The organism is Bartonella sp. ML70XJBT, assembly GCF_028618425.1.
Taxonomy (GTDB): domain Bacteria; phylum Pseudomonadota; class Alphaproteobacteria; order Rhizobiales; family Rhizobiaceae; genus Bartonella.
In genome coordinates this window covers 1-57,671 of sequence record NZ_JAQISX010000010.1, presented here as the reverse complement: position 1 = coordinate 57,671, position 57,671 = coordinate 1, and the positions used below count along the sequence as shown (strand labels likewise).

Here is a 57,671-nt window from a genome sequence, read left to right as displayed (position 1 = left end):
TGAAGTAAGCATCAAAGCATACCAAATACTAAAGGCATCTCTATGTGTAAGAAATATATTTATAAGAAAAATTTTTTGTTATGTACAATTGCTGGAACTTTCATTTTTTCTCATCTCGCTCCAACTCATGCAAATATACAACCTTCTGAGATACCTACGATCCAAGTGACGAATGGAGAAGAGAAAAATCTTAATAACGTTTTTATTCGTGGTAAATATGATGCCGTTGTTGCTAAGAAAGGCCATGTTACTATTAACAACTCAATAATGCACTCAGGCTTTACTTTACTTTCTGCAACGTTAGGTGGTCAAATTAATGCTAAAGGAATTATAGGAAGGGCAGAAGAGCGTGGTTTGTCACTTACAAACGGCATAATCCATGTTGAAAATTCAACCATAAACGTCATAGGCCACAGCAAAATCTCTGGGATAAATTTTGGTTATATTCTAAGCTCCACAATACAAGAAGGAGAAGAAGTTGTAAACAAAGCCATTCTTAATAACACAAAACTTCTTGTAAAGAATGGTGTAGGTATTTTCGGACCTTCTTATTCCAAAGCTGCTGCAAATGCGGTGTACTTAAAAAACTCAGAAATTCGTTCTGATATGTTATTAGAAAATGGAGGTTCTCCCTTCACTGAGGTTCAACCTACCACTTTTACATTAGATGCTGATAATTCAATTATGGAAGGAAGAGCTAAAACGCTTCCTCAAAATACAACAATTTTTACCTTAAACAACAACAGCAAGTGGCATTTAAAAATTAGTCTATTTGAATTGGAAAGCAGTTTTAGTCTATTTGATTACAAGCTTCTTGATCTGAAGCAACGTGCACAATCAGTTGTTTCAGTTCTAAACCTTAATGATAGCTCTATCGTTTTTGATGCCCCGCATAAACTAGCACATAATCATTATCAAACCTTGCATATAGGAAGACATCCACAAAAAACAGAGCAAAACAAAAGCTCCAATGCCACAGCAGTTTACAATGCAACGGGCAACGCAAGGATTTACTTTAATACCGAATGGAGTAACGGTCTTCCAAAAGAGCAACAAAAAACTGACCGTGTTCTCATCCGTGGTGATGTTTCAGGCACCACAACGGTCTATTTTAACAGTCTTTCAAAGCACGCAGAATCATTCGATAATGAAAAAGCAAAAGATTCAATTCCTTTGAATGAACGTGGGCTCTCACTTATTCAAGTTTCTGGACAAGCTCATGAAGATTCCTTCAAACTTGCCCATGGTTACACCACACTAGGAGGCTTACCTTATAAATATATACTCAATAGCTATGGACCAACATCCCGCCTTGGGAAAGCGGATAATCAGCAAAGCCTTTTTCCAGAAGATGGAGAATTTTGGGATTTCCGTCTCCAAAATGCTACTCTTGATTTGGTGGAAGAAATAAAAGCTCTTGTTCCCCAAGTAGCAAGCTATTTGGTCATGCCTAACGCAATATTCTCCTCTGGATTGGCTGACATAAGCAATCAAAATACGCTGTTAGATAATATGCACTCAACAGTTTTTGGATTAGAAGGTCATAAAAAGAAAGGCATCTTCTTATCAACTTATGGCAACAAAGTAACGTTATCTTCCAGCCGTAGTCCATTGGAATATGGTTATGGTGCAGATGTTTGCTATGCTGCCTTACAAGCAGGCATGACATTAGCAACGCTAGAAAATCAAAACTTAACCGTAAATTTTGGTCTTTTAGGCACCTATGGAAAGCTCGCTTTTACACCAAAAGATATGGAAGGTTCTGACAAAAGCATACTGGATAAATGGTCCTTTACGGCCTATGGAAATCTCCACCATGACAATGGTCTTTATATTAATGCACTACTCTCTTATGGCGTTTTAAATGGACATATCACAACAGCCCTTATTGGCAACACCACAGAGTTAAATAATACGGATATATTGAATATATCGGCAACCGTTGGACAAAAACTAGCAACCGGTGTTGAAGGATTGTCCTTTGAACCACAAGCGCAACTGATTTATCAACATATTGCATTTGGTACGCTTTCGGATATCGATGACTTCCAGGTTAATATAAAAACACCCCATCAATGGCTGGTCCGTATGGGAGGGCGTTTAACGAAAACCATACTCCCTATTGAAAAAGATCGTGTTCTTTCTTTTTATGGTAAATTGAACGTTATCAAAGCTTTTGGGGAAAAAAGTACAATCGATATTGTTGAACCTTTCCGTCTCGATTCTATGGGCTCTTCCCTTGAAGGAGGACTTGGCATTAACGCGCAACTTTCCAAAAATATCGCACTTCATGCTGACGTTAATTACCAACATAAACTCCAAAAATCTGGAATCTCTGGAGTGAATTTTTCCGGTGGAATGCGTTATCGCTTTTAGAAATCTTAGCTTTCACTTTTAAAACATAAGCAGCACTAAAACGTAAAAAGTGCTGCTTATTTTGACACATTTCCAAAAAATCGTGATGCGTCAAAGAATGGTTCATTTTTTATCAAAACAAAGAAAATATCTTAAGGAACATCTCTATGCATAAGAATCTTTTGTTATGTACAGCCGCTTGTGCTTTGTTTTTTTCTTCTTTTACCTTCACATCGATCAGTACCGCCTCTGGCCTAAGCACTGAGACACGCAATGCCCTTGAAGGAATAATCAAATTACCAGAACAATATCGCTATGCCATTGATGTAATGAGCACACCAACACAAGCCGAAAAAAATCTTGAAAAAATAGCTTTTGGCGCCATGATGGAGAATAATTTGCAAGTACTTCAAAAAAGCTTAGATGAAGCAGACCGTAGAATTAATAGATACGTCTCAGAGGTGGGGCGTTATGACTCTGGTGCACATATAAATGAATCGCAGAAAGCAAGAGATTATATACGTACCCAAGTCATGGCTCAACAACGCGCTCAAGATACACAACTCATGCTACAAGCCAATGCCCAACTTGATCGCTTGCGACAGGACCGGTTGATAAAGAGAGAGAATTTACTACGCGGCTATGAGAAAACACTCTCCGATGCCGCAAAAGCAGCTGCAATCCTTGATGCCGATAACCAACAGCGTATTGATGCCACTCGCCAACAATGGGTAGAGCAAGACAATCGTGAATGGTCCAAACTGCAAAATAAAGCAGAAATATTACATAAAGCAGCAAAAATTGATAGTGCGCTACAAGGACAGAATAAAGAACTTTCCAATACTTTACGCAAAGCAGTCCTCGATACTTTGGAAACCGATGAAACAATAAATGTGGAGAGGAAAAGAGCCCCTGATTCATCTAAAGAGAATAAACACCCTGTTATTGATTCCAAAACAAATACTGCTTCCTCAGCATCAAAAATAGCTCTTAACACATCTGCAGAATCTCATGTGAAATTGCCCACAAAGATTGAGAGCACCCCTATCGCTCACACTGAGAGCACGTCTCAATTTACAGATGATAAAGCAACGACAACTTCTTCTTCTCTTGATGGGGTAACAAACCGCAAAACACTTACACCACAAATAGAAAACTCTTTCGTCATGCCTATTGCAATGTTTGCTGTTGGGGTTTCTGATGCCAACAATCAAAGTATCTTGTTAGACAATATGCAAATAACAATGTTTGAGCCCAAAGAGTATCAAGAGAGAAGCATTTTCTTATCCACTTATGGCAATAAGAACACATTTTTCTCCCGCATTCTTTCAAAACAAGAAAGTGCTCAAACAGAGCAAGAGAGCGTTCCAACAGAACAAGAGAGCGTTCCAGCAGAGCAAGAGAGCGTTCCAGCAGAGCAAGGGAGCATTCATGCGGATATTCGCTATGCCGCATTGCAAGCAGGGGCTACATTAATCGCGCGAGAAAATCAAAATATCAGTAGCAGTTTTGGTTTTTTTGGAACATATGGAAAATTGTCTTTTGCTCCTAAAAATGCAGAGAGCTCTCATAAGAAGATGTTTGATAAATGGTCACTCACCGCCTATGGAAATATTCAGCATGACAGTGGAACCTATGCAAGTGCTTTCCTCTCTTATGGAATTTTTAAAGAAAATATGAGAAAAGAATTCATCCAAGATACCCCCAAAGTAAAAAATAGTAAAATATTAGGGGCCGCAGCAACTGTTGGTCAAAAACTATCCACCGGTTTCGAGGGGGTTATCCTAGAGCCACAAGCACAACTTGTTTATCAGCGTCTCATACTTGGTGTCTCCTCAGATAATAACGCTTCATCTAATAACTCTTCCTCAAATGACAACAGTTCTTCAGATGAAGAAAATTCCAAAATAAACATAGGCAATCCTGATCAATGGTTGCTACGTATTGGCGGGCGTTTAACGCAAAACAAAGGCCGTGTCCTTTCCTTCTACGGCAAACTGAATCTGATCAAAACTTTTAGTAAAAATTTTCAACTTGCTGCTATGGGATCGTTAGTCGAAGGTGGCTTTGGTATTCAAGCGCACTTATCGCCAAATATCGAGCTTCATAGTGATCTGAGCTATCAACATAAATTCAAAAAAGTTGGCATCTCTGGAATAAATATTTCTGCAGGAATGCGCTATCACTTTTAAAAATACTTGTATTCTATCTTGAAATATAAAGTACTCTCATTATGTTTCGTTTTGTCTCTTACAAAAGAGACATAATGAGGTCAAAATTTTATATTTTATGAGGGGAAAAATATTTAGGAATACATCTATATGAAAAAAAATGTTTTACTATACACAGTTTCTAGTGTTCTGTTTTATTCTTCCACCAGCTTGTCTTATGCACTTCATAGCACGACTCCCTCACCAACGATAGGTCTCTCTTCTTCACAACCCTCTCATGTTAAGTGTCCAGTAAATACAACCGGAATTTTTGATCCGTATACTGATCTATGTGATGGAACTGGAAAACCTATTCCACCTCTGTCTTCCTCTCCACTTTCAACACCGAACGCACCTACGCTCCCTACCCTCCAAACGCAACGTGAAGGAGATTTAAGAAGCGGTACAGACTCTAGTGGGGGAACGACACGCTCTTCAACGCGCTCACAACCATCCAAGCAACCTACAACGCCCAAGATCTCTACAGATTCTTCTGAAGCTAAAATAATTACAAAGCCTGAAGCTTCCTCTAAAAACGAAGGAACACAACCATCAACAACTAAAGCAACAGAAGGTGTACAATCTAGCCCTACATCTTCACAAAATACTCCCCTTAAACAATCTTCAACAACAGAATCTCCAACGGCAGAGACAGCTTCAACAGCAGACGTAGCCAAATCGAGAAGGCGTTCAGGTGTTCCTTCTACAGATTCCTCTAGTGAAGAAACAGCCCCCAATTCTACTGTAACTTCACAGCCAGAAGTAACACGACCTTCACCTAATTTACAGTCAGCACCTAAAATACCTGAACCTACAAAACCAGTAACAGAAGTATCATCAAGTCCTAAAGAATCAAAACCTACAAGACCAACAGCAGAGCAATCACCGGCACCTAAAGAGCCAGAACTCTCATCAATGTCTCTAAGACCAGCCACCGGAAAATCGACATCACAGGGGGCATCAGAATCTGTGAAACCAGCGCCTGCGCACTCTGCCTCTGCACAAAAAATATCTGAAAAATCAGAGCTTTCACACCCAATATCCCCCGTAAAACAGCCTGAAAATCCTTCACAAATCGAAGATATAAGCGCTGGCGTTGAGGCAAAAAACGGTAACACTATCACTCTGCATAACAAAAAAATTCAAGACAGATGGAGTGCGGTCAATGCAGAGGGGAATAATTCAAAAGTCAAAATGAATGGGGGAAGCATTGATGCGGGTTTTATTGCACTGAGTGGATCAGAGGGTGGAGAAATTGATGCCACAGATATTACGGTGACAGCAGAAACAGCGGGGGTGGTCAACATAGAAGGGACAATCAATCTTAAAGATTCAAATATCCAAGTCACAGGGAAATCTGAAGCAAATGGCATTATTTTCCGCAATAATCTATATCATATCCCTCAAAGACAACATCCACGCAATGCTGGAATAAATGCCAACGCCATTCAGAAACAAGATATTGTCGGTAAAGTAAATCTAGAAAATACAAAATTTTTTGTTGAAAATGGTGTAGGTATCAGCCTTTATGGAACAAACACAAACGGTGTTGTCAGCCTTAAAAATTCAGAAATTCATGCTGATGCTTTATTAAAAAATATAAAAAACGAAAATGAATCCACAAACACCCTTACACTGGTTGCGGAGCACTCTTCTTTAGAAGGTCGGGTAAGAACCTCTGAGAATAATAGAACAATTTTTGATCTAAAAGAAGGGACGAAATGGCTCTTAAAACCCAATAAAAACACTATCAATAATGATCGTCTCTCAGAGAACGATACTATTTCGTATGACTATAGACAGTTTGGTCTTGATGAAAAATCATTCTCTAATCTTTCTGTATTGCGCCTTACTGACAGTGCCATTATGTTTAACAAGCCTGTGGAAGGACATTACCAAACTTTGTTTATAGGTCCTCAACGTCTGAAAGAAGATGGAACAGCGCATACTGCAGCAGTTTATAGTGCAACAGGTGTTGCAGAAATTTATGTCAATACTCAATGGAACAAACATTCTCCTGTTAGAGAACAACAAACCGATCGTATTGTGATTAATGGTGATGTATCAGGGAATACCATTGTTCACATTAATCTCCAAGAAATAGATAAAACGATAACCGATGGTTCTGTTGTGTGGGGAGAAAAGATGGCGTCGCTTCCTTTAGGGACACATGGGGTTTCAATCATTCAAGTTTCCGGACAGGCAAACGAAAATTCCTTCACACTCGCCGGAAACTATATGACAATAGGTGGACAACCTTATAAATATATCCTCGCAAGCTATAAACCTGGAACATCTCATGAGAGCCAAAATCTTTTTGGCAAGAAAAGCGATTTCTGGGATTTCCGCTTACAGAATGCCTACATTGATAAGGATAAAAAAGTTCGAGCGCTTTTACCACAGGTAGCAAACTATTTAACCCTACCTAATACTTTATTTTCTTCTGGATTTGCTGATGTAAACAACCAAAACAGGTTGTTAAATGCGATGCGAACAACAGCCTTTAGTGCAGCAGATCATAAACAGCATAATCTCTTTTTCTCCTCCTACGGCGAAAAAGTTACCTTATCTTCCAACCGCGGCCCTCTGCGCTATGGTTATGATGCTGATGTGAACTATAAAGCTTTACAATTGGGGGCTATATTAGCCACCTCGGAAAGCAAAGATATAAGCGCACATTTTGGTCTTTTAGGAACATACGGAAAACTTGCCTTTACACCAAAAGAGATGCAAGATTCTGAAAAGACAACCCTTGATAAATGGTCCCTCACCGCTTACAGTAGCCTCCAACATAGCAGTGGTCTATATATCAACACGCTTCTTTCTTACGGAAAGTTAAAAGGAAATATTACCACAGCTCTTGTTGGGAATGCTGCAAAATTGGATGGAACTGAAATCCTTAATCTCTCTGCAACCCTTGGTCAAAAATTAACAACCGGTACAAAAGGACTGGTCTTTGAACCACAAGCGCAATTGATTTATCAAAATCTCATGTTTGATATTTTCTCAGATGCCAATGGTTTAAAAGTAGACATGGGTAATCCGCGTCAATGGTTGATCCGTTTTGGTGGACGTTTAACAAAAACAATAACAGCTGTTGAAGAAAACAAGGCTGTTTCCTTCTATGGAAAAATAAATGTTATCAGAACTTTTGGTGACGGCAAAACAATAAAAATTGCGGATACCTTTGCTCTTGATCCTACCGGTTCTTCAATTGAGGGAGGTATAGGTGTGAATGCCTATCTTTCTCAAAATATTGTGCTGAATGGCGATATTAGCTATCGGCAAAAGCTGCAAAAAACCGGTGTATCGGGAACCAATGTTTCTGGCGGAATACGGTATCATTTTTAAAGCAAAAGCACTTTTAACTTCAATAAAATAAAAAGCAGCACGATGTGCTGCTTTTTATTGAGACGTCTATTTTTAAAACTCTCAAAAGTCATCATGTTATCAAAAAAACATATTGATTTATAATATTTTTTACCAATCAAATAAAAAACTAAAGAGCTTAAGCATTCTCTCATGTCCAAACTGTTCATTTTAAAGCAATCAAAATGCTTTGCTTGCACATCACAAGTCGAGAGAATTTCAATGGAATAAAACGGCACAAAAAAAATGCCTCTTTATAAATAAACCACAACAGCAAGCAACACGGGGAAATGAGCAAAGTGAATCATACGAGCAGCTTACACTCCTTTGCTATGCATAAAAATAACTGCTTTTATACCATTCTTTTGTACCACTCATGAGAGGCTTATACACTTCACGAAGCACCTTAGACCTCTTCATGAGTACTATTGTGGAAATAAGTGTGTGTATTGAGAAAAATCTCCTCAAAACAAGCATATGAAGGGGCCATAACAAATCTATTCTGTTTTGGGGATTTTATTTTGTATGAAGCGTGTCTGCTCATGAAAGCTCCACCCTATCATTATGATCTCTCAACCGCAGCAAAAGGACAAAACAAGTCATTTTGGTTATCGATTAAAATATAGCACAACACAGATAGCCTTAAACTTAACAACCTCGTTGTTTCCTTTATGAACAACAGGTCTGAGACCATGAGTTGAGTAAAGCTTTAAAAAAATTGAAAGGCAAATAGTCTCTTATTTAAGAAATCTCTTCATTCTAAGAAAAACAATTTTTATTGCAAAAATCTTGAAATTACTTTACACATTAAAAAATGTTTTTGGTCGCATACGCAACGACCAAGTGGGCCTTGAAAACCCTAAATCCGAGCGTAAAAATGAACCCACTATTGTGGGTGTCCCGGAATTCCGGGAGATTTTGCTATGTCCAGGTGTGTCTTACACACTAAAAGCAAAATGCTGACTCGGATTCAGTGTTTTCAAGCTCCCGGAATACTCATGCGAGGGCGCTCGCAACCGGAGGGGAGCAAATGCAAACTCAGAACCTTAATATTGATTTTTTTGTTGGCAAAAAAATTCGCTTGAAGCGAAAAATATTAGGAATGTCTCAAAAAACCTTAGGAGACGCTTTAGGGGTAAGTTTTCAACAAATTCAAAAATATGAAAAAGGTTTAAATCGTGTGAGTGCAGGGCGCTTAAAGGAAATTTCCGATATCCTAAATGTTTCGGTTTCCTTTTTTTACACGGATATTATCACAAAAGAAAACATCTCGTACCATCATGAAGAAGTCGCATCAAACAGAGAAGAATTTTTGCTTTTAAAAAGTTTTAGAGTTCTGACATCTGTCAAACAAAAAGCCATTTTAAAATTAATTTCTGATTAGAATTAAAACATTTTAAATAATTTCTATCCTTGTAACTGCTTTCTATTCTAAAAACAAAGCGCTTGCAATTTTTAAACAATTTGGCTTCTTAATTGAGTAAGTTCCGCTTAATCGACTTCCTACGATATGAAACACGATACTTTCTTTTCATAAGCCTTCATACCGCTTCATAAATATTTCTCTGAAAATGTCTTAAAATGCATCATGGCGAGAGCACTCTTGTTTTTCCTTCACGGCCTCCTCAGATCTGTAATCAATCCAACTTCTCATCAAGAGGGATCTCACCGTTGATCACTCCTATCAATCCATCTCCTAAATGTCTCTGCACCGATCATTCTATTAAAATAACATATTGATTTATCATCATAAATCATCTTTTTTCAACTTTAAAACCAAATAGTGTAAGGGTTCTCTCATCATTGCTCTTCTCCTATGGATAAATCAATCAAAATCACTTTTTTGCCCATCACAAGCAAAGGTAGTGTATAAGTAAAAAAAGAATAAAAATACCCCAAGAATCTCAAGAGCCCAAAGCTGTTGCAACATTGGAAAATAGCAAAGTGACGTTGCTGAAAAACATGACAATGCCAACTTACTTCTTTATAGGACTGAGAGTGTTCTGTAGACTTTATATTATTTCCATGAAGGCTTTATACCTTCATGGGCAGCGTCACGTCACAAACTGACATCACGAAATCGGCACTGTTACAAAATGGGTGTGACAAGCCTTGAGAAATATTTCTTTACAATAAGCGCGTACATTGGAAACAATAAATCTATTCTTTTTGAATCGCTCTGTTTTGCATGAGGGGCGTGATCCCATTAAAAATGCAATAAACAAAAACATAAAAAAATATATGATCTTCACTCTTTAAAAGACAGTGCTTTAAATTCTTTTAAAAGCTGTAAAGCAAAAAGATGATGATAAAAATATCACCTTTACAGCTTTATAATTCCCCTCCAATGAAACTACCTTCCCTTTTTCAAATATGAATCCCAACAGAGATACGCGTTCTCCAATCTGGCATACAAAAACGACAACAGAAGAGAAAATACTAAACCGCCTTTTTATCTCAAATATAAAGCTTGCAGTAACTAACCGCTTTATCTCATCATACTTTAAAGGAAACGCTTGCATAAGATATCATGGAGCGGTCAAAACATTCGCTCATCCCCCTTCCCTTCAACGAAAAAATAAAGTGCCTACCAACCCACTCTGTAGAACAATATTCTATAAAAAATTTGCTTTCTCTTAAAGCCGCTGCACTTAGCTCACCACAAAGGTGTGCGCGTGACATCACCACACTTGAAAAGAGATTGTTTCATAAGGCATCATGAAGCGGTCACAACATCCTCTTATCCCCCTTCCCTTCAACGAAAAAATGAAGTGCCTATCAACCCACTCTGTAGAACAATATTCTATAAAAAATTAGCCGCTGCACTTAACTTACCACAAAGGTGTGCGCGTGACATCACCCTAAAAGAGATTGTAGGCTCTATTTTACAGAACAGCAAAACGATAATTTAAATACTCAAACGCACTTAAAATATAGAGACTGAAAAACACACTCTTTATTCAAACCACTGCTCTACCTCATCATAATAATTGCGTAGAACAGCTGAATAAAGTTTAGATTATTCTTCTAATTCCTTTGCAAGTCCAGAGAGTTGCATAGCTTGCGAAAGATCATTGACTGCATTTAAATGTGTTTGAAGTAATTCACTATTACGCTGTAGTTTTTTTTGTAAATCAGACAGCAAACTTTCAACCTCATGCTCAATATCTTGATTCATGTAGCGTCTCACATCGCTCATCGATTTATTAAGATCACGCAAACCACGTATTTTACATAAATTTATTTCTTCGTAATCTGGAACACCACTGCTCTCTAGCATATTGCTTTCATAATCAACCACTTGTGCTAATCCTTTCACAGCAGCGACAAATTTTGTCATCGCCCAATCACGATCAATAAGGTTATTATCAAGAGCTTTTGCTTTTGTAGCAAAACTATCATCACCATATTGCACTACAGACATTTTTATTTCCCCTTCAACCATATTGTTCAATCTTACTTTCAAATGAGGGAGATTAAACAGTTTTTCTTCAATGCTGATACACCCAATCGCGCTGATGATGCCAACACTGCCCAGACAACAGCACAACACCCCTTAAAAGTGCGTACCACTTCAACTTTCAACATATTCTCTGAAATATTTTCTTGCTTTGCTCCAAAACTATTATTGCTACTACACACATTCACCAAAATGCTATAGACTTAAACCCCTGCGCAGCAATATCGAAACTTCCAAATTTTCTCAAATTTTCTCTGTCTGTTTCGCCTTGCTTATTTTATCCTCGATTATTTTATTTTGTCTGCTTGATCACCACCAAGCCTTCGACAGAAAACAATAACTCTCTAACGATAACTTAGTCATAAAAAACACTTGCCGCCAAAAATTCGCAGCAAATAAAGACTTAAGCCCATTAAGAACTTCAGCATTTCACCGATAGCAATATTCACCCTCCATAAACTTTATGGCTTTCCACTCACCTAAACCTGCATAGTTTCTGGCGCCTATAAGATAGCACCCGACAAGATTAGTTTGCATCCATTCAAAAAGATACCCACACACTCTACTCTTTTTACATACATGCAATATTTTGCATAAAACACAAAAAGAATTCTCTTTTGAACAGATCAGCCATATAGCACTATTAAAAAAGACATCTTAAAATAGCTAAATAGCCATCCATCTCCCTTTTTCAATTATCATTTCGCTTTTCTTTGCAATAAGCGACTATATAAGATTTTTTGAACCTTTTCAAGCGTTTCTTAACCCATCCGTTCGATACGCCTTTAATCTCATATTCATGCGCTTGTTTGAAAAAACAATCTCTTAAAGGCAGCCTCCCCCCAAGTCTATTTCACATAAGTCTATTCCACATAAGCTTATTGCACCCAAATTCATTTTGCACCGGACGCAAAAATGATATAATGATAAATCTCCTATAAAATGGATAAAATTCATCGAGCTCTTAATCTTTATGCTTCATAAAAGAGCAAGCCAGCAAACCGGCATTACCCCCACCTCACTCCCCCAATGTTACTCCCTTAGCACTTGAAGACGCTTCATAAGAGGTATCTTTCTTGTATAGTTTCATACCACAGGGCTCTTCTTGCTTGTCATGTTCAAAAAACATGATTTTGGTTGATTTAATATAAAAAGATTTAAAATAAGAGAATCTTTGGGTATTCAAGACTCTCACTCAATATGCAAAGCAGTAAATTATCATTACAAATCAATGCATTACCAACAAATAATGCTTAATTCTTTCCCTATTACTCTGTTTAAAAATTTCCTCTTCATCTTCCTTACGAAGCATAAAGATGGGAGCTCAATGGATTTTATATTATTTCCAAGGAGGCTTTACCGTTATACCATTCATGAGAGCCAGTACGAAATAGACTTACGCCTTAAGAGATTGTTTTTTCAAACAAGCGCATGAATATGCAACATAAGAATATTCCATTTGGAACATTTCTTTCTTCGTGTGAAAATATATCGCAAACAGCCTTAACTAATCTTGTTATGAAGTAAAATCGATCAAAAAGCCTATTTGACTTTCTCCCCATACCTTAAAACAAAAAACTTAACTCCATCTGCTCTGTATACAATCCAAATTTTTGTCAAGCAGGCTTCTCTTGACACCTCCTCATGAAATTCACTTGAACGAAAAACTCAACAAACAAACCTACAAATATTCATTTGCATACTAAAAGACACTTAACACGCAATAAAAAACACAAAAACGTTTCAAAAAACTTATATGCCTTATATTACCGCTATAAATAACCGTATTTTATGGCATCATGGGATAAAAAAAGTTTGCCGCAATACAAAACCTATAAAATCAACCAATATTAACTTTAAAGTTTTCCTTTTTATGCACTCACAGTGCTCAAACGCCTCAAAAAATCTTATAAATAAAGAAAAAATTTAAACTTGCCGAATATGTTATACCCGCATATATTACAGGCTGTAACATATTGTTACTCAATTAAAATCACCTCCAAAAGAACAGAAAGAGGATCTTATGGTTGATCTCATAAAAGCCGCGATGCTTTATTCAACCTTGATTATTACCCTCAATGCTTTTGTTGTATTTTTAGCGCTCATCATAGAAATATACGAGGCATAAATCTCCTAGATTTTCGTAATCTGTGCAAACTTTTCGTAATCTGTACAAATAAGCATCTTAATTTTCCACAAGGTCAAAGTAAAATTTTAGCTCTCTAGATAAATCACCTCCCAATTTCAAACATCGCTTGCAACTTTTTTGATGTTAACCTCTACTTTTTATCTGCATTTTTAACCATTAGTTTTGTCTTTTCACGCTCCCTTGAATCCCAACGTCATCCCTACCCTTAAAGGACAGAGTTTTCGACCAGATTCAATTTGTAAACAATTTATCTTCTTATCAAGCAGCTTATCGTTAACTTCCTCCTTCAAGACATATCACGCCCCTAAAGGATAATATTGAAGCTTACGCTAAAAACACCACCATCTTGACGTTTATGAAAAAGAAAGCCGCTCCATCATACATTAAAGCCCCTCATGGTGCTATACACCTTGGCTCTTGAGATAAGTTTATAAAAGGCATTTGTCTGCTTTTTTTCAATCATTTTTTATTCACGAGGAAACACTTTCATTTTTAACGTGCAAAAAACATGGATTTTGCGTAGCTCAACCTAGAACAGATTTGAAGTGAGAAAATTCTACGAATATCGGGGGCTCATTCAACATGAAAAAACACTAAACACTCTTTACATATCAAAGCATTGTCCGAAGAATACGACCCCTTAAGAACAAAAAAACGCATGCGTAAATTTTACATGGGCTCCACCACCATTCAAAACGATAATACGACGGCACAATTATAATAAAAACAGCAAGAAAAGGGGAGTAAACTTGGAAGGCAAAATTTGAAAAGGCATGAGGAACGGTTAACACCTCACAGATCCAGCAAAACCGTCCTAGTATAAGCGGCTCACACCCTCACCTGAAATGATAATATTCTCAAATAAAAAGCACTTTTTTAAAATAATGTGAGAAAAACATTTGACTATAAAACGATAATAAATCCATTCAAAACGCTTTTTTCTCTCTTAAAAAAAACGGAAAAAAGTAAATTCCAAACAGATATTTTCCTTCCAATTTTTTCAAAATTAACCGTAAAGTTTAATACCTTTCTTTGTATGATAAAATATTTATTTGTATTAAACTCCCCAACATAGCCCAACATTTGAATCTCATATTTCATCATGCATGCAACCAAGATGTAAAAAAAATTAGCGCATAGTTTGAAAAAATGAGCCCCAACATGCGGCGGCTCATTCCAGTGCAACAGTACCACAATTGAAAGCATTTTTTAGCGGAACAGATGACAGTATGTCATCTGTTCCACAAAGAGTGCAAACCGTAAAAGATTAGCTCTTAAAGTCAAAAACGCCCCAAAAGTAAGAGATGAAACACCCAAAAACGGAATAAAATCAATAACGGTCCAATCCCTTATTGATAGAATAACCTATTGAGTTTTATTTTTTAATGAAAGCCAAAAAGAAATTCCATATATGCTTGTTTAACATTTCGACAGTTTTTAGATTTATCTCTGGAAGATTCCTCCATATTTTCACATTTCAGTCCCCATTCTTGCATTAATTTTTCATCTTTCTTAAAATCTTCTACGCTATAAGTCTTTTCGCAACCAGCAACAGCAAGTCCAATGCAAAACAGCAATGCTATAATAACGACTTTATTCATTAATAAATTCCCCTTCCTTGAGATTGATAAAATTTGGACACAATAAAACATCCCGCAAAAAATTGCATATTTGGCTCATTGTGCATTTTCAAAAATTTTAAATCCAACTTCTGTACGCGATTTTTTACAATCCTTAAATCAATAGAATACAAAGAAAGCATCCTCCTATCGATATTGTTTATGATTTAATGATTGTCCTGCTGTTTTTCAGTTTCATTCCCCTTTTTGCTATTTTCACGAAATTCCTTTGCAAGATTTCTATAATGCTCTTGAAAAAGTTCCATATCGGCTTGCATGACATTTTGACAATTCTTAGTTGCAAAAACAGAAGGTCCCATTTTATCGCATTTCTTTCCCCATTTTTGCATCAACTTTTTATCTTTCTTAAATTTCTCAACACTGTAGTTTTTTCACAACCAACAGCCACAAGCCCTGTGCAAAGAGCAACAGTGCTGTTAGAATGATCTTGTTCATGGTTGTTCCCCTCTTTTTATTTTATACTAACTTGTTTTATACTTTGAGAACGACATCGTTGGTTTCACAAAATCCCTGTATCGTGCTCTTACGTATACTTTGCCTTTGACAAATACGAACACCTTCAACGCTAATATGTTGCATCATGAGAGTTGTTTTATTGGACTTGTATTTGTAATGTTATCTACGCAGTGGCTCTTTAGATTTGAGCGGTTTAAACTTCAGCAGCAATTTAATATCTTAATATTTTCAAAAATGCTTTTAATCACTTTTTTCAAGAATTTTTCTTCAAAAACCCCTTCATCATGAAAAGCAACACAAATATGGTATCAAAAATTCACCATACCTAGATCCATTGCAAGTTTTCTGCAAACGAAACAACAACTCTTTTAATGATTTGATTGCGCTCTTGCTTATTTCTTAATCCACTTTCTTAATTCGCTAAGAAAGAAAAAAACTTAAACTCCCCCTACACTTTTCAAATGCCAATAGAAACTCTAAAAAAGCGATCTTATACATTCCTGATAGCCATAAAAAATTATTCTTTACCTACCATCAAGTAACATTCAATACTCAGTCCATAAAAGCACACATAGTCTATAAAATCGCAAAAATGAAAGAAATAATTTCATATCATACTCTATGATTTTTTGGGGTTATAAGGAAAGCTTATAGCACGCTCATATCAGTTAATTTTATTGATTTTCATCCCCCCTGATAAACATGAATATAATTTTAAAAAGAAAGCATCGTCTAGCAGAAAAAAACAATCAAAGCTACTGTTAATTTACATTATTTACCCATGTATTTCAGTAAAATAAACAACAAATAACTCCACATTAAAATCATGATCAAAACAATTGTTATGGAAAAATAAACTGACCTATCCAGCGATGATAAAAATAATAAGGAGGAGGATCTCATCCATCGCAGAAGAGTTAAAATAAAGAATTTTTTATAGGTTTATGACCCTTTCATGAAATAAATCTTATGCAAAATAACTTAAATAAAACAATCCATGTAAAAAATGAGCGCTTTTATCACGATTAATTTCATGTAAAAATGACCGATATCATCTTTTTAAAAAAACAAACCAACGCACATTTATTATCATATATCTGTTATCGTATCTTATTTTTATTTTCCGTATTTTTTTGCAAGCAATTCGCGCACCTCATCAGCCATTTTAGTTCCACGACTTGCACAACTTACCTTCATTAACCGATGCAAAGTTTCAGGAATATCGATTGTGAGGCGCTTCATCCCTCCATTCGCGTTTCCTTTGGAGATTCCTACCCATGCATCAGCTGTTAAAGGAATAGATTTATTGGTTGGTTTTGTGCCAATTTTAATTTTTTTATTCATCCCGCTAACTCCTTGATTTCCGCTGCAACGGCTTCAATTTCTGCGGCGGCTGGTCCTTGCTTATCAACTTCATAAACAGCCTTTCCCTGGGCTGCAGCTTCTGCAAAAATCACACGCTGTGCAACACTAGAAGAAAGAACATGGACGGGGTATATGCCAAGCGCTTCATTGACATCACGCCCTATCGCTGTATTGACTATTTTACGATTAATAACAAAAGCAGATTTGAGATTTTCTTTATAAACACGTGCTTCGTCAATCAGCTTTACAATTCCATCAGCAGCCCAAATATCATAGGGACTAGGCAAAACAGGGATAAGTACAAAATCCGAAGCCATAAGAGCACTACGCGCAAGGTCCGTCACACGCGGGGGACCATCAATAATAATATAATCATAACTATGGCCAATCTGTGTAATCTCTTTGTGAACCGTTGCACGCGGTAAACCAATAACGGAAAACAAAGGCGCCTCTTCACGTGCAGCAGCCCAATCCAATGCGCTCCCCTGTGGGTCAACATCAATAAGCAATACCCGTCCCCCGGTACGTGCAAAGCTGGCTGCCAGATTCACGCTCAACGTAGTTTTTCCAACACCCCCTTTTTGATTCAAAAGTCCAATGATCATTCGTTACATCTTTCAGTATTATCGTTTTTACGATTGTACAGAAAACAACAAAAGAAGCAAGTATCCAACATCGACAAAACAACAACTTCTGCTAACTTTTACGATAAAAACGACAACTCTCAATTTTGTCTTTAGAAATATTCTTTCAGCATGAAGCCCAAAATATTCTGAAGGAAATATTCTTAGAAGGAAAAGATAGATTTAAACAAGCAATAGGCTCTTCTTCCCCCGCCTTAAAATAAAAATTTCTTAAATCCACGCCAATTGATCAAGCATGATCTCTCCATAATCTCCTTTGGATTTTTCCCTCTTCACGCAAACCTTGATCTCGCCCAATAAAAAAGCCTTTACCCTGAAAAAATAACAAATGCCCCAGGAGGATTTGGAAGGGAGACATATTGAATGAGAAAAGCAAAATTCATAAAACTCGCTCATTCTCCTCTCTTATCTTCAATTACTTAAAATCATTTATATGCCATCACCAGCAGAACGAAAATATGAAAACAAACACGAAAAAAAGGAAAAAATATATCTTATGAAGTATCTTAACTATTAAGAACTATGGTCCGCATCGGTGGCTCGTATATAGTATATAATTCGTATATAATCGTGTCGGCTTGTCCCTTTTCTTAAATGAAAAATAGGGGGTGTACAATGAATATTATACTCTTTGAAAGAGATATCTTCCCGCGCAACACAGTGTAATGAAGTTGAAAAAATAAGGATAAACAAACAACACAATGGGCTCTACTTCGTGACAACAATGAACCATCCATAAAGAGCGTTATCTTTTATAAAGGTCAATCTATTGAGCACATCTATCTTTACACTTAAGACCACCCCCCTCACACGACTTGTGCCGGCTCATGGGCTGTATAAGGCTCTTATCCCTTGAAACGGTTCATAAAAAGGCATTTTCTCCCCTTTTCTTATACAATTTCACTCCACACGCCCCCCGCTTATCAGTAAAAGATCTTCAATGATGTAACATGGAACAGACTTGAAATAAGGGAATCTTACGGTATTCAAGGTTCTAACTCGAGTTAAATAATAGATCAATGTCTTATTCAAGATCGAATATGTTGCATCTTACAATGCCTTTTTCCAAGCAAGTATTCTCGACAAAAAGAATATTTTTGTTAAGATGCCCTTTAAAAAATCTTACCCTTCATCATGTCTTTTTATAGAGCTCAGAGTATTGTAAAAATCGGGAAATTGGGAATAAATAAAAATGAATTTACAGCAAATTGACCCTGATATTTTTATCGGTGCACAAATGAACATAGAAAATATCAAAACATTGGCAGAAGCTGGTTTTAAAACAATTATCTGTAACCGCCCCGATCACGAAGAACCTGATCATCCTGACTTTTCAAGCATAAAAATGGTCGCAAATGACTATGGCATAAAAGCCTATTACCTTCCCGTTTCGCCTCCAACCATAAAAAAATCAGATGTTGAAACCATGCAGACAATTTTAAAAACAGCGTCCTTACCTCTCCTTGCCTATTGCCATCATGGAACGCGTTCACTGCATCTTTATCGTTTAGCACGTCTTTAATCATAGGCTTCATGCGCTTCATCCCACACGCTAAAAAACAAAAATTCTTAAATTCACACCAATTTAAAAAAAAATCATCTGTCAAGAATATTTGTCTTACAGCTTTCACTTGGAGACTTTCTCCCTTTAAGGAGCCCTCTTCATTAGGACACGATAAGAAAGTTTTTCTCTTAAATAGACAACAAACCTCCGCCTCTAAAGCCATCAAGAAGCTATAAAAATGCAGGCAAATTGATGCAAGCGATCAACTTTTAAAAGAAAAAAATTATCGATTTTAAATTTTGTGAAATTCTAAAATTAAAAGCGCAAGAAGTTAAAAACCAGCTCTCTTTTTTCTTCTCATCTCTTCTTGCCAAAAATGCTGTATCCTTATTCATTCACGATTCATCATGAATTTTAACGGATCAGAAAGAAACAAGCAGTAAAGTTTTAATTGACAACAAAAGCCATACAATTAACTTTGAAAAAGACAATGCCTCAATCAGATCTTCAGATATTCGATTCTCCCTTTCAACAACGTAAAAAACATATATTCCGTGATGTTTTGGAATATATGTTTGTGCTTATCATCACTTTAAGTGCTATTTTAGCAGCTCTTCTTTCTTTTTCAGATAAACTTAGAGCATATTTTTAAAAGTAAGCAGCCGATCCAACTGTGATAAGGGTTGGACTGTCTTTAAAATTTCTTTTGCTTTTTTTTCATCACGGTGCATTTGTGCAATCAAAGGTTCAAGCCCATCAAATTTTTCTTGTCCGCGTAAAAACTGGAAAAAAGAAACGGTACAGCTTTCCCCATAAAGGTCGTCATTAAAGTCAAATAAATAGGTTTCCAAAAGAGGGACCCCATCTTTAACAACGGTTGGACGACAACCAAAGCTTGCAACCCCATCATATAAAACACCGTTAGTGCGACGCAAGCGTACCGCATAAACACCATGAGCCAAACGAACTTGAGGAGGCAACATCTGATTAGCGGTAGGAAATCCCAAAAGACGTCCAAGTTTGTCGCCTTGAATAATATTGGAACATACCCGATAGCGATAGCCTAATAAATGGGCTGCTTGGTCCACTTCTCCTTGTGAAAGAAGTTGCCGAATAAAACTAGAGGAAATAATCAACGATTGTGAATCTTGAGGATGAGAAACACATGGATGAGAAACATAAGGAACCTGCACAACCTCAAATCCCTCTTCTTTTCCTCTTTGACAAAGAAGAGAGACGTTTCCACTTTTCTTATGACCAAATTGAAAATTTTCGCCAGTCACCACAACAGAAACATCAAAAGTTTCCTTTAAAATCGACTTGATAAATTCATCGGCTGAAAGAGTAGCAAATTGAGCATCAAAGAGCTGCTCAATCACGCCATCAAAGCCCACAATTTTAAAAATTTCAGCTTTTTCAGCCGCCTCAGTCAAACGATAGACAGGCGCTGAACGTTGAAAAAAACTTCTTGGATGCGGTTCAAAAGTTAAAACAACAGCGGGTTTCTTTTTTATCCGCGCAAAATCAAGTGCTTTTTGCAACACCCCTTGATGCCCACAATGAACACCATCAAAATTTCCAAGTGCCAACACGGCTCCCCGCCAAACCGAGGGAAACATATGAATTCCCTGAAGACGCAAAAATTTAGCCATTACTGAAGTGCCCACATGATTGCTTGTGGCCTATAACCATGACATTCTAGAAAAGAATGCAAAGCTTGCTTATCCACCACACCATTTTGCATATAATCATAACAATGAATCCCCCCCATAATATAAAGGGCATCAAGACCAAATTGGGCCGCTCCTTTAATGTCCGTCAAAAGACCATCACCAATCGCTAAAACTTGACTTTTTTCTACTGTTCCACGCATATTTTGAAGTTTTTCAAAGGCACACTCATAAATAGGAGCATGAGGTTTTCCAGCAATGCGAACTTCTCCTCCTAATTGTTGATAAAGACGTGCCAATGCGCCAGCACACCAAAATTCCTTATTTCCGTAATGAACAATCACATCAGGATTAGCACAAATAAAGGGTAAATTCCGCGCTTTTATGCGACAAAACATCGCCTCATAAGCAGAAGGTTCTTCCTCAAAATCTTCAAGAAAACCGCTACAAACGACAACAGAAGCTTCCCTTTCTTCAACAAATTCACACATCAACCCTTCAAATAACACCAAATCACGTTGTGGACCGATGAAAAAAACTTGACGCGGTGCAGCACAAATGAGATCCCGCGTGACATCCCCTGACGTGATAATGGCATCATAATAGTCACGATGAACATTCATGCTTTGTAATTGAGCCGCAACATCTTCCCGTAGTCGAGGAGAATTCGTCAATAAAATGACCGTTTTTCCCATTTGTCGAATTTTATACAACGCTTTCAACGCTGGTTCAAATGCCTGCACACCATTATGCACAACACCCCACACATCACAAAAAACAGCATCATAACGTTCTATAACAGTCTCAATATGGGTAAGCTCATTCATGGTGCACCTATCTCTATTTGTCATTGATCAAGCTGTCTTTACTTCAAAACTACTTATCGAAAGATAAGACTTCTGTCATCTGCTTTCTCAAACCATATCTCAACTTTGCATCGCTTATTAAAGATCATAAGAAATGATAAAATAAATAAGGTATCAAAAGCCCGTGCAAAATTCTAAAACGCTTTATAACAAAAGCTCATCATTCCACAATACTCATTTTCTTCATAAAAACTTCAATTCCAACAACAACTGCGTTGATACAGCTTTTTAGCGAAAACACTCAAATTTTTAATTTGAAAAATAAATAAATTTAAAAAACGCTTTAAAATTACTTTCTTAAGGATAAAATCCTTAAATTTATAATTATCGTTTATTCTTCAAACCTCATGGGAATTCCAAATATCTTTTCTCATTTCAAAATCTGTTTATATTGAATCAATCAAAACACTTCGTTTTCCCATTCATTAAGTAGAAGAAATAATAAAAACATTTAAAGATAAAAAAATAAAATCTCTCAAATTCAAATGCAGAAACTATCAAAGTATTTTGAACAAACAAAGAGTATGTGGCATCTATGCCGTCATGCATCTTTTTTTTCAATAAAGATAGAAACATAGCGTTTATCCTATCCATAGAAGCTTTCCCTTGATACACTTTCGTGTAGCATCATTCGTAAAATGCGTATGAGCATTGAGAAAAATCTTTTAAAAATAAGCAGGTATAGACAACAACCAAATCTATTTCGTTTTGAGTCTGTTTTGCATGAAGGATATCCATTTATGAAAGCTTTTCCCTCTCATCATGAGATTTCAACCACATAAAAAAACCATTTTGGTTATTGATCAAAGACCTCTTTAGTTCTCCCCTAGGGCGCTTAATCTTAAAATCCACGGGGGGCTCCCTTCATCAAATGCAGGACTGAGAACATAAGTTTTGTGAGTGAATTTTAAAAAAATTGAAAGGCAAACAGTCTCTTAATTTTAGAAGTCTATCCATTTTAAGAAAAGTGCTTTTTATTGCCAATCCTCTCAAATTACTTTATGAATGGAGGTGTTTTGGTCGCATACGCAGCGACCAAGTGGGCTCTAAAACCCGAAACCTAAAATAAAAATTTACTCCGCTTTGCGGGTATCCCAGAATTCCGGGAGTTTTTGCACTGTCCAAGTGTGTCTTACACACTAAAAGCAAAAAAACTGACTAGAGCTCAGTATTTTCAAGCTCCCGGAATACTTATGCGAGGGCGCTCGCACTAGGTGGGAGCAAATGCAAACTCAGAATCTTAATATTGGTCTTTTTGTCGGTAAAAAAATTCGCTTAAAGCGAAAAATATTGGGAATGTCTCAAAAAACCTTAGGAGACGCTTTAGGGGTAAGTTTTCAACAAATTCAAAAGTATGAAAAAGGCTTAAATCGTGTGAGTGCAGGGCGCTTAAAGGCAATTTCCGATATCCTAAATGTTCCGGTTTCCTTTTTTTACACGGATATTATCACAAAAGAAAACACCTCGTACCATCATGAAGAAGTCGCATCAAACAGAGAAGAATTTTTGCTTTTAAAAAGTTTTAGAATTCTGACATCTGTCAAACAAAAAGCCATTTTAAAATTAATTTCTGATCAAAATTAAAATGTTTTACATGATCTTTATCACTGCTTTCTGTTCTAAAAACAAAACGCTTGCAATTTATATCACAACGCGTTTTTTCCAAATTCTCCTTGATTGACTTCCTACGATAGGAAACACAATATTTTCTTTTCATAAGCCTTCATACCGCTTCATAAATATTCCTCTGACAATATCTCGCAACGCATCATGGCAAGAGCACTTGAAACATCCATGAAAACAATTCATGATACAAGTCTTAAAATATTGAGCAACATGTCTTTTGACTGTTCCAAATTTTGAAAGGTTCTATCCTCTCCACCTTCCCTGTTTTAAAAGGACCAGCGACAAATCTAATGTCGTCTCTAACAGTTTCACTAAGCAAACCTCAACCTCTCAAAGGACAATATTCCATAAGGCTCTACGCGCAAAAACGTCCTAAAAAGCTAGCCTCCCCGCCCCACCTTGAAGCACCAAAACGTTTCAATCCAGTTCAGTCTGTAAATAATGCAATAATCCGTTTTTTTAAGTGAGCATATTCACTTGTTTTATTTCATATCACCTTTATATCACCAACCTCAAAGAACACCATCTCATGAGACTGTCTGGTTTGTCCTGATCTCACACATTTTTGCAATAAACATCAAGGAAAATCAATAAAACCAATCAAGGGCTTGCAAACGGGTTATAAGATCCATTATCTCGTCGCCACTTGAAGGGTTCGGTGAAATCGCTTGACCAAAGACCAATCTTATTGTTACGTGCTTTTTCTTCTGCATGATGGTACTGTGTTGGAAGAGGATTTTTACCCTCCTTTGGGAGCACCAGCATCCCTTCTCTAAGACCTGCCTCAGCTAAATCAATCCCTTGAACAAAACATTGCGCATAATAAACACCATTGTGCATAAAAGCCCGCTTACAGGATAAATCCTGACCAAGTGTTTTGGTGACAAGCCAAGCCGTTGTAACCGCACCGCAGGGCCATTCTTGATCCTTTAATTTTGCTTTTTGGCGTGGTGCGCATGTGTCCACACCATAAAGATGAATATCACGGGTCATATGGGATCGCCAAGATTGTGCAGAAGGTGTTAGTAATTTAAATGTAACCCCACTTGTAACCGATGCCCTACCATGAAAAACAAGCACATTATGTACCTCATCATTTGATGCAACGCTCTCCTGCTGATCAAGCGCTGGTTTATTTTCTTCTAATGACTGTTGGGAGATCGATTGCCTTAATTTTTTTTCTTCCTTGTAGAGATCAACAATATCTTGAATATCTTTCATTTTTAATATTTCAAGAAAGCTGAAATCTATTTTATCCTTATATTGACTTAATCCCCACATTATAGAAACTATAATGTAAATCATAACAATCAATTTAAATAGCATCTCTTAACACGCTCGCTTAAAAAATTCATTGTTTTTCTATCCTTTCACATTATTTATCAGCAATCCCCTTGTTTTTAAAGAAAAAATCAAAATATCTGTGTTACACATTAACTACATTTTGTAAAGAATAATATTCTTTCTCACCTTGTTTTAATATTGTTGTCTTAACTAAAAGTACAACTTAAAATTGCCATTTTCATGTAACACAATCTCAGTTTGAAAAGACTTCTGTCTCTTTAAAAAGAAGTATTTGAGAGTGAGAAAATCCACGATCAAGACTTTTAAAACAAAAAAACGAGGAGTTTAGACTGTCATAAAATAACAGAATTCTCCAGGTGTTAGAGGCAATGGAATGTCGATAGATGAACAAATATTGTTTGTTAAAGAGAGGTAAAATGACAAATAGTAGATTTCAGAACATCATTTTTATCGTGATCATGCTGCTTTTTACAGCAGTATTTGTATCCGATCCTTCTTTTGCTGCTCCTGCTCCTAATGGGGGTGGTTTTGGGAATCTTGATGGTGTTTTAGGCAACATTGTCACCATGATGACGGGTCCAACGGCAAGGCTAATTGCCATTATATGTGTTGCTGCTGTAGGTATTGGTTGGATGTACGGCTTTATTGATTTACGCAAAGCAGCTTACTGTGTTCTCGGTATTGCTCTTGTTTTTGGTGCCCCCGCTCTTGTCACTAAATTAGCGGGTACAGCATAAATGAACGAAGATACCCTTTTCCTTGCCTGTACACGTCCGGCCATGTTTATTGGTGTTACAATGGAAGCGATGGCACTCAATGTCATGGCGACATCCATTCTCTTTATTGTGACCAGTGATTTTACCATGTTTGGTCTTGGAGTTGGGATGCACTTTATTTTACGTGAAGTGACAAAATATGATCACAACCAATTTCGCATACTATTTGCGTGGCTCAATACCAGAGGAAAACAAAAAAATATCAGCCGATGGGGAGGAGGTTCTACCTCCCCCTTACGCCTTGTCCGCACTTATAAGGAACTAAGCTGAAGGAATACAACCGGTGAAACATATGTCAATGATGAAACGGGAAACTTTGCCTGAAGAATATATTCCCTATATACGTTACATCAACCAGCATGTCATTGCTTTAAATTCACGCTGTTTAATGGTTGTGATGGCTGTCGAGGGTGTAAATTTTGATACGGCAGATACTGATCAAATCAATTCTTTACACAACCAATTAAACACGCTTTTGAAAAATATTGCAGATGAACGGGTTGCTTTATATTCTCACATCATTCGCCGTCGTGAAACGATTTATCCAGAAGGCCATTTTATTTCATCTTTTGCAACAACATTAGATGAAAAATACAAAAAGAAAATGGTTTCGCAAGAGCTGTATCGCAATGATCTATTTATTTCATTGCTTTGGAATCCTGCAGCGGACAAAACGCAGAAATTAGCTTCATTTTTTCAGCGCTTGAGCAAAGCAAAAAAAACACAATCTGAACCCGATGAAGAAGCTATTCGTAAACTCGAAGAATTAAGCCAAGATCTCATGCAAGGTTTAGAAGAATATGGGGTCCGTCTCCTAACAATCTATGAACATGAAGGGCTTTTATTTTCCGAACAAAGTGAATTTCTCCATCAATTGGTGGGCGGAAGGCGTGAACGTATTCCTCTGACATTTGGCACCATTGCATCAACGATCTACTCAGATCGTGTTATTTTTGGAAAAGAAATTATTGAAATTCGTCATGAAAGCAATGAACGCTTTGCCGGCATGTTTGGGTGGAAAGAATACCCTTCTAAAACACGCCCAGGAATGACCGATGGTTTGCTTACGGTCCCGTTTGAATTCATCTTAGCACAATCCTTTGTTTTTAAAAGTAAAGCAGCCGCCAGTGCAATTATGAGCCGCAAACAAAATCAAATGATTAATGCAGCCGACCGTGCTAGCTCACAAATTGATGCGCTCGATGAAGCCTTGGATGATTTAGAGTCAAACCGTTTTGTTTTGGGCGAACATCATATTTCTTTAGCTGTTTTTGCCGATCACCCCAAAATATTGACTGAGAACTTATCAAAAGCACGCTCCCATTTAACCAATGGGGGTGCCGTTATTGCCAGAGAAGATTTAGGATTGGAAGCTGCATGGTGGGCGCAATTACCCGGAAACTTTAGCTATCGTGCGCGTTCAGGCGCCATTACCAGCAGAAACTTTGCCGCTTTATCGCCCTTCCATTCTTTTCCTGTTGGCAAATTGAACGATAATATTTGGGGTCCTGCTGTCGCTTTGCTCAAAACACAGGCTGGTTCACCTTACTATTTTAATTTTCATTATGGTGATCTTGGAAACACGTTTGTTTGTGGTCCATCGGGATCTGGTAAAACAGTGATTGTTAATTTTCTTCTTGCACAATTACAAAAACATAATCCAACCATGGTTTTTTTTGACAAAGATCAAGGGGCAGAGATTTTTGTCCGCGCTGGAGGAGGAAAATATAAACCTTTAAAAAATGGACAGCCCACCGGTATTTCTCCCTTAAAGGGCATGGAATACAGCGAAAAAAATAAAATCTTTCTTCGCAATTGGATCTTAAAGCTCGTCTCAGCTGAAGGGCAAATTGTGACCGAAGAAGAGCGACAAGAGATTGCCAAAGCCATCGATTCCTTAGAAAATTTACCCCCAACACAACGCTCTCTTGGGGCTCTTCAACTGTTTTTTGACAATACATCAAAAGAAGGGATTGCCATACGACTACAACGCTGGATTAGAGGAAATGATTTAGGATGGGTTTTTGACAATGATCAAGATGATCTCAATTTAAATGCACAATTCATTGGCTATGACATGACCGATTTCTTAGACAACGAAGAAATTCGGCGCCCCTTAATGATGTATCTCTTTCACCGTATTCTTGATCTAATTGATGGACGACGCATCATTATTGTCGTTGATGAATTCTGGAAAGCTTTAGAAGATGATTCATTCAAATCTTTTGCGCAAGATCGGCTAAAAACAATCCGTAAACAAAATGGCATGATGCTCTTTGCAACACAAAGCCCCAAAGACGCTTTAAACTCCACAATCGCACACACAATTATTGAGCAATGCCCCACTCAAATATTTTTTCCCAATCAAAAAGCAAATTATAACGATTATGTCGAAGCTTTCAAACTCACTGAGCGTGAATTTGAACTGATACAGTTAGAATTAAGCAGAGAATCCCGTCGTTTTCTTATCAAACAAGGACAAAGTTCTGTTGTTGCAGAGCTTAACTTACGTGGAATGAGCGATGAGATCGCCGTTTTAAGCGGCACAACTCAAAATATTGAACTCATGAATGAAATTATAACCGAATATGGAGAAGACCCTAATGAATGGCTACCCATATTTTATCAAAGGAGAAAAAACAATGAAAAAATATAGCTTAGCAACACTGTTATCTTTTTCTTTTATTTCTCATGCATTATCACAAGTCTCACCAGATGCTGATGAATATTATAAACAAGCACTCGAGAACACACAAAAACTCGATATTGCGAAATCAGAAACCGCTGAGACTATTTATAAGACTGCAACTGAAAAGACAAAAAAAATCAAAGAGATAAGAGATCAACTTGAACAACTCAAAGCACAAATAAATACAGCAACAACTAAAACCGAAACTGAAACTGAAAAACAATCTAAACTTGAAGAATTGCAGAAACTTCAAACCCTTCAGCAAGAACTTCAATTAAAAGTTTCTCTTCTTCAAGCTGATCTTCAAGCGAATGCGTTAAAACTTCAGTCTCTGAGTATGATTCAAGCCAAAGATACGAAGACAAAAGAGGAGCTGCGTGAAGAAAAGGAGCAAGAAAAACATAAAACAATTCAAGCACAATTAAAAGAAAAAGAAGAAAAACTAAAAGAAAAACTTGAAAGCACTGGTACAGATGTCAGACTATAGTTCTCCTACATTTGATAAGTTTTCTCCATTTACAAGCATTTCTGGGTATATTTTAAACCCTCTCGAAAATGTGATGGACACAACGGTGAGTGGGTTATCTTCTGCTATTTCAGCGCCCTTAAATCTTGCTGCAATCATTTTTATCTTTCTTTATGGCTACAATGTTATGACAGGTCGCGTTGCGCTTTCCATGCATAGTCTTCTCAATAATGTTGTTAAAATCGTTGTTGTGACAACAATGGCAACGAATGCGGATACATTTAATAGTTATGTCAAAGATATTTTCTTCAATGATTTGTCCAACGCTATTGGCAATGCGTTAAACAGAAATCCTGCAGACTCCAATGTTTTTGATTATATTTTGTTAAAGGCAAGTGACCGCTATCAAGAGGTCTTATATAACGCTTGGCTTTTTGAAAAGATCGTTGTGGGGATTCTCGGTGCTATAATGCTTTTCACTGTTATTCTCTTTTGTATAGGTGGTTTTATTGTCCAAATGTTTGCACAAGTTGCACTGGTTATTATTATAGGTCTTGGACCTCTGTTCATTAGTTTATATTTGTTCAATGCAACGCGAAAATATACCGATGCATGGATTACAACTTTGGTCAATTTTACCATTTTACAAGTTCTTGTCATCATGCTTGGAACAATTATATGTCAAGTTATCCTACAGGTTCTCAAAATTTCATATGAATCAATTTACATTCTTTTCCCTCCTGTCATGGTCATTTCTATCATAGGAGTTATTATCTTCCGTGCACTGCCCAGTATTGCCACAGCACTAGCCTCTGGCGGACCATACTTTAGCGCTGGTATCTCTTCAGGAGGACAGATTTTCACAATGGTTGCCAATAGTGCAAGAACAAGTGCTAATGCAATAAAAAGTGCTACTTTAAACATCTCAGGAGCTGCTGGTAAAGGTACGGCAGGCGCCGCAGCAAAAGCAGGAAGCTCAGGAAGCGCTGGAGGGGGTGGTCGTGGACGGTTTTAAGATAAAGGACCTCTCTAAAAGGATAAGTATTTTTTCCTTGCGTGCGCCAAAGGGCGCACGCGTCATCCTTCTGTTCCATGAAAAACTTAACATCTTAGGCCTTACAACAAAATCAAACACAGTCTTGCATCACATAAACTTGTAAAAGTGTTTAAAATAAAAGGCTCTCATGCATTGTATTCCAAGATATTTGTGAGTTCAAAAAATGAAACGAAAAATAACTTTTGTTATGATCCTAACAATCGCGCTTACCGGTTGTGCCTCTCTAAGTGGCCCCAAAAAACCACCACGCTGTAATGGCAAACAGACACGTGCTTTAAATAAAGACAAGTGGAATTGGGAAAATAAAAACGTTGTCCACTCAGAAAAGGACGTAAAGCCTGTTAGAACGCCCATCATTCTCAATACTTTGGAAAGTGAAAAAGTAACGGGCAACTTAACAATTCATCCAGCTTTATTAAAGCCGGCTATTTATGAAGCACGATCCGACAAAACTGTGGAGGTTCCGCGTGAAAAGTGATGCCCTTGAAGAATATATAAAAGAAGCCCGCTCTTTTGACATTGACCGTATGCATGGCATGCGCGTGCGGATGAAAATTTCCATGGCGTTAACAATACTTTTTGGATTGATGACAATTGCGCTCGCTTTGGCTGTCGCAGCTTTAACGCCTTTGAAAACGATAGAGCCTTTTGTTATCCGCGTTGATAATTCAACAGGCATTATTGACACTGTGAGTGGTCTAAAAGAATCTCCTAACGACTATGATGAAGCAATAACGCGTTATTTTGCAAGCCAATATGTTCGTGCTCGTGAAGGTTTTCAAACCTCAGAAGCAGAAAACAATTTTCGCTTAGTTTCTCTTTTATCTTCTCCAAAAGAACAAAACCGTTTTGCAAAATGGTACGCGGGCAATAATCCAGAAAGTCCACAAAATGTTTATCATAACATGATTGCGACAGTCACAATCAAATCAATTTCTTTTATAAGCAAAGATCTTATCCAAGTTCGTTACTATAAAACGGTCAGAGACTTTAATGAAAAAGAAAATATTTCCCATTGGATTTCAATTTTAAATTTTTCCTACGTAAACGCACACATTTCAACGTCTGATCGTCTCATCAATCCGCTTGGTTTTCAAGTATCGGAATATAGATCTGATCCAGAGGTGATAAAATGATTAGACTTTTACAAATAATCTTTTTAATTTTCACAATCACTTTCAGCTTTCACACAGTTCTCTCATTTGCGGAAACAGCACCTGTCAGTGCCCGTAAAGATAACCGCATCAGATTTATCAATTATGACCCCTACAACGTCGTACAAATCATTGGCTCCATTCGCTCTTCCGTTCAGCTGGAATTTGCCGATGACGAAGAAGTAATCTATGTAGGAATTGGAAATTCCGTTGCTTGGCAAGTTGCGCCGGCTGGCCACTTTGTTTTTCTCAAACCGCGTGAAGTTCAACCTGTGACCAATTTACAAATCGTCACAAGCCGCCAAGATGGAACACAACGCTCTTACCAATTTGAGCTGCAAATCCGTGAAGGCGATGTTTCAGCGGGCAATGAGACCTATTTCTTGGTAAAGTTTCGTTATCCAGAAGATGAAGCCTTGCGGAAGAAACAAGCCGAAGCCGCAAAAGCTGAACAACGTGAAGAAAACTTTGTCAATGATATTTTAAATATCCATGAAGATTTTGGACCACGCAATTGGGCTTATGAAGCGCAAGGCTCATTCCTCATTGAACCTGCTTCTGTGTATGATAATGGAAAAACAACAACCTTTACCTTTTTAGGTAATGTTGAAATCCCCACCATTTACCTTGTAACGCCTGATGGGCAAGAAGCCCTTATTCCAAAATCAATTAAAGGCAACAAAGTTATTGTTCATGCAACAGCAGCACAATTCACGCTACGGCGTGGGAATGAAGTATTGTGCATCTTTAATAAGAGATTCAACCCAGAAGGAATTAATCCTGAAACGGGAACGACATCACCATCTGTACAACGTAAAGTGAACATAGGAAACAGCCATGAATAACGCCGTGGATGAAAAAAACATTAATGATCGCGATACAATAAAAAATGCTCAAGGGAAAAGTCAACAGAACAATATAGGGAAAGCAATCGCCCTTGTTATTCTTTTCAGTGTCTGTCTTTATTTAGCCTATTCAACACTTGTTACAGACAAAAAACAACTTATAGAGAAAAAGCAACCGATTGAATCTTTAAAAGAAGGGAAAGTTATCAAACAAACAGAACTTTTCCGCCCTGCACGACCAAATCCTCCCTCCTCCCTTGAACAGACGCACCAAAATAACGCTCTGTTACCCAAAGTCGAGCTACCAACACCCAAGATCAATCAATTAAATTCTGATGATTCCCTGTTGGAAGCAGCCCAACGTGCTCCTGTATTAGCGTATGCGAATACACAACAAAGCAAAATAGATTTACAAACCAATAAAAACGTTTTGCCTCACCAACTAGAAAGCAAACCGGATGAAACAACACAACGTTTTAATCATCTTCTCAAACCCACCATGCTTGAAGGTATTCGTGCTTCAACCCTTGGCAATCGAAATTATATCATCGCGATGGGAACATCTATCCCTTGTATCTTAGAAACAGCCATCAACAGTGATCAACAAGGTTTTGCCAGTTGTATCATCTCCAGAGATATTTTATCAGACAATGGCCGTGTTGTGCTCCTTGATAAAGGCACCCAAATTGTTGGTGAATATCGCGCTGGATTGAAAAAAGGCCAAAAACGTCTCTTTGTGCTATGGAATAGAGCAAAAACCCCCAATGGTATCATTATATCCTTAGCTTCACCGGCAACAGATAGTTTAGGACGCTCTGGTATTGACGGTGATATCGATAATCATTGGTTAGAGAGAATTGGATCTGCACTTCTTGTATCCCTGATAAAAGATGCAACAAGCTATGCTAATAAACGTTTATCAAAAAAACAAGACAAAGAAGAGAAAGAAACAATCTCTTCAGGACAAAACATTGCAAATATTATTGTCGAAAATTACGCCAATATTCCTCCAACATTATCCAAAAACCAAGGGGAAATGGTGAACGTTTTTGTTGCCCGCGATTTGGACTTTTCTGGCGTTTATAAATTGAAAGTCATCGAAAACAAAAAACAGATTATCAAACGAGCTGTTTCAAGAAACTTTTACAAAAATTCTGCGATACCTTTAGAATGAACCAAATCTTACACACCATGAACGACGAAACCCTCACGGTTGTTCTCACAAAACTTGAACCGATCAGTGCTTTTTTGAAAGATGAGAGTCTTTTTGAAATTGTTATCAATCGTCCCTATCAAGTGATGACGGAAGGGCTGGATGGTTGGAAAACAATAGAAGCACCGGCTCTCTCTTTTAATGAGCTTATGGGGATTGCGAAAGTTGTCGCTTCCTATTCCAAGCAAAATATTTCAGACAAGAATCCAATATTATCCGCAACTCTGCCTGGCAATGAACGCATTCAAATTGTCATTCCACCAGCTGTCGAAAAAGGCACAATTAGTATGACAATTCGTAAACCATCATCACAGAATTTTTCTCTCGAAGAACTCGCTCATAAAGGTCTCTTCTCGCACTGTGAGCAGGTCTCTTTCACGCCATTGAATGATTATCATACGCGTTTTAATGAACTCAAAGTCATCGAGCATAACTTAGCCAATGCCTACTGCAATAAAGACTTTGTTTCCTTTTTAAATCAAGCTGTAGAATACCAGAAAAATATTTTAATTGCGGGAAAAACGGGTTCGGGAAAAACAACATTATCCAAAGCATTAATCGCCAAAATTCCTCAAGACGAGCGTATTATCACCATTGAAGACACACAAGAATTGGTGATCCCACACCCTAACCATGTCTCGATGATCTATTCAAAAGATGGACAAGGCTTAGCTTCTGTTGGCCCCAAAGAATTGCTTGAATCATCTTTACGAATGCGTCCTGATCGTATTCTTTTGCAAGAACTTCGAGATGGTACAGCCTTTTATTATATCCGCAATGTCAATTCGGGCCATCCAGGGTCAATTACGACGGTTCATGCCTCAACAGCCCTTGCTGCTTTTGAGCAAATGACCCTTTTGGTCAAAGAAAGTGAAGGAGGGGGCGATTTAGAGCGTGATGATATTCGAGGTTTATTGATTTCAATGATTGATATCATCATCCAATGCAAACGGGTTGAAGGAAAATTTAAGGTCACAGAAATTTATTATGATCCTTTCAAACAACGAAACATCTTTGGAGGTAATTAAGACAAGATCATATCGGTTGAAGGCTCTTTTAAAGCAACGATTGGACATACATTGCACATAAAAGGAAAAATGCATGAAAACCAAAGCAATAGAAAACAGAGAAAACCTTTTATTGATGACAGCGGAAAAATTAAAACAATGCCGCCAAGCCGTTGATTGCGCCATCAGCCCCCATACGAGAGAAGGAATAAGCTTTCATTCCAAAACGCTAAAAAATTTAGAAGAATATGCAAAGGGAACTATTTCACTCGAGGAATTTAATACTCTCATGGACAACACGATATTATAAGGAAGCAACGATGCCCAAAGCAAAAGCAAAAACCAAAAATATAGATCACCCCTCTCCTCATCATTATGTCTATCCCGGAACCCAAATACTCAAAAATAAATATGGAGAGACAGATTTAGAACGCTTTCGGGAAAAATGTTCACATGATATAGAAAAAGGATTAGAAAGCCTGCGTCGTGAATCTCTGCCAGAACATTTTGATTGCTTTTATCTAAGCTATATCCATCACCATTTGTTTAAAGAAACATTTGTATGGTCTGGGCAAATCCGCACGACTCCCTTCACATTTGCAGACGGAAGCGTTGCCGTCATGCCAGAAATAAAAAGAACAGAATGGGACAATACTTTTGTAAATGCTGAGAAAATCCTCGACGGCTTAAAGAAAATAGAGAAAACACTTGCCGAAAAAGATAATTTGCAAGGCTTAACGCGCGAAGATTTCATTTCTGAAACCGTGCCACTCTTTGTCTCTCTTAAAAATATACACCCCTTCATAGATGGCAATGAACATACAATAGAGTTCTTTTTTGAAAATCTCGCCAAAAGCGCAGGCCATCGGCTTGATTTTTCACTCACAACACGAGAACGTATGATGACGGCCTATACCCAAGCCGCACACTATGGCAATGCAGAACCGATGAGAGATCTTTTTGAAGATATCTCACATCCAGAAAAAATATGTCTTTTACAAGAATTCATGAACAACATGAAAAAGAGCGGACGCGATGTAAATGATCGTCTTGTTATGGTTGCAAAGGAAGATGAAACCTATACCGGAATCTATAGAGGGGCTCTCTTTGACAGCTTTATGCTCAATGTAGAAGGAATTTACATTATCGGCCGCAAAACAGATCTAACAACAGAACAACAAAAAACATTAAAACCCAGCGACAAATTGACCTTTACACCTCCTAAAACTGAACTGCTTGAAAAAATTCTCATTCCAGAAGAAAAATTAGCCCCTTTAACAAAAAATGAAAAGGCTGGAATGATCGCAGAAGATGCGTGTGTCCAAACAGCACGAGACCAAATTCAGAAATTAGCAAACATTATTTATGGCAACGCAAAAACATTAGATAAACAGATGCTAGAGATCATCAAAAATCCAAGCTTAGGCCAACGACTTGCCAACCAGATCGAAAGGACACCGGACTCTGTTGCTCATCTTGCTGGTTTGAGTTTATGTGGACTCCAAAGTCCAGCACGTGCAAACGCTAAAAACCATCTTGAGATGCTTTGTACTGCCGTTGTAAATTTCACCCATGCTGTAGAACATGCGGAGAAGGAAATTACTCAAGAACATGCGACAGAACAAGCACGCCGTGCCAAAACAGTACAAATGCCAAGTCAAAGCTTACAAAATTTTTTTGCCTTGCCAAAAGAGTTACAGCAAGAATCTTTAGCAAAAAATCTTGGACTTCAAAAAGAGCTGACCAGCTTTGTAAAAAAAATCAATAGCCGTCTCTCAGAAAATGAACATAAAGCTGTCAAAAATAATGATTACGAAACATTAGCTCAAAGCATTGGTGTTTCAGAGAATAAGGCCAAGCAAATTACGCAAACCATTAAGCAAGCCAAAGAAGCACACCAGCAAGCCTGCACACGTACAGTCAACCGTTCAAATGTGCTCGCTATGGCCAGCTAAGAATGGATCCAAGTTTTTCTTTTTCATGAGAAAGCTGCATAAATGAAAACGGGTTAGCGTTATCTTGCGCCTTTACAAAAAAAGAGTATTGCCCCCCCTGAAAAAAGAGCATTTCACAATATATTCTAGAAAGACTTGAGAGTAGAATACAATGAAATATACTAAGACACAAATGATCCTTATTTTAACTCCTATTGCTTTAGGTGCTTTAACGATATTCCTTGTTCCTCATTTTTTATTGCTGATAACAAGTGGACTAAAAAACGATCAAGTGTATTGGACCCTTCGTTCAAAACCTTTATTAGACTTAGCATTAACGGCTGCTGTTTTATTGTTGTATAGTCTCTCGCAAAAATTGCACCTACGTAAAATAATTAGTGTTGTTTCCTTGGCCTTTTTCGGAACCATTGCTCTTTACTACATTGGAATTGAAATAAAACGTTTAAGTCCCTATGTTGGCCAACAAGGAATAACATGGAGCTATGCACTTCAATTCATGGATCCTATGGTTGTCTTTGGCATCATTATTGGTGCTTTTTTTTCTATCATTCAATTTATAACAACCTCTCCACCTAAAAATAAGGTCAAGCGTGCAAAAAAAGAGGTTTTTGGGGGAGCCGCATGGATGGATTTAAGAGAGGCCGCAAAAATCTTTCCTGCCAATGGACAAATTGTTGTGGGGGAAAGATACCGTGTTGATCAAGATAATGTGTGCAAAATTCCCTTTGCACCTGGCAATAAAACAACATGGGGCAAAGGTGGAACAGTACCTTTGCTAACCTTTAACCTTGATTTTGGTTCAACCCATATGATTTTTTTTGCTGGTTCTGGTGGTTATAAAACCACAAGTACAGTGATTCCTACGTGTTTAACTTATCCAGGATCTATTATTTGTCTTGACCCATCAACAGAAGTTGCCCCAATCGTCAAATTTTCCCGTCAAAAAATGAAAAATAGAAATGTTATTATTCTCGATCCTAATTCACTTTTAACAAAAAGTTTTAATGTCATCGATTGGCTTTTAGACGACAGCGTCCCACGCACACAACGTGAAGCGAATATTGTTAGTTTTTCCAAACTACTTCTCACCGATAAAAAGTCAGACAATTCTTCAGCGGAATATTTCTCGACACAAGCCCATAATCTTTTAACAGCTCTTCTTGCTCATGTCATATTTTCTGATGAATATGAAGATCATGAGCGCAATTTAAAAACACTGCGTGAAATTCTTTCTCAATCAGAAACAGCTATTATCAATCAATTACGTATGATTCAAGAAACAACACCTTCTCCTTTTATTCGCGAAATGGTGGGCATTTTTACAGAAATGGCAGAACAAACTTTTTCAGGAGTCTACACAACCGCCTCAAAAGACACCCAATGGCTTTCTTTGTCCAATTACGCAAATCTTGTCTGCGGCGATGATTTTTCCTCCTCAGATATTACCAATGGTAATATAGATGTTTTTCTCAATCTCCCTGCAAGCATTTTAAACAGTTATCCAGCGATAGGACGTGTCATTATTGGTGCCTTTCTCAATGCCATGGTTACAGCAGACGGTAACTATAAAAAGCGTGTTTTATTTGTCTTAGATGAAGTCGATCTTCTAGGCTATATGAATATTTTAGAAGAAGCCCGTGATCGTGGACGTAAATACGGTACATCCTTAATGCTCTTTTATCAATCCACTGGTCAGTTGGTCAATCACTTTGGAGAATCAGGAGCGCGTTCATGGTTTGAAAGCTGCTCTTTTGTCAGTTATGCCGCCATTAAAGACCTTCAAACAGCTAAAGAGATTTCCGAACGCTGTGGTCAAATGACCGTTGAAGTCACCGGAGTGAACAAACCAAGAAGTCTCTCTTTAGGGAAGAGCTCTTACAATATAAATTACCAACAAAGGGCCCTCATTTTACCCCACGAGGTTATTCAAGAAATGCGTCAAGATGAACAAATTATTCTTATGCAAGGGCATCCTCCTTTACGATGTGGTCGCGCAGTCTATTTCAGAAGAAAAGAAATGTTAGCCGCTGCCGCAAAAAACCGTTTTGCCCCACAAAAGAAAAATTAGCTCTCCCATTATAGGTATTGAAGATAGAAAGAATAACAACAAAACAGAGTCAAAAAATCCGTGTTTTTTCCTTTTATATTTTGTATGTCACTTTACCAACAACCATGATCTTTTAAAAGTCTCTATCAAAAACGCCCATACACCCAACCAATAGCAACACCAATATCCCAAAAAGGAACATTCTCTCACAAAGTTTTTCATATATAATTTTAAAATACATTGATTTATAATGATAATTCATATTTTTGTGTTGAATGAAAAACCCAATAACGTAAAATTATCTCATTTCAGATCTGTTCCATGTTGACTCAATCACAATCCTATCACTCACACGTCATAAGTGGGAGCCTCAAGTAAAGTAGAACTCTATACAAGAAAGGCATGTCTTTTCATAAATCACCTCAAGGCCCAAGGATTGATCGGCAACATTTTAGCACGAACAAAATGTATGATGTTAGCAGCTTCTTTATGAAGCATAAAAATGAGAGAACTCAATAGATTTTATATGCTTTATGGAGGCTCTACCATTATACCATTGAGGAGATCCCTCGCCAAATGGATAAATGATCTCTCTTTAAAACAATCCTAATCCTGTAAAGATACCACATAATGGTGCTCTATTTTACGTAAAGGACTTGCCTCCATTACAGAATATAATAAACAGAAGATTTGCCTTTAAGACAAAAACTCTCAAAATACCTACACAATAAACACCGTTCTCCCCCCCAAAAAAAGAACATCGAACATCCAAGATATACACCAAAATGAATAAAATATTCTTAGACAGTTTTTTCCCCTTTACGATATCATCGCGTGTTCTACTTTAACAACCAAGCGCTGAGAAAACAGCTTTTTCCTAGCCAAAAGAAAGTTTTTTCCTCTTATAGATCTTAAAGCAGTGCAATACAATTTAAGAGAAACAACACAAAGTAAAATGCATTTTGTTGTAAACACACCAACAAAATGTCCGCATAGACCAATAAAAAAACATTATGGAGAGAAATTCTTGATAGCTGCTTTTATTCATAGATTCCTAAGAGCGGTGTCTGGAAAATATCCAAACCATCCGATAACCAAGAGCGATCTTCTCTGCCATATCCATACTTTTCATCAAAAGGCTCTTGCAAACAACTTTTTTAAAGGCAAAACAACGAAAATCTTAAACAACATTTTTCTTTTTAGCCTCCCCTTATCTCAAAGCCTTATCTTAAAGAATAAAAATTTCACCCAGCATGGTTTATCAAAAATCCATCTTTTGCCCCTTATGGGATTCATATCACTGTCTTCAATATCAGTATTTTACAGCGTAACTGGATTATAAAGAATAAGCAAACATCAGAGAAGCTAAAATAAATGAAAAAAGGAATAGGCATGAAAACAATCGTAACAGAACAGTGTATAGCTCTCATACCAACAGCTTTCAAAAGCTTCATAAAACAGTTGCTACAACCATCCATACACGTGAAGAAAGAGTATTTCTCTCATAACACTCAAAATCTCAAAAGAATATGCGAAGGGGAAATTTCAACATGACCCGCGTTTAAGGCGCGTATCAACCACCACCCTATCTTTTAAGGAGAGACAATATGTTAGAGCAAAATTATCTCTATAAAGGAACCTCAACATTAAAAAATAAATATGGCATCAAAGACCCCCAAAAACTGTATGAACGCTGCGCCCAAGATATCGCAAAAGAGGCTACTAATTTTCGTCATGAACCACCACCCCAAAAGTTTGATGCCACTTATCTCAAATTAATTCACTGGAGCTTCTTCCACAAAACTTTTGAATGGGCAGGTAAAACCCGTGATACATCCTTTACCTTTGAAGATGGCAGCACTGCCCGTATGCCAGCGATGCGCCCCAAAGGTTATGAAGTTCCTTTTGCCATCGGTCCACAGATAAAAAAAGAGCTCAAACAACTTGAAAAAACACTAAGCGAAAAGAACAATTTGAAAGGTTTATCACGCCAAGAGTTTGCTGAAAGTGCTGCTGAAGTTTTTATGGCGCTCGAACACGCCCATCCTTTCCGAAAAGGCAATGGACGCGTTAATCGAATGTTTATGGAAAAACTTGGACAAGCAGCAGGCCATACCATTGACTTTTCGTTCATCACAAAAGGACGCATGACAGCAGCTTGTATTGAAGCCATGCAATATGGCAATCCCCAACCGATGAAAGATCTTTTTGAAGATATCACCCATCCGCAAAAGTCTCTTGTTTTAAAAGAATTTATCTCCCAAATGAGAGAAGCTAAACTGGATGAAATTAACAACCGTGTTGTTGTTGCTGCAAAAGAAGGGATCCTTTATGAAGGCATCTTTAGAGGCGCTTCAGCAGAAGGGTTTGTTATGGAAGTCGAGGACGGATTCGTTGTATGTCACAAAGATGATCTTCCTCCAGAACAGGTCAAAACATTACAGAACGGCGATCGCCTCCGTTTTCAAAAAAACAACGTTCAAAATGTAAAAGAAACTCTCATTCCCAAAGAAACATTAGCCTCTCTCTCCCATGAATCGTTATTCGCAAAAGTTTCAAATGATCCTTATGTTGAAACATGCCGAAAAGAAATCGAACATTTATCAAAGATTGTTTATGGGAAAACCCAAGCCTTAAAGACAAAATTGGATATCATAACAGCAACTCCAAACTTAGGAAATCAATTTGCTGATGAAATTTTACAAAGCCCTCAATCAATTTCTAAATTTGCCGGGAGAAAAACTCTTGGCATAAAAAGTCCACATCGCAGACAAGCCGAACAAACCGTTCCACAACTCAGCCAAGCCCTTAAAAATTATGGTGCAATAACACAACAAGCAAAAGATGAAATTCTAGAGCATCATCAAAGAGAACAAAACCGCCTAAGCCGCGTGATCGAAAAACCTGGAAAAAATTTACAAAACCTTTTTGCTTTACCAGAAGAACAACAAAGGGAAACTTTATTGCATTCTCGTTCACTACAACAAGAACTCCATACCTTTTCCCGCCAACTACACAACCGTCTCTCCTCAGATGAACGTAAAGCCATACAAGAAAAAGATCATACAAGACTAGCTTGTCTTCTTGGAACATCAGAAAGCAAAGCCAAAGAAATTGCACAGACTGTCAAGGATACCCAAGAAGCACAATGTCAAGTTCGCAGCTTGAAAGTTAGTCGTTCCTCATCGCTAGCTCTTACCGGATAAAAATGCGCTCCTTTTTGCCTTCCAATAAAACGAACGCTTGATCCTAATCATTTCATCGCACTTTCCCCCACGAATTGTTTTAAAACGTTACAAAAAATAGTCCTAAAAATGACCCCCGTTATTTATTATAACTTATTGATAAGATTTCATAAAAAAACTGTATAAAAGACATAAATCTCCATTATAAGCCAATACGAATAGCGCGAAATCTTTGGAGAGCATTCAATTTGATATCTTCTTTTGTCTTAAAAAGCTATCAAAAAAATGGGGAATGCACCAAAGAGGTTTTCTAAAATATTGAAAGGAAACAGCCATGAAAAAAAGCCATCCTCAACCAGAACCTCAAAATCCAGAAACCCAAAACCCAGAGCCCCTCTACGCACAAGTGAATAAAAATAGAAGAGGCGGTCCGCGCATCCCAAGCCCAGAAGAGATACAAGCAGCAAACAGAAGACAGCCTCTCCAGGAAACTTCTCCCTATGACACACCGCGGGGGAGATCAAATACACAAGAAAACACTCCCTACAACACACCGCGAATGGGAGCAGGTGGATATGATACGCCGCCTTCTCAGCGACCACTAGAAACGCCCTATGCCCCCCAATACCCACTAGGAGCTACCCGTGCAGCAGCTGCTGGAAGAAGTTCACGTGAGCCTTCTCCGGAAAACCCCACAAATCCCTATGCCGTCGTTAATCTCGCAACAGGTGAAACAGAGTTTCAAGAACAAAGAAACCCCCTCTATGACTCACCTAGCGGAAGCACGCAGGATTTACGCGCCCCCCAAAAACAAGAGGAACATCTCTATGCAGAAATTGATCCGAGAACACAGAGCGGGCGCGCTCCTCATAAACCAATAGAAACTGTCTATGCAACGTTGGGCATGGGGGCTGAAGGAGGACAAGAATCCCAACAACGGGAAAATCCCCTCTATGAAGGCGTAGGCAGAGCAGCAACACCCCCTCCCCAAACCCCCAAAGATATGGTTACGAGCAAACTTTTACAACACAAAGAATTTCAATATGGTGTAAGAGAAACCCAAGAGTGGTGTACAGTTGTTTTTGGTAACCCACATGCCTTGAACGAACAACTTTCGAAGATTCTTGAAAATCCTCAAGGTGCTGATAAGGTCTTATGGGACTTTGCAGCTCATCCTGAAAGCGTTGGGAAACTTGCTGGGCGGCAAGTCCTTGGCGTAAAAAGCCCTGATCGTAAAGCAGCTGAAGACGGTTTTTCTCCCCTTTGCTCAGCCCTTGAAAGACATATACATAAAACACAAAAGCTTCATAAACAATTTACACGTGAGCTTGAAAGAAGTGAAAAACAAGAAAGTCCAGAAAGGGATGAACACAGACGCCATCATCACCGTCGTCATCATGCAAGAGGACAAAGCCCAGACAGTCCAGAGCATAGCCCACAACGACAAAGACATGGAGAAAAAGGAATGGCTTATGCCATGTAAAGGACATAAATATAAAAACAGATCAATTTTTGTTTTTTATATAATTTCTTTTGCATAAAGTTTTTGCAGCGAGTTTCTTGGCGTAAATCGTTTTCTTACGGTTGCGCCAAGAATTGTTTTAAAATGTTACAAAAAATAGTCCTAAAAGTGACCCCCGTTATTTATTATAACTTATTGATAATATTTCATAAAAAAACTGTATAAAAGACACAAATGTCCGTTACACTGATTTTGAATAGCGCGAAATCTTTGGAAGCCATTCGGTAAAATGTCTTTCTTTGTCTCAAAGCAAACAAAGCATAAAGAACGAGTATGCCCCAAGGAGGTTTTCTAAAAATATTGAAAGGAAACAGCCATGAAAAAACATCAACCACACCAAGATCCCCAAAACCAAGAACCCCTCTATGCACAAGTTAATAAACCAAACAGAGGAAACCAGCGCAGACCAAACCCAGAGGAAGAAGTTCTATACGCATCTGTTAGCAGCGTTGACCCTTCAAAAGCTGGACGCCATCAACAAAGATTATCAGAATCTGAAACCGACTATGCAACGGTTGCTTCCCCAAAACGCGCAGAGGATGTTCTATACGCATCTGTTAGCAACATTGACCCTTCAAAAGTTGGACGCAATCAACAAAAGCTATCAGAATCTGAAACCGACTATGCAACGGTTGCTCCACAACAAAGAGGAAAACCTTCATCTTCCCTCACAACTGACCAAATGAGTGCCTCGCTTTTAAAAGATCCAAAGGTGCAAGCATATGGAGAAGAGGTTATGCATTGGGGTCAAGTTGTTTATGGCAATGACAAACTTTTCCAGCAACGCTTGCAAGAAATACTTAAAGATCCTAGTAAAGGAAAAGACCTTTCAGATCAACTTGCTGAGGATCCTGAATCTATTCATAAACTTGCTGGTCGCCAAGCGCTTGGCATGAAAAGTCAAGCACGCAAGCAAGCTGAAGACGGCTTTAAGCCGCTCATTGACGCCATTGATGGTTATACAAAGTCTGTAGAAGAGGCAACACAGAGGCTTTCGCAAACCCCTCACGCAGAACAAAGACGCCATCAAGAACATCTTCAGCAAGGTGAAAGAGCTCATCATCGTCATCATCACGAAAGAGGACAAAATCCTGAGAGTCCAGAGCAGAGCCAACAACGACAAAGACATGGAGAAAGAGGAATGGCTTATGCCATGTAAAGGAACATGAGTATAAAAACAGATCAATTTTTGTTTTTCGTTTAATCTCTTTTTCAGCAAGTTTCTTGGCGCAAATCGTCTTCTTGCGATTGCGCCAAGAATTGTTTTAGAATGTTACAAAAAATAGTCCTAAAACGGTCCTAAAAGTGGATCCTGTAATTTCCTATAACTTATTGATAAAATTTCACAAAAAAACTGTATAAAAGACACAAAGCTCCATTATTCTAGCCTTAAATAGCGCAGGTCTTTGGAGCGCATATCAGTTCGACATCTTCCTTTGTCTCAAAGTAATCCAAGCATAAAGAACGACTATGCACCAAAGAGGTTTTCTAAAACAATTTCTGAAAGGAAACATGCATGAAAAAAGATCACCCTCACCCTTTTCCATCCTCTTCAATAAAAGAACTCATAGAGCTCTATGAAAAAGCGGCAGCAGAGGTCTCAGGTATCCCCCCCCTCCCTAAAGAGGCGCCTTTAAAAAGCAAAAGACTATCAACGATACTGGAAGAAGATGAGGGAAGACTTTCTCTTTCAGAAGAAGAAACGATTACAGCAAAAGGTGCACAGGCATCCGTTAGGAGAGCACCTTCAATAACGCCTCTTTCAAGAAACAACGCGACCCAAAGACCGCAAGAAACTGAAATAACACACGCAACAGTTGCTTCACAAGCCGCCCAAGGAGCAACAACCCGCCTCTCAGAAGAACAAATCTCTCTATTACTTCCCCACCATTCACTGGTCCAAACCTATCAAGAGGAAATCCAACGTTTATCCGCTAGAGCTTATGGAAACCCCAACATTTTGCAAGAAAAAATGCAAGAAATTCAAAGAAACCCTCAAGCGGGAGAAGAGCTTTCATGGCGCATGGCAGCTCATCCTGAAAGCATTGCTAAACTCTCCGGCACCAGTATTTTGGGCTTCAAAAATAGAGAACGCAGACAAGCAGAAGAGAGTTTTTCCGCCCTCTGTGTCAGCGTTGATTGTTATACAGAAGCCGTAAGACAGGCAAGAGAAAGCCTTTCACAATCTCCAGAGCAAGAACTCAAAAACTATGAACGCCTCATGGGAAAAGCAGCTGTCACTAAACTTCTGCAAAAAACAGATCATTCTCAAAGAGAAAAAGAAAGCCTTTCAGAAGCAGAAATGTACACCCAAATTCACCAAAATTCAAAAGTCAAAAGACACCATGCCCAAACCCAATATTGGTGCGGAGTTGTTTTTGGTCAATCAGACATTTTAAAATCACAAGTGGAAGAACTTTTCCAAAACCCTGAAACAATAGAACAGCTCGCACAGCAACTTGCTGGAAACCCTCAGTCTATTCACAAATACGCCGGTCACAACTTTGGGGGCTTAAAAAATAAAGCACGCATCCATGCTGAAGCGGGTCTTTCTCACCTCATTGACGCCCTTGACAATTATGCAATGGCTGTCACACAGGTAAGAGAGAGCATTTTAAAAACTCAGCAAACAAAACAAGAACGTCGTGAAGCATCTGAGCAAACCCAAAGCTTGCAGCAACAACAAAACGTCTCACAGTCTGCTCAACGCCTTGAGCCTTCAACAATAACACATGAAGGAACAACGCCCTCTACCCAACAGAGAGAAAGAGAAACAGATTTTCGTCCGCGCAAAACTGCTGCTCCAAAAGCGATGGCTTTTGCTAGCTAAACAGACATAAATTTTCACGCTGAATCCAACATCTTGGCGCAACACATAAAAGAGGTGGTTTGCGCCAAGAAAAAAGGAACGAAGTTCATTTCTCCACCATTTAATCTAAGTCATTGATAAAACAGTATTTAAAGAGTGATCATAAGCAGCATCAAGAGAGTGAAATCGTGTGAGACCATTCAGTTTCATATCCTCTCTCATAAAGTCAAAATAAAAAAGCATAAAACAGAATAAACACCAACGCATCTTCTTAAATAGTATTTAAAAACAATATTGAAAGAGTTTGAAAGGACCATGCATGAAAAAAAGAACCCCCTCCCCTTTTATCACCGAAATGATGGAAAAATTTCAACAACAGACTGAACAATCCCCCACCAGAACATCTCCTCCCCAAGTTTCTCAAAAACCACAAAAAATACCTCTACAAAAACAACCAGAAAATTTTTCACCCCCTCCAAAAGTTGCCCCACCCCCTCCCCCACGCGTAAGAGAAAAAACACCAACTGAAGCAAAAATTCAAAAGCCTGAAACCCAAGAAACGCCTCCTCTACAGGCAAAAATAGCACCACCAAAACCCCCACGGGCAAAAGAGAGGCAACAACAAAGTCCACAAGTTGACGCTCCCTCCCCCCCCCAAAACGTCCCCCCACCCCCTCCCCCACGCGTAAGAGAAAAAACACCAACTGAGGCAAAGATCCAAAAGCCTGAAACCCAAGAAAACCCCACCACGCAGATAAAAACGCCGCCACAAAGACCACCGCGTGCAAAAGATAAAATCCAGCACAAAACAACAGTTCAAAAAGAAGAAAATCCCTATGCAACACCAAGAGCGCAAACGCCTCCACGCATGAGAGAAAACGCGCAAACCAGCACAAAAAACCAAAATCCTGAAACTCCCATCCCAAGTGTTAGACCCAAAACAGCCCAGCACAGAACAGTTCGGCAGCAAAGCAGTTCATCATCACAAGACAGTGAAATATATGCAGTCCCTCGTTCAAGCAAAGCGCACCAAATAAGAGACAGAAAACAAAGCGACACTGTGGTGCAAAAAACGGGCTCCCCACAAACAGCAAGTGAACCACCAAAACCGCCTCAAGAACAAAAAACATCTTTTAATACAATGGAAAAAGAGTTCTTGCTCATGGCATATCACGAAGAAATACGATTTTTATGCGAAAAGGTTTATGGTGACCGGCTTATTTTAGAACAAAGAATAGAAGAAATTAGAGAAAATCCTTCTATGGGAGAACAGCTCTTATGGGATGTTAGAGAAAACCCTCAGTCTATTTCTAAGCTTGCGGGTCGAAAAGTTCTTGGCATAAAAAGTCATACGCGCAAAGAAGCTGAAGAAACGCTTCCTAATCTGTCTGAAGCCATTAACGGTTTTGTATATACCTCAAAATATATACAAGAAAATATTTCACAGAATCCTCACACCAAACAACGACAGCATCAACACGCGCAACAGGCAGAAGCAATTACTCAACACACACCAAATCCGCTCAATTCAGAAAAAAAAATAGAGCCTCTGTCAAATCAAGAAATTGCCCGCAGAGTTCAACAAGATCCATCGGTTCAATATGGTCAAAGAGAGGTCCAATATTGGAGCCAAATTGTTTATAATGACCCATTTATTTTGCAATATAGCATGGAAGACATGCAAAAAATTCCAGATATGGGAGAAGAGCTTGTCTTTCAAATTGAAAAAGATGCGACCTTTTTTGCTCCGCTCGCTGGTCGAAAAACCCTTGGCATAAAAAACGCAGCGCGCAAAGCCGCTGAAGAAAATCTTCCTACCCTTTGTACCGCCATTCAGGATTATGCTGATACGATAAAGCAATTAAGAGAAACCATTGTGCAAAACCATCAAACAAAGCAACAACAACGCCATCAACCGCTTACCGATCTCGATAAAAAATTGCAAAAGCAACAAAGCTTATCAGAGCCCCAGAAGTTGCCTGAGCGCTCAACAACAAAGCGACGTCAAGAGGTTACTGAAACATCGAGACAAGAAGAGCACCCCCCTATTCGACCACGCAGAGGTGAAACATCAAAAGCAATGGCTTTGTCGTAATGGTCTCATCCCCTCTGGTTTTTCACACACCGCCTTGGAGCAATTATCCTGCCAAGATTGCACCAAGGGTGGCATATAACATACAGAAAAATTTGAATAAACTCTCATATGACAAAACGCATTAATAAAATTGCACGATAACATTTCATAAAAGTTACAAACATTAACGCTGTTCTATCATCAACTTGGACTCCGTGCGAAGAGGGTCAAATTTTTCCCATCATTCAAATCGGTATTCTTTTTTGAAGAAGAAGAAAAAGCTTATGAAAATAGCATAAAGCAAAAAATGTAAAAAAGAAGCTTTTTAAAAAACAAATATTAAAAACTTGAAAGGAAATATACATGAAAGAAAACACAGAACAGGGGGACTCCTCGACACAGGAAGAATTGCAAGAACAATCCCCTGCAATAAATGCCGCCATTTTAAAACAAATCAATGAAGCAGCGCAAAATTTTTTCTACCCCAATAGCAATGTGCTCAAAAATAAATACCGTATTAAAGATAAAGAAATATTAAAAGAACGCTGTTCTGATGATGTAAAAAAAGAAATGATCAAACTGCGCCAAGAGCCCCCACCAGAGCAATTTGATGCCGCCTATCTCAAATATCTTCATCATCGCCTCTTTTTCCGGGCATTTGAATGGGCTGGACAAACCCGCGAAACACCTTTTACCTTTGAAGATAGCACTGTTGCTTCTATGCCCATTTTGAAGAGAAAAGAATTTACAAAACCTTTTGCTATGGGAAAAAAAATCCAGGAGGGATTAGAAAAGTTAGATAAAACACTTGCTGAAAAAAAGAATTTACAAGACTTATCCCGTGAAGAGTTTGTTGAACACGCTGCTGAAATAATGATAGATTTACACCACTTGCATCCTTTCAGAGAGGGCAATAGGCGTACAAAGAGACTGTTTGTTGAAAAACTCGCTCAAGCAGCAGGACATACGCTCGATTTTTCTGTTGTGAGCAAAAAGCGTAAAGACTTTGTCCGTGCAGCCGCCATGGAACGTGGCAATCCAGAGCCAATGAAGCATCTGCTTGAGGATATCTCTCATCCAGAAAAATTGCTCATTTTACAAGAATTCACCAACTCTATGAGAAAGCTTGGAATGGGTGAAAAAAATTATTATCTCACTGTCGTCGCAAAAGAAGGTGAAACCTATCATGGGACCTATAGAGGCTGTGGAGCCAATGGTTTCATGATGGATGTTCAAGGGACACTCATCTTGGGAAATAAAAAAGATCTCACACCAGAGCAAAGACAAACATTAACAAGTGGTGAGACCTTCTCCTTTACAGCACCAAAAGCTCAAAGCCCAGAAAAAAAACAGCAAAAAACCCAGCAAAAAACATTGTTTTCAGAAGAAAAAAGAGACACTCTTAAAGGCGATGAAATAACTGAAAAAAGCAAAGACAACACATCTATTCAAACGAAGAGAAAAGAAAAAGCCCATTTTTCACCATGGGTTGTCCCCCATGCTTTACAGGACAGCGCTAAAGTTATCCCCCAAAATCTACAGGAAAAAGAACAAAGGGCACAACCAATGGCTCACTCTGCTTCCTCTATGAGGCAAACGCAAAAAGATTTTCAAGAAACCATTTTACAAACGAGCCATATAGCAACAAATGATCAAATATCCGTCCAAATGACAACAGGTTCTGATCATCAAGAAAGAGCAAAACAGTACCCCCAAAAAGCAATGGCATACTGGGACAGTGGAATAAAAACAACAGACACCGCCCCATCTGAGAAACTCTCCTTATCGCCTAAACTGAAAGAAGAGCGCACACCAGAGCCGATACAAACATTAACAAGTGATGAAACCTTCTTCTTTACAACACCAAGCGCTCAACACCAGCAAGAGGTGCTGATCGCCGCAAAAAAAATACCCCCCCTTACAAGCAATGAAATTACCACGAGGATAAAAAATAACACATCACTTCAAGCAAGAAGAACAGAAATCGAAACTTTATGCCAAATCATTTATGGCAATCGGCATATTTTGCAGGAAAAAATTGAACGGATTCATGAAAATCATAAGAGAGGAGAACAGCTCACCCATCAAATTTCCACATCTCCTCAATCGATTTCTCAGTTGTCTGGAAGCAATATCTTTGGCATAAAAAATAATGCACGCGCTGAAGCTGAAGCCAATATTTTGCCTCTCTGTAGAGCCATTGAGTGTTATCTCGATATTTTAAAACAAACAGAAAGGGATATTCTCCATAACCATCACGCAAAACAAAAACGTTGTGAACAATCGGTCCTAATGCCTAAGGTTTGGATGCAAAATCTCCTCACCTTACCAAAAGAACAACAGAAAGAAACATTATCAAACTCTCCTGAGTTAAGGGGGGAAATAAGGGCTTATATGAGAAAAATCAATGAACGCTTATCCTTAAACGAGCATGAGGCGATAAAGGAAAATAATCCCGAAAAACTGGCTACAAGCCTTGGAACATCAGCTGTCAAAGCAAAAGAGATTCTGGAAATCGTCAAACAGACAAAAGAGATAGAACAAAACATACGCTCCATGGATTTTTATACCCCCCAATTGAATAACCGCTCAGCACCAAACCAGCATCAATCTTTCCCGCATCAATGGCTCAAGAAAAACACTGAAAAAACATGGTCGAACACCCTTGATACAGAAGCAAGTAAAACACAAAAAATGATAGAAAACGTTCATCAAAACATCAAGAGACAAGAAAATATTCCCTCTCACAAAACGCAGCACACAAAGGCTATGACTCTCTAAAAATTCATATAAGTTTTCATTTTTTGCCCTCTCTGATAAAAAAAGAGGGGCTTGGCCCCCCCCTGCGTTCATCGGCAAATCAATCGTGTGTCAACCAGATACGAAAACCATAAAGGGAAAACTTTCTTTATTGGCTCAAGATTTTATCCCCCCATCAATGATAAAAAAAATCTCAGCAGAGCAAAGGATTAATCATTTTTGAAAAGATCATATCAACCCTTTCATTGCCTATAGTGCTCTTGCCCGTGGTGTTAAAACGGGCAAGACACTGTTGAAAGATTGCGTCTTTCTACCCTTATATTTATGGAATCTCTAAAATAAGAAGGCGACCTCATTTGGTGAGAACATAAAGCCGTAAAAGTAAAAATCCATCACACTGTTTTGCCATCACCGTTAAGCTCAGTCTGACAAACGTTTAAAAGCATCAAAAGCTCTAAATCATAGAAACTGCGCATTTCTTCAAACTTTTATTTTATTTTCATTTTTTTAAATAGGGTGTAATAAATTGATTTATAATGAGTATTCACTATTTTGCCTGTTGAATGAGAGCCCCAAAGATCGTAATATTCTCTTATTCTAAGTCTCTTTATGTTGCGTGCATGTCGCATCAATCAAAACCATTCGTTTGCAGGTTACAAATGAGATTAACGTATGGATAAAAATAATTTAAGAAAAGAGTAAAAATGTCTCTTATAAATCATCTAAATACAAAGTCTGTCACAACATTCTAGAGCTGGAAAAGTGTGTGATGGTGAGCCGGCTTGTTACTCTATAAGCGTAAAAATGGGTCATGCCCCTAAAGAAATTTTAATTATTTTATGGCAACAATAAAATTGTAAGGCAACAATAAAACAAGGAGCATGTTAAAAGTCTTCACGCAACCATTGTTGACAGAAAGACAAACACCGTCGTAAAACGCTGCACAAATATATTTTTGTATTATATTTTTGTATGAGAATACAGATCAGATTTTTACGATTTAAAACGGCTTATTTTTCTACTCATCGCTTCTCTTTTACCACGAATCTGATATATCTTTATGACATTGATTAAAAAAATTGCAACAGTTGCTTCCGGAACCCTCATGAGCCGTATTTTCGGCTTCATCCGTGAGATGCTTATGGCTGCAGCACTAGGGACGGGTCCTGTTTCTGATGCCTTTAACGCTGCTTTTCGTTTTCCCAATACATTCCGCCGTTTTTTTGCTGAAGGTGCCTTTAATGCTGCTTTCATTCCTCTTTTTGCTAAAAAAATCACTGAGGATGGCCAAGAATCTGCATGCAAATTCGCAGAAGAAGTCTTTGGTGTTCTCTTTTCGCTGCTTTTATTATTAACGATTGCGATGGAACTGAGTATGCCTTTTTTGGTGCGAACGATTATTGCGCCAGGCTTTAGTGAAGACGCAACAAAATTTAATGCCACAATTCATTTTACGGCGATCATGTTTCCTTATTTAACCTGCATGTCGCTCGCTGCAATGATGGGGGGCATGCTCAATGCTCTACGGCGTTATTTTATTGCTGCTGTTGCGCCACTCTTTTTAAATATTATTCTAATTGGTGTACTCGCCTATGCTTGGATCTATCAACTTGACGCTTGGCACATCGGCTTAAATCTCTCTTGGGGTGTTTTGGCGGCAGGGCTTCTTCAACTTGTCTTAATTGCTGTTGCTTTACGTCAAAGTGGCATGAAATTTTTTTTCCGTCGTCCCCATTTAACCCCTAATGTTCGCAAGCTATTAACCTTAGCATTCCCCGCAGCCCTCACGGGTGGTATCACACAAATTAATTTGCTCATCAATACCAACATTGCTTCTAGTCAATCGGGGGCTGTCTCTTCTTTAATGTATGCTGATCGGCTTTATCAATTGCCTCTAGGCGTGATTGCCATTGCCGTTGCAACCGTTCTTTTACCAGAATTAACCCGCGCATTGCGGAGTAAAAAGCATGAAGAAACCCACCATTTGCAAAACCGCTCTATTGAATTAACACTCCTGTTAACGCTTCCAGCATCTATTGCTTTTTTGCTGCTGTCCACCCCCATTGTTAGTTTACTCTTTGAGCGTGGACAGTTTACTGATCAATCAACACAACATGTTGCACAGTTATTAGGACTTTATGGACTAGGACTTCCAGCTTTTGTACTCATCAAGGTCTTTATTCCTAATTTCTTTGCCCATGAAGATACCAAAACACCAATGATTTTTACGGGCATTTGTGTTTTCATCAATATCAGCCTCGCTTTAACATTATTTCCTTCCTTTTCCGCACGCGGCATTGTTATTGCTGAAATTACTTCTGGATGGGTCAATACCCTATTGCTTTGGGGGGGTCTCATCAAACGGGGTTATTGGAAATACGACACCCAACTGATCAAGCGAATATTATGCCTCATGATCGCTTCCCTTTTGAGTGCACTTGCCCTCTATTACGGATTAAATGTGTTTGGATTTTTATCTTTTCCTTTATCCTCAAAAGCCTCCTTTTTCTTGCGTTTTATCACCTTATCAGGAATCATGCTTAGCATATTCTTGATCTATTTTATTGCCTATTTTCTATCCAATCCCCGTTCCTTTTTTCACACACTTAAAAATTTGAAAAAACGTTTATGATATTTATACTTTGTCAAAAACAACAAAACGAATAACCTCTAATTAAAGAAAGCGCACTCCTATGGATCCCTTCACCCCCCTTGTTTTTTCCGGCGTACAACCGAGTGGTCACTTACATCTTGGCAATTATCTTGGAGCCCTTCAACATTGGGTTGAACTACAAAACACTTATCACTGCCTCTATTGTGTTGTGGATATGCATGCGCTCACCGTCAACCCAGATCCCCTTGTCTTACGCGAATCCACCAGAACGGTGACAGCCGCCTTTCTCGCCGCCGGTATTGATCCCCAAAAACACATTATTTTCAACCAATCACGTGTTTTTCAACATGCTGAACTCGCCTGGATTTTAAATTGTGTTGCCCGTATCGGCTGGCTTCAACGCATGACACAATTTAAAGATAAAGCAGGGAAAGATCGCGAAAAAGCATCCCTTGGACTTTTTGCCTATCCCACGTTGATGGCTGCTGATATTTTAGTCTATCGTGCAACGCATGTTCCGGTAGGTGAAGATCAAAAACAGCATGTTGAACTCACACGCGATATTGCACAAAAATTTAACAATGATTATGCACACCGTATCGCCGACTTAAATTTTAACATCTCTATGCAAACGGATGAAGAAAAAAAACAAGGCTTTTTTCCCCTCCCAGAAGCGCTGATTGGGACAACAGCCACACGCGTTATGTCCTTGCGTGATGGGACAAAAAAAATGTCAAAATCAGATCCTTCAGATTTCTCACGCATTAATTTGACCGATGATGCAGATCTTATCGCCCAAAAAATACGCAAAGCAAAAACAGATTCCGAACCTCTTCCAGATTCTCTTGAGGCTTTAAAAGAACGACCAGAAGTGGATAACCTGCTTGGTATTTACGCCGCCTTTGCCAAAGTTAGTAAAGAAAAGGCTCTTTTAGAGTTTTCTGGTCATCAATTTTCGCATTTTAAAACAGCGCTAGCCGACCTTGCCGTCCATAAACTTGCCCCTATAACAGAAGAATTACGTCGCCTTCATCAAGAAAGTGGTTATATTGACTCTGTTTTGCATGATGGCGCTAAACGTGCTAGTATGCTCGCAGAAGAAAATATGAAAAAAATTCGTGAAATTGTTGGATTTTTGCACAATACATAAGAACAATAAACGAAAAAAGACTGTAGAGAGCAAAAAAAATCGTTTGTACAAAATAGAGAAAGTGCATGATTTCTAAACCCAAAAATCCGAAAAGAGAACCTAAGAAAAAGAACCTCGTCATCATCGATGAGACCCCAGAGTGTCGGCGTGCCGTTGCGTTCGCCGCACAACATGCCCAAAACACCAAGAGAACTTTGGTCTTGCTTTGTGTTGTTGATAGTGCAGAATTTCAACATTTTCTGGGTGTAAACAACGTTATGCGCACAGAATCAACACAAATTGCTCATAAAATATTAGGAGACATTGCCAGTGATGTTCGCACTTCCCATGCGCTTGAAACAGAAATAGTCGTGCGTGAAGGAAAAAAAGTTGATGAAATTTCTAAACTGATTGACGAAGATAAAAGAATTGCACTGATTGTTTTAGCCGCCAGTGGACATGCAGAAGGACCAGGCCCTCTTATCCAATTAATCGGCAATAAAGGAACAGCTTTTTCAATCCCTGTCATTGTCATTCCTAGCAATCTTGCTGATGAAGATATTCGGTCTATTGCCTAAAAAATATAATATTTTAAAAATGGAATGATCTTTCTAATCCTTCATGATAAAAGGAGAGTTTATGTTTATTCAAACTGAAACAACCCCAAACCCTGCAACACTTAAATTTCTACCAGGGCGGTTGGTCCTTTCGGAGGGCGTATTAGAGTTTCGTGACCGTGAAGAAGCAGCGAAAAATTCGCCTTTGGCAGCTAAACTGTTTAATATTCCCAATGTTAATGGTGTTTTTTTAGGCTATGACTTTATCACTGTGAGCAAAAAAGAGGGGGAATGGCAACATCTCAAACCTGTCATTTTAGGCACAATTATGGAGCATTTTCTCTCCAATGAGCCTGTTATCACCACCAATGCGACAACACAAGCAAAAGCCCATGCCCTTAACGAAGAGTTTTATGACGAAAAAGACGCTGATATTGTCTTAACCATTAAAGAGCTGCTTGAAACACGTATTCGCCCAGCCGTTGCCAATGATGGTGGTGATATTACTTTTCGCGGGTTTGAAAATGGTATTGTTTATCTCAATATGCGGGGCGCCTGCGCTGGATGTCCTTCTTCAACGGCAACACTTAAACATGGTATTGAAAATCTTTTACGCCATTTTATCCCTGAAGTTTTAGGCGTTGAAGCCATGCCACAATAAATATTTGACACCTCAACAGGTAAAATGACCACACAGATTGTCTTTCTTCACCAACGCTCAAACATGGAGTATAAAGATCTTGCTCTATTTTATTCCTCATCATTTTAAATACAAGCCATGCTGAGACCATAAAAAAATACAATATGACTTCAAAAAAATCTAGAAAATGATAGGTTTTCCTTTCACTTTCCCTATGCCTTAAAATGTTTTTTTCCCCTTTAAAAGCATCGTTTCCACCACCCATCACATACATGCAAGAATAACGCATCGGAAGAGGCGCACTTTAAATTTATTTTTTCTCATGACCTTGTCATGCAATTTTATTCCTAAAAACAAAGGAGCCATTCCAGCAAAAAGAAAAGCCCGCAAAAAGAAAAGAATGTAAGACAAAGCTATACACTCGTTCCCTTCCCTTGTGTCCCATCATTTTCAGCATTTCCGACGATAAAATTCCGTAAAATGCTTCTTATAACAACCAATTGATAAAGGGCTCACCTTTACACCTTTCATGGGAATCCTGATAATCTTCTCATTTCAATTGTCTTTATGGCATCAATCAAAATCATTCACGAACACATCATAAATTGGAAGATAACAAAATATGTAAGGGCAATGGTGATGGTTTACTCTTTTAAATGATAGCGCTCAACAGCATTTTCCCCCTATACCATTTTCATAAGTCTTATTATGAAAGAGGCTTAAGCATCTTAAGAAGATTTTTTAAAGATCATAACGGCTTTTCCTCTTCTTGAAATCAAGAATTCCACTTCTATCCCCTTTACTCTTATCTCCATAACTGAAGACGCAAAAGCTATTAAGACCTTAAAAAAAAATCAATCAAAGCCGAATCTATAAGAGTTGTTTTGGAAATGATCTGATAAAAAGGAGAAAAAATTCTTTAATTCAGCCGTGGTAAATTTCTCACTTTACGGCATTATTCTTCTCATAAAGCGCATGCTTTTACTGTTTTCTTATCAATCAACAATCCTTAGCATAATCAGCATGTTTAAGAGAAAAGACACAGTCAGTATTTTTCTTGTAAAACATAGCTTTTATATTCCATAAGGATAAAGATATTGTGTCTATCGGATAAGCATCATCTATGAAAATAGAAAAGCAACGAAAAGCAAAAACAATGGCAAAAGGGTAAACGCCTACACTTTTTTAACAAATTCCGACTTTAACCCCATCTGTCCTATCCCAGGAATTTTGCAATCAATATTATGATCGCCATCCACCAAGCGAATATTCTTGACCTTCGTCCCACCTTTTAAAACAGAGGAAGCACCTTTTACTTTCAGATCTTTTATCACCATAACAGTATCCCCATTTGTCAAAATTTGACCATTGGCATCATAAACAATCGCGGAAAGAACAGTATCGTCACTTTTTTGGGGCCATTCATGTGCACATTCAGGACACTATGTGCTTTTACCTCTTATGTAACTTACTGATTTTGTATATTTTTTAAAAGGTTCGGGATATTAGAATAAAAGTTGGGGAATAGGATTTTGCAACATGACTCTCAGTTATTGTGAATCAGCACTTCTTTTCGAGGTGTTTTTTTTGCCGTACCTGCTGTCCAAAGGGTCTCAACTTCTAAAAAGTCAAAATCTTTAAAAATCTCTCTTACAGCATCACAATCATTCAGACTCAAAACAAATTTGCCTTGAATGCCTTTGAGAACTTTTGCCATGCTCTCAAAATCATCTTCAACAAAATTCCCAGAGCTATAGCACTTCTTCTTTACAAGATAAGATGGGTCTAAATAAAATAAACTGTCGGGCGCATCAAATAACTCAACCACCCGTTCCCATGATAAATTTAAGATAACTGTATCTAGAAGCTTCTGTCTAACACGTCGCATTCTTGCTAAAAGTTTGTTCGGATTAAAGCTTACCGTTCTCTTTTTGCAAAAACTAAAAGAAACATAATCTTTTTTCCCATACATGACACAACGTTGAAGAAACAAAAAGCGCGCTGCTCTTTCAACTTTAGAGAGGCTCTCTGGTTCAATAGCAGCAAGTTCAAAAAACAACTGTCTTGAACAAACAAACCACTCTAATCGTTTGGCTAAAGCATCAAAGTCATTTTGAACACATTGAAACAGATTCGTGATCTCTCCATTCAAATCATTAATGACGGAATATTTCGCTGGTCGTTTGTTTAGAAAAATAACCCCTGAACCTAAAAACGGTTCAATATAGGTTTCATGATCAATACTATTTAAAATCGGTATAGTTTTCTTACGTAGATAATGTTTTCCACCCATCCACGCAAACAGTGTCTGTGTAAATTCTTGTTTTGTCATATTTTTAAAGGAAAGATTTTGTATGCTCTAACTTTTTGTTATCCACTTTTTTAAGTGTGAGAAGCTATTCTCTATGGCGTCTATGAAACGCGACAAATCCATTACAAAGATAAAGATAATGAAGGCAATCCACTTCATAATACGTGACATCATCTTTAAGCCTTGATAGGTTTCTATCATCTCGTGAAGCAACCGTTGTTCTGTTTCCGAAAGGTCTTTTC

General features: G+C 38.1%; 42 protein-coding genes and 1 pseudogene. 30 read left to right on the top strand and 13 right to left on the bottom strand.

The window, feature by feature from the left end:
* Positions 1-42 precede the first annotated feature (42 nt).
* Together PVV65_RS05305 and PVV65_RS05300 are read left to right on the top strand one after the other, a co-directional pair.
* Positions 43-2,376, top strand: a complete 2,334-nt coding sequence (locus PVV65_RS05305) for an autotransporter outer membrane beta-barrel domain-containing protein (protein WP_273789464.1) — start codon at positions 43-45, stop codon at positions 2,374-2,376.
* Between the two features lie 146 nt (positions 2,377-2,522).
* Positions 2,523-4,547, top strand: coding sequence for an autotransporter outer membrane beta-barrel domain-containing protein (locus PVV65_RS05300; RefSeq protein ID WP_273789463.1), 2,025 nt, complete (start codon positions 2,523-2,525; stop codon positions 4,545-4,547).
* 254 nt (positions 4,548-4,801) lie between these two features.
* On the opposite strand, the gene PVV65_RS09970 is transcribed toward PVV65_RS05300, so the two are convergent.
* Entirely contained in the window at positions 4,802-5,500 is a 699-nt protein-coding gene (locus tag PVV65_RS09970) for a hypothetical protein (RefSeq protein WP_273789462.1), read from the bottom strand.
* On the opposite strand from PVV65_RS09970, the gene PVV65_RS05290 reads away from it, so the two are divergent.
* Complete coding sequence (locus PVV65_RS05290) at positions 5,481-7,916, top strand: autotransporter outer membrane beta-barrel domain-containing protein (protein ID WP_273789461.1); 2,436 nt, start codon at positions 5,481-5,483, stop codon at positions 7,914-7,916. The two genes, PVV65_RS09970 and PVV65_RS05290, sit on opposite strands and share 20 nt — an antisense overlap.
* 1,048 nt (positions 7,917-8,964) lie before the next feature.
* A complete protein-coding gene (locus tag PVV65_RS05285; protein ID WP_273789460.1) occupies positions 8,965-9,318 on the top strand; it encodes a helix-turn-helix domain-containing protein in 354 nt (117 codons plus the stop codon).
* A gap of 1,635 nt (positions 9,319-10,953) precedes the next feature.
* Here PVV65_RS05285 and PVV65_RS05280 read toward each other — a convergent pair.
* From PVV65_RS05280 to parA, 6 genes are all read right to left on the bottom strand, one after another.
* Positions 10,954-11,358: a flagellar protein FlgN gene (locus tag PVV65_RS05280; RefSeq protein WP_273755227.1), complete on the bottom strand. Its 405-nt coding sequence runs from the start codon at positions 11,356-11,358 to the stop codon at positions 10,954-10,956.
* A 38-nt stretch (positions 11,359-11,396) separates the two neighbouring features.
* Complete coding sequence (locus tag PVV65_RS05275) at positions 11,397-11,582, bottom strand: hypothetical protein (protein ID WP_273755225.1); 186 nt, start codon at positions 11,580-11,582, stop codon at positions 11,397-11,399.
* A gap of 3,343 nt (positions 11,583-14,925) precedes the next feature.
* Positions 14,926-15,144, bottom strand: a complete 219-nt coding sequence (locus PVV65_RS05270) for an EexN family lipoprotein (protein WP_273789459.1) — start codon at positions 15,142-15,144, stop codon at positions 14,926-14,928.
* Between the two features lie 185 nt (positions 15,145-15,329).
* Positions 15,330-15,512, bottom strand: a complete 183-nt coding sequence (locus PVV65_RS05265) for a hypothetical protein (protein ID WP_273789458.1) — start codon at positions 15,510-15,512, stop codon at positions 15,330-15,332.
* A gap of 1,243 nt (positions 15,513-16,755) precedes the next feature.
* Complete coding sequence (locus tag PVV65_RS05260) at positions 16,756-16,983, bottom strand: hypothetical protein (RefSeq protein ID WP_273789457.1); 228 nt, start codon at positions 16,981-16,983, stop codon at positions 16,756-16,758.
* Positions 16,980-17,609, bottom strand: coding sequence for a ParA family partition ATPase (parA, locus tag PVV65_RS05255; RefSeq protein WP_273789456.1), 630 nt, complete (start codon positions 17,607-17,609; stop codon positions 16,980-16,982). The genes PVV65_RS05260 and parA overlap by 4 nt, the downstream gene beginning before the upstream one ends.
* A gap of 1,231 nt (positions 17,610-18,840) precedes the next feature.
* On the opposite strand from parA, the gene PVV65_RS05250 reads away from it, so the two are divergent.
* Complete coding sequence (locus tag PVV65_RS05250; RefSeq protein WP_273789455.1) at positions 18,841-19,170, top strand: TIGR01244 family sulfur transferase; 330 nt, start codon at positions 18,841-18,843, stop codon at positions 19,168-19,170.
* 617 nt (positions 19,171-19,787) lie between these two features.
* On the opposite strand, the gene PVV65_RS05245 is transcribed toward PVV65_RS05250, so the two are convergent.
* Together PVV65_RS05245 and PVV65_RS05240 are read right to left on the bottom strand one after the other, a co-directional pair.
* Positions 19,788-20,804 carry a bifunctional riboflavin kinase/FAD synthetase gene (locus PVV65_RS05245; RefSeq protein WP_273789454.1) on the bottom strand — a complete coding sequence of 339 codons (1,017 nt, stop codon included), beginning with the start codon at positions 20,802-20,804 and terminating at the stop codon, positions 19,788-19,790.
* Complete coding sequence (locus PVV65_RS05240; protein ID WP_273789453.1) at positions 20,804-21,649, bottom strand: TIGR01459 family HAD-type hydrolase; 846 nt, start codon at positions 21,647-21,649, stop codon at positions 20,804-20,806. Before PVV65_RS05240 ends, PVV65_RS05245 begins: the two co-directional genes overlap by 1 nt.
* Before the next feature lie 1,263 nt (positions 21,650-22,912).
* On the opposite strand from PVV65_RS05240, the gene PVV65_RS05235 reads away from it, so the two are divergent.
* On the top strand, positions 22,913-23,272 hold the full coding sequence (locus tag PVV65_RS05235; RefSeq protein WP_273789452.1) for a helix-turn-helix domain-containing protein: 360 nt from the start codon (positions 22,913-22,915) through the stop codon (positions 23,270-23,272).
* A 332-nt stretch (positions 23,273-23,604) separates the two neighbouring features.
* Complete coding sequence (locus PVV65_RS05230; RefSeq protein WP_273789451.1) at positions 23,605-23,781, top strand: hypothetical protein; 177 nt, start codon at positions 23,605-23,607, stop codon at positions 23,779-23,781.
* A 133-nt stretch (positions 23,782-23,914) separates the two neighbouring features.
* On the opposite strand, the gene PVV65_RS05225 is transcribed toward PVV65_RS05230, so the two are convergent.
* A complete protein-coding gene (locus PVV65_RS05225; RefSeq protein ID WP_273755206.1) occupies positions 23,915-24,640 on the bottom strand; it encodes a thermonuclease family protein in 726 nt (241 codons plus the stop codon).
* Between the two features lie 395 nt (positions 24,641-25,035).
* Here PVV65_RS05225 and PVV65_RS05220 point away from each other — a divergent pair, with 395 nt between their 5' ends.
* The 23 genes from PVV65_RS05220 (at position 25,036) to PVV65_RS05110 (ending at position 55,139) form a co-directional block, all read left to right on the top strand.
* Positions 25,036-25,356, top strand: a complete 321-nt coding sequence (locus PVV65_RS05220; RefSeq protein ID WP_273755205.1) for a TrbC/VirB2 family protein — start codon at positions 25,036-25,038, stop codon at positions 25,354-25,356.
* Complete coding sequence (locus tag PVV65_RS05215; protein WP_273755203.1) at positions 25,357-25,665, top strand: type IV secretion system protein VirB3; 309 nt, start codon at positions 25,357-25,359, stop codon at positions 25,663-25,665.
* 22 nt (positions 25,666-25,687) lie between these two features.
* Complete coding sequence (locus PVV65_RS05210; RefSeq protein WP_273789466.1) at positions 25,688-28,051, top strand: VirB4 family type IV secretion/conjugal transfer ATPase; 2,364 nt, start codon at positions 25,688-25,690, stop codon at positions 28,049-28,051.
* Complete coding sequence (locus PVV65_RS05205; RefSeq protein ID WP_273789450.1) at positions 28,038-28,571, top strand: type IV secretion system protein VirB5; 534 nt, start codon at positions 28,038-28,040, stop codon at positions 28,569-28,571. Before PVV65_RS05210 ends, PVV65_RS05205 begins: the two co-directional genes overlap by 14 nt.
* Complete coding sequence (locus PVV65_RS05200; RefSeq protein ID WP_273789449.1) at positions 28,558-29,565, top strand: type IV secretion system protein; 1,008 nt, start codon at positions 28,558-28,560, stop codon at positions 29,563-29,565. The genes PVV65_RS05205 and PVV65_RS05200 overlap by 14 nt, the downstream gene beginning before the upstream one ends.
* A gap of 205 nt (positions 29,566-29,770) precedes the next feature.
* Positions 29,771-30,085: a type IV secretion system protein VirB7 gene (locus tag PVV65_RS05195; RefSeq protein ID WP_273789448.1), complete on the top strand. Its 315-nt coding sequence runs from the start codon at positions 29,771-29,773 to the stop codon at positions 30,083-30,085.
* The gene (locus PVV65_RS05190; protein WP_273789447.1) at positions 30,039-30,743 is read left to right on the top strand and encodes a virB8 family protein; all 705 of its coding nucleotides are present in this window, start codon (positions 30,039-30,041) and stop codon (positions 30,741-30,743) included. The genes PVV65_RS05195 and PVV65_RS05190 overlap by 47 nt, the downstream gene beginning before the upstream one ends.
* Positions 30,740-31,606: a P-type conjugative transfer protein VirB9 gene (gene virB9 / locus PVV65_RS05185; protein ID WP_273789446.1), complete on the top strand. Its 867-nt coding sequence runs from the start codon at positions 30,740-30,742 to the stop codon at positions 31,604-31,606. The genes PVV65_RS05190 and virB9 overlap by 4 nt, the downstream gene beginning before the upstream one ends.
* Positions 31,599-32,780 carry a type IV secretion system protein VirB10 gene (virB10, locus tag PVV65_RS05180; RefSeq protein WP_273789445.1) on the top strand — a complete coding sequence of 394 codons (1,182 nt, stop codon included), beginning with the start codon at positions 31,599-31,601 and terminating at the stop codon, positions 32,778-32,780. The genes virB9 and virB10 overlap by 8 nt, the downstream gene beginning before the upstream one ends.
* On the top strand, positions 32,777-33,847 hold the full coding sequence (virB11, locus tag PVV65_RS05175) for a P-type DNA transfer ATPase VirB11 (protein ID WP_273755190.1): 1,071 nt from the start codon (positions 32,777-32,779) through the stop codon (positions 33,845-33,847). The genes virB10 and virB11 overlap by 4 nt, the downstream gene beginning before the upstream one ends.
* 73 nt (positions 33,848-33,920) lie before the next feature.
* A complete protein-coding gene (locus tag PVV65_RS05170; RefSeq protein WP_273755188.1) occupies positions 33,921-34,136 on the top strand; it encodes an antitoxin VbhA family protein in 216 nt (71 codons plus the stop codon).
* 10 nt (positions 34,137-34,146) lie between these two features.
* A complete protein-coding gene (locus PVV65_RS05165; RefSeq protein ID WP_273789444.1) occupies positions 34,147-35,781 on the top strand; it encodes a BID domain-containing T4SS effector in 1,635 nt (544 codons plus the stop codon).
* A gap of 151 nt (positions 35,782-35,932) precedes the next feature.
* Positions 35,933-37,849: a Ti-type conjugative transfer system protein TraG gene (traG, locus tag PVV65_RS05160; protein ID WP_273789443.1), complete on the top strand. Its 1,917-nt coding sequence runs from the start codon at positions 35,933-35,935 to the stop codon at positions 37,847-37,849.
* 1,586 nt (positions 37,850-39,435) lie between these two features.
* Complete coding sequence (locus PVV65_RS05155) at positions 39,436-41,034, top strand: BID domain-containing T4SS effector (protein WP_273789442.1); 1,599 nt, start codon at positions 39,436-39,438, stop codon at positions 41,032-41,034.
* 313 nt (positions 41,035-41,347) lie between these two features.
* A complete protein-coding gene (locus PVV65_RS05150) occupies positions 41,348-42,496 on the top strand; it encodes a BID domain-containing T4SS effector (RefSeq protein ID WP_273789441.1) in 1,149 nt (382 codons plus the stop codon).
* A gap of 355 nt (positions 42,497-42,851) precedes the next feature.
* Positions 42,852-43,694 carry a BID domain-containing T4SS effector gene (locus PVV65_RS05145; protein ID WP_273789440.1) on the top strand — a complete coding sequence of 281 codons (843 nt, stop codon included), beginning with the start codon at positions 42,852-42,854 and terminating at the stop codon, positions 43,692-43,694.
* A 357-nt stretch (positions 43,695-44,051) separates the two neighbouring features.
* A complete protein-coding gene (locus tag PVV65_RS05140; protein ID WP_273789439.1) occupies positions 44,052-45,365 on the top strand; it encodes a BID domain-containing T4SS effector in 1,314 nt (437 codons plus the stop codon).
* Positions 45,366-45,663: 298 nt separating this feature from the next.
* Positions 45,664-47,439, top strand: a complete 1,776-nt coding sequence (locus PVV65_RS05135) for a BID domain-containing T4SS effector (protein ID WP_273789438.1) — start codon at positions 45,664-45,666, stop codon at positions 47,437-47,439.
* A 342-nt stretch (positions 47,440-47,781) separates the two neighbouring features.
* The gene (locus PVV65_RS05130) at positions 47,782-50,199 is read left to right on the top strand and encodes a BID domain-containing T4SS effector (RefSeq protein ID WP_273789437.1); all 2,418 of its coding nucleotides are present in this window, start codon (positions 47,782-47,784) and stop codon (positions 50,197-50,199) included.
* A 1,039-nt stretch (positions 50,200-51,238) separates the two neighbouring features.
* Positions 51,239-52,810, top strand: a complete 1,572-nt coding sequence (gene murJ / locus PVV65_RS05125) for a murein biosynthesis integral membrane protein MurJ (RefSeq protein ID WP_273789436.1) — start codon at positions 51,239-51,241, stop codon at positions 52,808-52,810.
* A 61-nt stretch (positions 52,811-52,871) separates the two neighbouring features.
* Positions 52,872-53,942, top strand: a complete 1,071-nt coding sequence (trpS, locus tag PVV65_RS05120) for a tryptophan--tRNA ligase (RefSeq protein ID WP_273789435.1) — start codon at positions 52,872-52,874, stop codon at positions 53,940-53,942.
* A 65-nt stretch (positions 53,943-54,007) separates the two neighbouring features.
* Complete coding sequence (locus tag PVV65_RS05115) at positions 54,008-54,499, top strand: universal stress protein (RefSeq protein WP_273789434.1); 492 nt, start codon at positions 54,008-54,010, stop codon at positions 54,497-54,499.
* A 61-nt stretch (positions 54,500-54,560) separates the two neighbouring features.
* A complete protein-coding gene (locus tag PVV65_RS05110; protein ID WP_273789433.1) occupies positions 54,561-55,139 on the top strand; it encodes a NifU family protein in 579 nt (192 codons plus the stop codon).
* Positions 55,140-56,293: 1,154 nt separating this feature from the next.
* On the opposite strand, the pseudogene PVV65_RS05105 reads toward PVV65_RS05110, so the two are convergent.
* The 3 genes and pseudogenes from PVV65_RS05105 to PVV65_RS05095 form a co-directional block, all read right to left on the bottom strand.
* A pseudogene (locus PVV65_RS05105) lies at positions 56,294-56,560 on the bottom strand (zinc ribbon domain-containing protein YjdM); the annotation flags it as partial.
* A gap of 104 nt (positions 56,561-56,664) precedes the next feature.
* Positions 56,665-57,450, bottom strand: coding sequence for a DNA adenine methylase (locus PVV65_RS05100; RefSeq protein WP_273789432.1), 786 nt, complete (start codon positions 57,448-57,450; stop codon positions 56,665-56,667).
* Positions 57,451-57,477: 27 nt separating this feature from the next.
* On the bottom strand, positions 57,478-57,671 hold a 194-nt coding region (locus tag PVV65_RS05095; RefSeq protein ID WP_273789431.1), incomplete at its 5' end, for a hypothetical protein.

What these genes read in the sequence shown, in the direction of transcription:
- PVV65_RS05215 (WP_273755203.1), top strand. Translation starts at nt 25,357, where the DNA reads ATGAACGAAGATACCCTTTTCCTTGCCTGTACACGTCCGGCCATGTTT.
- PVV65_RS05250 (WP_273789455.1), top strand. Translation starts at nt 18,841, where the DNA reads ATGAATTTACAGCAAATTGACCCTGATATTTTTATCGGTGCACAAATG.
- PVV65_RS05230 (WP_273789451.1), top strand. Translation starts at nt 23,605, where the DNA reads ATGTCGTCTCTAACAGTTTCACTAAGCAAACCTCAACCTCTCAAAGGA.
- PVV65_RS05220 (WP_273755205.1), top strand. Translation starts at nt 25,036, where the DNA reads ATGACAAATAGTAGATTTCAGAACATCATTTTTATCGTGATCATGCTG.
- murJ (WP_273789436.1), top strand. Translation starts at nt 51,239, where the DNA reads ATGACATTGATTAAAAAAATTGCAACAGTTGCTTCCGGAACCCTCATG.
- PVV65_RS05150 (WP_273789441.1), top strand. Translation starts at nt 41,348, where the DNA reads ATGAAAAAAAGCCATCCTCAACCAGAACCTCAAAATCCAGAAACCCAA.
- PVV65_RS05190 (WP_273789447.1), top strand. Translation starts at nt 30,039, where the DNA reads ATGAAGCACGATCCGACAAAACTGTGGAGGTTCCGCGTGAAAAGTGAT.
- traG (WP_273789443.1), top strand. Translation starts at nt 35,933, where the DNA reads ATGAAATATACTAAGACACAAATGATCCTTATTTTAACTCCTATTGCT.
- PVV65_RS05195 (WP_273789448.1), top strand. Translation starts at nt 29,771, where the DNA reads ATGAAACGAAAAATAACTTTTGTTATGATCCTAACAATCGCGCTTACC.
- PVV65_RS05305 (WP_273789464.1), top strand. Translation starts at nt 43, where the DNA reads ATGTGTAAGAAATATATTTATAAGAAAAATTTTTTGTTATGTACAATT.
- PVV65_RS05130 (WP_273789437.1), top strand. Translation starts at nt 47,782, where the DNA reads ATGAAAGAAAACACAGAACAGGGGGACTCCTCGACACAGGAAGAATTG.
- PVV65_RS05280 (WP_273755227.1), bottom strand. Translation starts at nt 11,358, where the DNA reads ATGTCTGTAGTGCAATATGGTGATGATAGTTTTGCTACAAAAGCAAAA.
- PVV65_RS05140 (WP_273789439.1), top strand. Translation starts at nt 44,052, where the DNA reads ATGAAAAAAGATCACCCTCACCCTTTTCCATCCTCTTCAATAAAAGAA.
- PVV65_RS05170 (WP_273755188.1), top strand. Translation starts at nt 33,921, where the DNA reads ATGAAAACCAAAGCAATAGAAAACAGAGAAAACCTTTTATTGATGACA.
- PVV65_RS05145 (WP_273789440.1), top strand. Translation starts at nt 42,852, where the DNA reads ATGAAAAAACATCAACCACACCAAGATCCCCAAAACCAAGAACCCCTC.
- PVV65_RS05265 (WP_273789458.1), bottom strand. Translation starts at nt 15,512, where the DNA reads ATGCAAAAATGGGGAAAGAAATGCGATAAAATGGGACCTTCTGTTTTT.
- PVV65_RS05115 (WP_273789434.1), top strand. Translation starts at nt 54,008, where the DNA reads ATGATTTCTAAACCCAAAAATCCGAAAAGAGAACCTAAGAAAAAGAAC.
- PVV65_RS05225 (WP_273755206.1), bottom strand. Translation starts at nt 24,640, where the DNA reads ATGCTATTTAAATTGATTGTTATGATTTACATTATAGTTTCTATAATG.
- PVV65_RS05300 (WP_273789463.1), top strand. Translation starts at nt 2,523, where the DNA reads ATGCATAAGAATCTTTTGTTATGTACAGCCGCTTGTGCTTTGTTTTTT.
- PVV65_RS05240 (WP_273789453.1), bottom strand. Translation starts at nt 21,649, where the DNA reads ATGAATGAGCTTACCCATATTGAGACTGTTATAGAACGTTATGATGCT.
- PVV65_RS05245 (WP_273789454.1), bottom strand. Translation starts at nt 20,804, where the DNA reads ATGGCTAAATTTTTGCGTCTTCAGGGAATTCATATGTTTCCCTCGGTT.
- PVV65_RS05285 (WP_273789460.1), top strand. Translation starts at nt 8,965, where the DNA reads ATGCAAACTCAGAACCTTAATATTGATTTTTTTGTTGGCAAAAAAATT.
- PVV65_RS05235 (WP_273789452.1), top strand. Translation starts at nt 22,913, where the DNA reads ATGCAAACTCAGAATCTTAATATTGGTCTTTTTGTCGGTAAAAAAATT.
- PVV65_RS05260 (WP_273789457.1), bottom strand. Translation starts at nt 16,983, where the DNA reads ATGAATAAAAAAATTAAAATTGGCACAAAACCAACCAATAAATCTATT.
- PVV65_RS05210 (WP_273789466.1), top strand. Translation starts at nt 25,688, where the DNA reads ATGTCAATGATGAAACGGGAAACTTTGCCTGAAGAATATATTCCCTAT.
- PVV65_RS05135 (WP_273789438.1), top strand. Translation starts at nt 45,664, where the DNA reads ATGAAAAAAAGAACCCCCTCCCCTTTTATCACCGAAATGATGGAAAAA.
- trpS (WP_273789435.1), top strand. Translation starts at nt 52,872, where the DNA reads ATGGATCCCTTCACCCCCCTTGTTTTTTCCGGCGTACAACCGAGTGGT.
- PVV65_RS05155 (WP_273789442.1), top strand. Translation starts at nt 39,436, where the DNA reads ATGTTAGAGCAAAATTATCTCTATAAAGGAACCTCAACATTAAAAAAT.
- PVV65_RS05165 (WP_273789444.1), top strand. Translation starts at nt 34,147, where the DNA reads ATGCCCAAAGCAAAAGCAAAAACCAAAAATATAGATCACCCCTCTCCT.
- virB10 (WP_273789445.1), top strand. Translation starts at nt 31,599, where the DNA reads ATGAATAACGCCGTGGATGAAAAAAACATTAATGATCGCGATACAATA.
- virB9 (WP_273789446.1), top strand. Translation starts at nt 30,740, where the DNA reads ATGATTAGACTTTTACAAATAATCTTTTTAATTTTCACAATCACTTTC.
- PVV65_RS05290 (WP_273789461.1), top strand. Translation starts at nt 5,481, where the DNA reads ATGTCTCTAAGACCAGCCACCGGAAAATCGACATCACAGGGGGCATCA.
- PVV65_RS05205 (WP_273789450.1), top strand. Translation starts at nt 28,038, where the DNA reads ATGAAAAAATATAGCTTAGCAACACTGTTATCTTTTTCTTTTATTTCT.
- PVV65_RS05100 (WP_273789432.1), bottom strand. Translation starts at nt 57,450, where the DNA reads ATGACAAAACAAGAATTTACACAGACACTGTTTGCGTGGATGGGTGGA.
- virB11 (WP_273755190.1), top strand. Translation starts at nt 32,777, where the DNA reads ATGAACCAAATCTTACACACCATGAACGACGAAACCCTCACGGTTGTT.
- PVV65_RS05110 (WP_273789433.1), top strand. Translation starts at nt 54,561, where the DNA reads ATGTTTATTCAAACTGAAACAACCCCAAACCCTGCAACACTTAAATTT.
- parA (WP_273789456.1), bottom strand. Translation starts at nt 17,609, where the DNA reads ATGATCATTGGACTTTTGAATCAAAAAGGGGGTGTTGGAAAAACTACG.
- PVV65_RS05270 (WP_273789459.1), bottom strand. Translation starts at nt 15,144, where the DNA reads ATGAATAAAGTCGTTATTATAGCATTGCTGTTTTGCATTGGACTTGCT.
- PVV65_RS05200 (WP_273789449.1), top strand. Translation starts at nt 28,558, where the DNA reads ATGTCAGACTATAGTTCTCCTACATTTGATAAGTTTTCTCCATTTACA.